Source organism: Mycobacterium sp. E1747 (assembly GCF_001667775.1).
In the GTDB taxonomy this organism is placed as follows: Bacteria; Actinomycetota; Actinomycetes; order Mycobacteriales; family Mycobacteriaceae; genus Mycobacterium.
Genome location: NZ_LZJI01000004.1, coordinates 1 through 57671 on the forward strand (window position 1 = coordinate 1; position 57671 = coordinate 57671).

At 67.0% G+C, this 57671-nt stretch carries 50 protein-coding genes, 1 tRNA gene, 2 rRNA genes and 3 pseudogenes (1 of these 56 running past the window's edge); 39 read left to right on the top strand and 17 right to left on the bottom strand.

Features of this window, described 5'->3' with window-relative positions; all coding sequences use genetic code 11:
- Positions 1 to 853 (bottom strand): ABC transporter permease (locus A5695_RS00220; RefSeq protein WP_197515313.1); only part of this gene is annotated, 853 nt, incomplete at its 3' end.
- A gap of 183 nt (positions 854 to 1036) precedes the next feature.
- Here A5695_RS00220 and A5695_RS00225 point away from each other — a divergent pair.
- Both A5695_RS00225 and A5695_RS00230 read left to right on the top strand, forming a co-directional pair.
- On the top strand, positions 1037 to 1594 hold the full coding sequence (locus A5695_RS00225) for a DUF3558 domain-containing protein (RefSeq protein WP_068076904.1): 558 nt from the start codon (positions 1037 to 1039) through the stop codon (positions 1592 to 1594).
- On the top strand, positions 1591 to 2133 hold the full coding sequence (locus A5695_RS00230) for a DUF3558 domain-containing protein (RefSeq protein ID WP_068076906.1): 543 nt from the start codon (positions 1591 to 1593) through the stop codon (positions 2131 to 2133). The genes A5695_RS00225 and A5695_RS00230 overlap by 4 nt, the downstream gene beginning before the upstream one ends.
- Positions 2134 to 2137: 4 nt before the next feature.
- Here A5695_RS00230 and A5695_RS00235 read toward each other — a convergent pair whose 3' ends face one another.
- Together A5695_RS00235 and A5695_RS00240 are read right to left on the bottom strand one after the other, a co-directional pair.
- Positions 2138 to 2638 (bottom strand): histidine phosphatase family protein, encoded by a 501-nt coding sequence (locus A5695_RS00235; protein WP_156749368.1) that lies wholly within the window; start codon positions 2636 to 2638, stop codon positions 2138 to 2140.
- 17 nt (positions 2639 to 2655) lie between these two features.
- Positions 2656 to 4051 (bottom strand): annotated as a pseudogene (locus A5695_RS00240) (HNH endonuclease signature motif containing protein).
- Between the two features lie 184 nt (positions 4052 to 4235).
- Here A5695_RS00240 and A5695_RS00245 point away from each other — a divergent pair.
- The 3 genes from A5695_RS00245 (at position 4236) to A5695_RS00255 (ending at position 9327) form a co-directional block, all read left to right on the top strand.
- Entirely contained in the window at positions 4236 to 5387 is a 1152-nt protein-coding gene (locus A5695_RS00245) for an exonuclease SbcCD subunit D (RefSeq protein WP_068076909.1), read from the top strand.
- Complete coding sequence (locus A5695_RS00250) at positions 5384 to 8005, top strand: ATP-binding protein (protein WP_068076910.1); 2622 nt, start codon at positions 5384 to 5386, stop codon at positions 8003 to 8005. Before A5695_RS00245 ends, A5695_RS00250 begins: the two co-directional genes overlap by 4 nt.
- Before the next feature lie 77 nt (positions 8006 to 8082).
- Positions 8083 to 9327, top strand: a complete 1245-nt coding sequence (locus tag A5695_RS00255; protein WP_068076912.1) for an alpha/beta hydrolase — start codon at positions 8083 to 8085, stop codon at positions 9325 to 9327.
- On the opposite strand, the gene A5695_RS00260 is transcribed toward A5695_RS00255, so the two are convergent.
- The 4 genes from A5695_RS00260 to A5695_RS00275 are packed head-to-tail and all read right to left on the bottom strand — an operon-like array spanning position 9314 to position 14709.
- On the bottom strand, positions 9314 to 10948 hold the full coding sequence (locus A5695_RS00260) for an ABC transporter family substrate-binding protein (RefSeq protein ID WP_068076914.1): 1635 nt from the start codon (positions 10946 to 10948) through the stop codon (positions 9314 to 9316). The genes A5695_RS00255 and A5695_RS00260 overlap by 14 nt on opposite strands.
- Before the next feature lie 25 nt (positions 10949 to 10973).
- Positions 10974 to 12812, bottom strand: coding sequence for an ABC transporter ATP-binding protein (locus A5695_RS00265; protein WP_068076915.1), 1839 nt, complete (start codon positions 12810 to 12812; stop codon positions 10974 to 10976).
- The gene (locus tag A5695_RS00270) at positions 12809 to 13735 is read right to left on the bottom strand and encodes an ABC transporter permease (RefSeq protein ID WP_068076917.1); all 927 of its coding nucleotides are present in this window, start codon (positions 13733 to 13735) and stop codon (positions 12809 to 12811) included. Before A5695_RS00270 ends, A5695_RS00265 begins: the two co-directional genes overlap by 4 nt.
- On the bottom strand, positions 13732 to 14709 hold the full coding sequence (locus A5695_RS00275; RefSeq protein WP_068076919.1) for an ABC transporter permease: 978 nt from the start codon (positions 14707 to 14709) through the stop codon (positions 13732 to 13734). Before A5695_RS00275 ends, A5695_RS00270 begins: the two co-directional genes overlap by 4 nt.
- Positions 14710 to 14876: 167 nt before the next feature.
- Here A5695_RS00275 and A5695_RS00280 point away from each other — a divergent pair, with 167 nt between their 5' ends.
- A complete protein-coding gene (locus A5695_RS00280) occupies positions 14877 to 15368 on the top strand; it encodes a carbonic anhydrase (RefSeq protein WP_068076921.1) in 492 nt (163 codons plus the stop codon).
- Between the two features lie 3 nt (positions 15369 to 15371).
- Here the strand turns inward: A5695_RS00280 and A5695_RS28165 are convergent.
- Positions 15372 to 15560 (bottom strand): annotated as a pseudogene (locus A5695_RS28165) (PaaI family thioesterase); the annotation flags it as partial.
- Positions 15561 to 15621: 61 nt separating this feature from the next.
- Here A5695_RS28165 and cysD point away from each other — a divergent pair.
- The 3 genes from cysD to A5695_RS00300 are packed head-to-tail and all read left to right on the top strand — an operon-like array spanning position 15622 to position 18934.
- Complete coding sequence (gene cysD, locus A5695_RS00290) at positions 15622 to 16551, top strand: sulfate adenylyltransferase subunit CysD (RefSeq protein WP_068076933.1); 930 nt, start codon at positions 15622 to 15624, stop codon at positions 16549 to 16551.
- Entirely contained in the window at positions 16551 to 18401 is a 1851-nt protein-coding gene (cysC, locus tag A5695_RS00295; RefSeq protein ID WP_068076935.1) for an adenylyl-sulfate kinase, read from the top strand. The genes cysD and cysC overlap by 1 nt, the downstream gene beginning before the upstream one ends.
- Before the next feature lie 47 nt (positions 18402 to 18448).
- Positions 18449 to 18934 carry an RrF2 family transcriptional regulator gene (locus A5695_RS00300; RefSeq protein WP_067275957.1) on the top strand — a complete coding sequence of 162 codons (486 nt, stop codon included), beginning with the start codon at positions 18449 to 18451 and terminating at the stop codon, positions 18932 to 18934.
- Positions 18935 to 18937: 3 nt separating this feature from the next.
- Here the strand turns inward: A5695_RS00300 and A5695_RS00305 are convergent, their stop codons facing one another.
- Together A5695_RS00305 and A5695_RS00310 are read right to left on the bottom strand one after the other, a co-directional pair.
- Complete coding sequence (locus A5695_RS00305; RefSeq protein WP_068076990.1) at positions 18938 to 19333, bottom strand: VOC family protein; 396 nt, start codon at positions 19331 to 19333, stop codon at positions 18938 to 18940.
- Positions 19334 to 19343: 10 nt separating this feature from the next.
- A complete protein-coding gene (locus tag A5695_RS00310) occupies positions 19344 to 19757 on the bottom strand; it encodes a VOC family protein (RefSeq protein WP_068076992.1) in 414 nt (137 codons plus the stop codon).
- A gap of 69 nt (positions 19758 to 19826) precedes the next feature.
- Between A5695_RS00310 and A5695_RS00315 the strand changes: the two genes are divergently transcribed.
- Positions 19827 to 20705, top strand: coding sequence for an LLM class flavin-dependent oxidoreductase (locus tag A5695_RS00315; RefSeq protein WP_068076937.1), 879 nt, complete (start codon positions 19827 to 19829; stop codon positions 20703 to 20705).
- Between the two features lie 219 nt (positions 20706 to 20924).
- On the opposite strand, the gene A5695_RS00320 is transcribed toward A5695_RS00315, so the two are convergent.
- Positions 20925 to 22640 (bottom strand): NAD-binding protein, encoded by a 1716-nt coding sequence (locus A5695_RS00320; RefSeq protein ID WP_068076939.1) that lies wholly within the window; start codon positions 22638 to 22640, stop codon positions 20925 to 20927.
- A 161-nt stretch (positions 22641 to 22801) separates the two neighbouring features.
- Between A5695_RS00320 and A5695_RS00325 the strand changes: the two genes are divergently transcribed.
- Positions 22802 to 24097: a tetratricopeptide repeat protein gene (locus A5695_RS00325; RefSeq protein WP_068076941.1), complete on the top strand. Its 1296-nt coding sequence runs from the start codon at positions 22802 to 22804 to the stop codon at positions 24095 to 24097.
- Between the two features lie 61 nt (positions 24098 to 24158).
- Positions 24159 to 24647: an NUDIX hydrolase gene (locus A5695_RS00330; RefSeq protein ID WP_231974668.1), complete on the top strand. Its 489-nt coding sequence runs from the start codon at positions 24159 to 24161 to the stop codon at positions 24645 to 24647.
- Between the two features lie 44 nt (positions 24648 to 24691).
- On the opposite strand, the gene A5695_RS00335 is transcribed toward A5695_RS00330, so the two are convergent.
- On the bottom strand, positions 24692 to 25015 hold the full coding sequence (locus A5695_RS00335) for a DUF732 domain-containing protein (protein WP_068076943.1): 324 nt from the start codon (positions 25013 to 25015) through the stop codon (positions 24692 to 24694).
- A 142-nt stretch (positions 25016 to 25157) separates the two neighbouring features.
- Here A5695_RS00335 and A5695_RS00340 point away from each other — a divergent pair, with 142 nt between their 5' ends.
- Positions 25158 to 25673 (top strand): hypothetical protein, encoded by a 516-nt coding sequence (locus A5695_RS00340; RefSeq protein WP_068076996.1) that lies wholly within the window; start codon positions 25158 to 25160, stop codon positions 25671 to 25673.
- Positions 25674 to 25692: 19 nt separating this feature from the next.
- Here A5695_RS00340 and A5695_RS00345 read toward each other — a convergent pair whose 3' ends face one another.
- Positions 25693 to 26382, bottom strand: coding sequence for a glycoside hydrolase (locus tag A5695_RS00345; protein ID WP_068076945.1), 690 nt, complete (start codon positions 26380 to 26382; stop codon positions 25693 to 25695).
- 182 nt (positions 26383 to 26564) lie between these two features.
- Between A5695_RS00345 and A5695_RS00350 the strand changes: the two are divergent.
- Positions 26565 to 26735 (top strand): annotated as a pseudogene (locus A5695_RS00350) (nitroreductase family deazaflavin-dependent oxidoreductase); the annotation flags it as partial.
- A 33-nt stretch (positions 26736 to 26768) separates the two neighbouring features.
- Here A5695_RS00350 and A5695_RS00355 read toward each other — a convergent pair.
- Positions 26769 to 27533, bottom strand: a complete 765-nt coding sequence (locus tag A5695_RS00355) for a S9 family peptidase (protein WP_068076947.1) — start codon at positions 27531 to 27533, stop codon at positions 26769 to 26771.
- Positions 27534 to 27608: 75 nt separating this feature from the next.
- Positions 27609 to 28388 carry an alpha/beta fold hydrolase gene (locus tag A5695_RS00360; RefSeq protein WP_068076949.1) on the bottom strand — a complete coding sequence of 260 codons (780 nt, stop codon included), beginning with the start codon at positions 28386 to 28388 and terminating at the stop codon, positions 27609 to 27611.
- Positions 28389 to 28478: 90 nt separating this feature from the next.
- Between A5695_RS00360 and A5695_RS00365 the strand changes: the two genes are divergently transcribed.
- Complete coding sequence (locus A5695_RS00365; RefSeq protein ID WP_068076951.1) at positions 28479 to 30245, top strand: GNAT family N-acetyltransferase; 1767 nt, start codon at positions 28479 to 28481, stop codon at positions 30243 to 30245.
- Between the two features lie 119 nt (positions 30246 to 30364).
- On the opposite strand, the gene A5695_RS00370 is transcribed toward A5695_RS00365, so the two are convergent.
- A tRNA-Arg gene (locus tag A5695_RS00370) sits at positions 30365 to 30437 on the bottom strand.
- A 115-nt stretch (positions 30438 to 30552) separates the two neighbouring features.
- Between A5695_RS00370 and argS the strand changes: the two genes are divergently transcribed.
- The 21 genes from argS (at position 30553) to A5695_RS00475 (ending at position 52327) form a co-directional block, all read left to right on the top strand.
- Positions 30553 to 32205 carry an arginine--tRNA ligase gene (gene argS, locus A5695_RS00375; protein ID WP_068076953.1) on the top strand — a complete coding sequence of 551 codons (1653 nt, stop codon included), beginning with the start codon at positions 30553 to 30555 and terminating at the stop codon, positions 32203 to 32205.
- Between the two features lie 50 nt (positions 32206 to 32255).
- A complete protein-coding gene (lysA, locus tag A5695_RS00380; RefSeq protein ID WP_197515314.1) occupies positions 32256 to 33620 on the top strand; it encodes a diaminopimelate decarboxylase in 1365 nt (454 codons plus the stop codon).
- 3 nt (positions 33621 to 33623) lie between these two features.
- Positions 33624 to 34949 carry a homoserine dehydrogenase gene (locus tag A5695_RS00385; protein ID WP_068076957.1) on the top strand — a complete coding sequence of 442 codons (1326 nt, stop codon included), beginning with the start codon at positions 33624 to 33626 and terminating at the stop codon, positions 34947 to 34949.
- Positions 34946 to 36028: a threonine synthase gene (gene thrC, locus A5695_RS00390; RefSeq protein WP_068076959.1), complete on the top strand. Its 1083-nt coding sequence runs from the start codon at positions 34946 to 34948 to the stop codon at positions 36026 to 36028. Before A5695_RS00385 ends, thrC begins: the two co-directional genes overlap by 4 nt.
- 42 nt (positions 36029 to 36070) lie before the next feature.
- Positions 36071 to 36988, top strand: coding sequence for a homoserine kinase (thrB, locus tag A5695_RS00395; RefSeq protein WP_156749374.1), 918 nt, complete (start codon positions 36071 to 36073; stop codon positions 36986 to 36988).
- Between the two features lie 231 nt (positions 36989 to 37219).
- Complete coding sequence (gene rho, locus A5695_RS00400) at positions 37220 to 39178, top strand: transcription termination factor Rho (RefSeq protein ID WP_369830140.1); 1959 nt, start codon at positions 37220 to 37222, stop codon at positions 39176 to 39178.
- 188 nt (positions 39179 to 39366) lie between these two features.
- Complete coding sequence (gene rpmE, locus A5695_RS00405; protein WP_068076963.1) at positions 39367 to 39603, top strand: 50S ribosomal protein L31; 237 nt, start codon at positions 39367 to 39369, stop codon at positions 39601 to 39603.
- A 98-nt stretch (positions 39604 to 39701) separates the two neighbouring features.
- A complete protein-coding gene (gene prfA / locus A5695_RS00410) occupies positions 39702 to 40775 on the top strand; it encodes a peptide chain release factor 1 (RefSeq protein WP_068076965.1) in 1074 nt (357 codons plus the stop codon).
- 27 nt (positions 40776 to 40802) lie between these two features.
- Complete coding sequence (gene prmC, locus A5695_RS00415) at positions 40803 to 41732, top strand: peptide chain release factor N(5)-glutamine methyltransferase (protein WP_068076968.1); 930 nt, start codon at positions 40803 to 40805, stop codon at positions 41730 to 41732.
- Positions 41729 to 42385 (top strand): L-threonylcarbamoyladenylate synthase, encoded by a 657-nt coding sequence (locus A5695_RS00420; protein WP_068076970.1) that lies wholly within the window; start codon positions 41729 to 41731, stop codon positions 42383 to 42385. Before prmC ends, A5695_RS00420 begins: the two co-directional genes overlap by 4 nt.
- 28 nt (positions 42386 to 42413) lie before the next feature.
- On the top strand, positions 42414 to 43643 hold the full coding sequence (locus tag A5695_RS00425; RefSeq protein WP_068077000.1) for a glycosyltransferase family 4 protein: 1230 nt from the start codon (positions 42414 to 42416) through the stop codon (positions 43641 to 43643).
- Positions 43644 to 43859: 216 nt separating this feature from the next.
- Positions 43860 to 44345: an ATP synthase subunit I gene (locus A5695_RS00430; RefSeq protein WP_068076971.1), complete on the top strand. Its 486-nt coding sequence runs from the start codon at positions 43860 to 43862 to the stop codon at positions 44343 to 44345.
- The gene (atpB, locus tag A5695_RS00435; protein WP_066948452.1) at positions 44338 to 45093 is read left to right on the top strand and encodes a F0F1 ATP synthase subunit A; all 756 of its coding nucleotides are present in this window, start codon (positions 44338 to 44340) and stop codon (positions 45091 to 45093) included. The genes A5695_RS00430 and atpB overlap by 8 nt, the downstream gene beginning before the upstream one ends.
- Positions 45094 to 45177: 84 nt before the next feature.
- Positions 45178 to 45426, top strand: coding sequence for a F0F1 ATP synthase subunit C (locus tag A5695_RS00440; RefSeq protein ID WP_024636915.1), 249 nt, complete (start codon positions 45178 to 45180; stop codon positions 45424 to 45426).
- Positions 45427 to 45435: 9 nt separating this feature from the next.
- Positions 45436 to 45969 (top strand): F0F1 ATP synthase subunit B, encoded by a 534-nt coding sequence (locus A5695_RS00445; RefSeq protein ID WP_068076973.1) that lies wholly within the window; start codon positions 45436 to 45438, stop codon positions 45967 to 45969.
- Positions 45970 to 45975: 6 nt separating this feature from the next.
- Positions 45976 to 47316, top strand: coding sequence for a F0F1 ATP synthase subunit B/delta (locus A5695_RS00450; RefSeq protein WP_068076975.1), 1341 nt, complete (start codon positions 45976 to 45978; stop codon positions 47314 to 47316).
- Positions 47317 to 47383: 67 nt separating this feature from the next.
- On the top strand, positions 47384 to 49060 hold the full coding sequence (gene atpA / locus A5695_RS00455; protein WP_068076978.1) for a F0F1 ATP synthase subunit alpha: 1677 nt from the start codon (positions 47384 to 47386) through the stop codon (positions 49058 to 49060).
- Between the two features lie 6 nt (positions 49061 to 49066).
- On the top strand, positions 49067 to 49975 hold the full coding sequence (locus tag A5695_RS00460) for a F0F1 ATP synthase subunit gamma (protein ID WP_068076980.1): 909 nt from the start codon (positions 49067 to 49069) through the stop codon (positions 49973 to 49975).
- 23 nt (positions 49976 to 49998) lie between these two features.
- Positions 49999 to 51465 carry a F0F1 ATP synthase subunit beta gene (gene atpD / locus A5695_RS00465; RefSeq protein WP_068076982.1) on the top strand — a complete coding sequence of 489 codons (1467 nt, stop codon included), beginning with the start codon at positions 49999 to 50001 and terminating at the stop codon, positions 51463 to 51465.
- Between the two features lie 35 nt (positions 51466 to 51500).
- Positions 51501 to 51866: a F0F1 ATP synthase subunit epsilon gene (locus A5695_RS00470; RefSeq protein ID WP_068076983.1), complete on the top strand. Its 366-nt coding sequence runs from the start codon at positions 51501 to 51503 to the stop codon at positions 51864 to 51866.
- A gap of 17 nt (positions 51867 to 51883) precedes the next feature.
- Complete coding sequence (locus A5695_RS00475; RefSeq protein ID WP_068076984.1) at positions 51884 to 52327, top strand: DUF2550 domain-containing protein; 444 nt, start codon at positions 51884 to 51886, stop codon at positions 52325 to 52327.
- Positions 52328 to 52342: 15 nt separating this feature from the next.
- Here A5695_RS00475 and A5695_RS00480 read toward each other — a convergent pair whose 3' ends face one another.
- Positions 52343 to 52927: a cob(I)yrinic acid a,c-diamide adenosyltransferase gene (locus A5695_RS00480; RefSeq protein ID WP_068076985.1), complete on the bottom strand. Its 585-nt coding sequence runs from the start codon at positions 52925 to 52927 to the stop codon at positions 52343 to 52345.
- Positions 52928 to 53120: 193 nt separating this feature from the next.
- Between A5695_RS00480 and murA the strand changes: the two genes are divergently transcribed.
- From murA to A5695_RS00495, 3 genes are all read left to right on the top strand, one after another.
- On the top strand, positions 53121 to 54374 hold the full coding sequence (gene murA / locus A5695_RS00485; RefSeq protein ID WP_068076986.1) for a UDP-N-acetylglucosamine 1-carboxyvinyltransferase: 1254 nt from the start codon (positions 53121 to 53123) through the stop codon (positions 54372 to 54374).
- Positions 54375 to 54743: 369 nt separating this feature from the next.
- Positions 54744 to 56271, top strand: a 16S ribosomal RNA gene (locus tag A5695_RS00490).
- Positions 56272 to 56554: 283 nt separating this feature from the next.
- Positions 56555 to 57671 (top strand): 23S ribosomal RNA (locus A5695_RS00495); it runs 1981 nt beyond the window's last position.
- Together the 16S and 23S rRNA genes form the textbook arrangement of a ribosomal RNA operon.

Below are 57671 nucleotides of genomic sequence, written 5' to 3' on the forward strand. Positions count from 1 at the left end.
GTTCGCCCGGGAAGGCTACGAGCGGGAGCGGTTCGGCCGAGCCAACGCCGCGCTGTCGGATACCGCGCTGACCGCCGGCAATTGGCAGGCGCTGATGCTGCCGGTGACCACGCTGACGGTCAACGTGTCCAGCGTCGCGCTCATCTGGTTCGGCGGTCAGCGCGGTATCCGACAGCGCGGCGTTGGCTCGGCCGAACCGCTCCCGCTCGTAGCCTTCCCGGGCGAACGCCCGCACCACCCGGACACCGGACAGCTGGTCGCGCATCACCCGGTTGATGCCGTCGATCAGGCCCTGCATCCGGCGGAAGAGCGGCAGCATGTGTGACATCACCCAGTAATTGGTCACCGCCATGATGGGAACGCTGACCAGCAGCAGCCAGGTCAGCGCCGCCTCCTGGTGGATCGCCATGACGATCCCGCCGATGCACATGATGGGCGCGGTGACCAGCACGGTGCTCGAGATCTGAACCAGGTACTGGATCTGACGGACGTCGTTGGTGCTGCGCGTCAACAGCGTGGGTGCGCCGAAGCGGGCCGTCTCGTGTTCGGAGAAGGTGGTGACGTGGTCGAACATCGCCGCGCGCAGATCGCGACCGAAGCCCATTCCGGTCTTCGAGCCGAAGTAGACCGCCGCGACCGCGCACAGCACCTGCAGGCCGGTGACCGAAAGCATCACCATGCCGAGCCTGACGATGGTGGCCGTGTCGCCCTTGGCGACGCCCTCGTCGATGATGGCGGCGTTGACCGTCGGCAGGTAGAGCGACGCCAGCGTGCTGATCAGCTGAAGCACCATCAGCACCGCGACGAGCCGCCGGTACGGGCGGATGTACTGGCGCAGCAGTGCCAGGAGCATTTCGTAACTGTCGCACACGGCGAGTTCCGCGGCCGCCGGCAACCGCCGGATCGGTTAACTCGGCCGCCGTATGCGTCGACGCGACTGAAACGCCTGCTCAGGCGCGTCGGTGGTTGACCCGCTGAGCTGCCGCTACAGTGCATCGTGTGGACCGGGAGCAGGCTGAGCAAAAGCAGGGTAGCGGTGCGGCGTAACTCGAGGGCGCTGGCCGTTGCGGCGACAGCCTTGGCGATCCTGATCCCCACGGTTGCGGCGTGCTCCGATTCGGGGAGCAACAAACCGGGCGCGACGTCGTCGACGGCGCCGGGGATCTCGGAGGGCCACCACGGGCCGATGTTTCCGCAGTGCGGCGGCATCAACGATCAGACCGTGGCGGAACTGACCAAGGTGACCGGCCTGATCAACACCGCCCGGAACTCCGTTGGCTGCCAGTGGCTGGCCGGCGGCGGCATCCTCGGCCCGCACTTTTCGTTTTCCTGGTACCGCGGCAGTCCCATCGGGCGTGAACGCAAGACCGAGGAGCTGTCGCGCGCCAGCGTCGACGACATCAACATCAACGGCCACGGCGGCTTCATCGCCGTCGGGAACGAGCCCAACCTGGGTGACTCGCTGTGCGAGGTGGGCATCCAATTCCAGGATGACTTCATCGAATGGTCGATCAGCTTCAGTCAGAAGCCGTTCCCGCCGCCCTGCGACATCGCCAAGGAATTGGCGCGCCAGTCGATTGCGAACTCCAAATGACCAGAACTCGCGTGCGCGCCGTCGTCGCCGTCTTGATCACCGCCCTGGTGGTGTTGACCGGATGTTCGAGGTCCGTCGCCGGCAACGCCGTCAAGGCCGGCGGTCCGACGCGCAACAACAACTCCCAGCAGCAGTACCCCAACCTGCTCAAGGAGTGCGAGGTGCTTACCAGCGACATCCTCGCCAAGACGGTGGGCGCGGATCCGCTCGACATCCAGAGCACCTTCGTCGGCGCGATCTGTCGTTGGCAGGCGGCCAATCCGGCCGGCCTGATCGACATCACCCGGTTCTGGTTCGAGCAGGGCAGTCTGAGCAACGAGCGCAAGGTCGCCGACTTTCTCAAGTACAAGGTCGAGACGCGCAACATCGCCGGGATCGATTCCATCGTGATGCGTCCCGACGACCCCAATGGCGCGTGCGGGGTGGCCAGCGACGCGGCCGGCGTGGTCGGATGGTGGGTCAATCCCCAGGCGCCCGGCATCGACGCGTGCGGTCAGGCGCTCAAGCTCATGGAACTGACGCTGGCCACGAACTCGTAGCGCATTAGCGCGGGATTTCGAAGCCGATCAGCGCGGCGCGGCCGAGTTCGAGGCCCTTCCATCCGGACGTGATCGTCAGCACCGCGATCGCCGACGTCGGGAACTTGACCGAAATCCGTTCCGCCGCAGCAACATCGGTGCCGGTGCCGGCGAGGCCGAGAGCTACCGCGGACATCGTCGGCTCGTGGCCGACGACCAGCAGCGTCTCGACTTCATCGCTGACAGCGTTGATTTCCTCGATCATCGCGCCGGGGGTCGCGCCGTAGAGCCGCTCGCTGTACCGCACCGGGGCATCGACACGCGTGGTGGCCAATGTCTGCCGGGTGCGCGTCGCGGTCGAACACAACACGGCGTCGATGGCCGGGGCGTTGGCGCGCAGCCATTCGCCGGCGAGGCCGGCTTCGCGAATTCCGCGCGCCGCCAACGGTCGCTCGTGGTCGGCGACCCCGGGCGGGTAGTCAGACTTCGCATGACGCATCAACAGCAACGTGCGCTGGTCTTCCACGGGACTCACGCTAACCCCTAAGCCGCGTCGTCGTCATCGTCGCCGTCGCGGAGGAGTCTTTCTCCGGTGGTGGAAGGTGTTGGTGCGGGGTTGGCCGCGGTCGAGGTGCGGGGGTGGGATCCATTGGGTGTCGTGTTTGGTGTTTTTGCGGGTGGTCCAGCCGCCGGGTTTGAGCAGGCGGTGATGGGGTCCGCAGGCGAAGGTGAGGTCGTCGATGTCGGTGCGCCGGCTCTTGGCGTAGTCGGTGACGTGGTGGACCTCGGCGAGGTAGCCGGGCACGGTGCAGCCTGGTGCTGAACACCCCCGGTCTTTGGCGTAGAGGACGATGCGTTGCCCGGGTGAGGCGAGCCGCTTGCTGTGATAGAGGGCCACGGGTTTGGCGTTGTCGAAGACGGCCTGGGGGTACCTCCCGCTTGCGGGGGCGTAGTGGTGGGCGTGGCGGGCCAGCCGGATCACGTCGCTGATCGGCAGCCGGGTGCCTCCGCCGGTGCGGCCTGTCCCGGCGGCGGCCTGTAGGTCGGCCAGGGTGGCGGTGATGATGATGGAGGCCGGTAAGCCGTTGTGCTGGCCGAGTTTCCCCGAGGCCAGCAGCGCCCGGTTGGCTGCTAGCAGTGCGTCGTGGTTGCGTTGGGCGGTGGAGCGGGCATCACCATCGATGGCGTCCTGGGTGGGGGCGCCGTCCACGCACGGGGTGTCGTCCAGCGGGTTGCACATGCCGGGGGCGGCCAGTTTGGCCAGCACCGCCTCGAGGGTGGCGCGCAGTTCGGGGGTGAGCAGGGCGCGCAGCTCACTCATGCCGTCAGGGCCTTGCTTGCCCAGCATGAGGCCGCGGCGCCGCGCGCGGTCCTCGTCGGTGTAGGTCCCGTCGGGGTTGAGGCAGTCCGCGAGATGGTCGGCGAGTTCGTCGAGCTGCTCGGGTCGAAAGTGGGTGCCCGCATCAGCCAGGTCGGCCTCCACCGCCTGACGGGTGGCGGCATCGACCCAGCCCGGCAGCCGGTGAAAGAACCGGCGGATCACCGCCACCTGCCCACCGCCGAGTTTCCCGGCGCGCTGGGCCGCCGCGGTGGCCGGCAGCATCGGCTCCAAGGGCTCCCCGGTCAACCCGTGCCGCGGACCCAGATCCACCGCCTCTTTGGCCCGCCGCGCCGCCTCGGCGCGACTGATCAACGTCGCCTCGGCAATAGCCTGCGCCAGCGTGCCGCCGAGCTCGTCGGGGCTGGCTTGATGGGCGAGAGCGTTGATCACGGGGTGCTCAAGCGCCGGTAGCTGTCGGCGCGCCTTCTCGCAACGCTCCAGCATCGCCAGCTGCTGGCGCACGGTCATCGCGTCCACCGGCAGCGCGCGAGCCCGGGCCAACACCGAATCCAGGTCGTCGAACACCGCCTCGACATCGGGATGGCCACCTGGACTCATAGCGCCAAACTAGCCACCCCCACCGACAACAACGCCCCCCAGCATCGCCATGAATACACACTCGAAAAAAATCCGCAAAATAGCCGCTCGGAGACCTGCCGGGCGAGGTCCCGCGTCTTGTCGGTGCGCGGATTTAAGCTCGCGATGCCCTGGTAAGCACGCCGTCCGAAAGGGAGCCGCCGCCATGCGATTCCTGCACACCGCCGACTGGCAGCTCGGCATGACCCGGCACTTCCTCGCCGGGGACGCTCAGCCGCGGTACTCGGCTGCCCGGCGTGACGCGGTGGCCGGTCTGGGGGCGCTGGCGGCGGAGGTGGGCGCCGAATTCGTCGTGGTGTCCGGCGATGTCTTCGAACACAATCAGCTTCCCCCACAAGTCGTCGGGCAGTCGTTGGAAGCCATGCGCGCCATCGGGATTCCGGTCTACCTGCTGCCGGGCAACCACGACCCGCTCGACGCGTCCTCGGTCTACACCAGCGCCCTGTTCACCACCGAACGTCCCGACAACGTGGTGGTGCTCGAGCGGGCCGGCGTCCATCAGATCAGGCCCGGGCTGGAGATCGTCGCCGCCCCTTGGCGATCCAAGGCGCCGACCACCGACCTCGTCGCCGACGTTCTCGACGGCCTCACACCCGAACCGGTCACCCGGATCCTCGTCGCGCACGGTGGCGTCGACGTCCTGGACCCGGACCGGAACAAGCCCTCACTGATCCGGCTCGCTGCCTTGGACCACTCGCTGGCCACCGGCACGGTGCACTATGTCGCGCTGGGGGATAAGCATTCACGCACGAATGTTGGTGCCAGCGGCAGGATCTGGTACTCCGGATCGCCGGAAGTCACCAACTTCGACGACGTGGAATCCGACCCCGGCCACGTGCTCGTCGTAGAGATCGACGAGGACGACCCGCATCGCACCCCATCGGTGGAATCGCGGCACGTCGGCCGGTGGCGCTTCGTCACCCTGCACCACCAGGTCGACGGTCGCCGCGACATCGCCGACCTCGACCTGAACCTCGACCTGATGACCGAAAAGGACCGCACCGTGGTGCGCCTGGCGCTCACCGGATCCCTGACCGTCACGGACCGTGCGGCACTGGACGCCTGCCTGGACCGGTATGCTCGCCTGTTCGCCCACCTGCGCACGTGGGACAGCCACACCGACCTCGCGGTCATTCCGGCCGACGGCGAATTCAGTGACCTGGGTATCGGTGGATTCGCCGCCGCGGCGGTCGACGAACTGGTGGCGACCGCCCGCGAGGGAGACCCCGAGACCGCTGTCGACGCACAGGGGGCGCTGGCGCTGTTGCTTCGCCTCACCGACCGGGGCGCCGCATGAAGTTGCACCGCCTGACCCTGACGAATTATCGCGGCATCGCGCACCGGGAGATCGAATTCCCCGACCACGGCGTCGTCGTCGTGTGCGGCGCCAACGAGATCGGCAAGTCCTCAATGATCGAGGCCTTGGACTTGCTGCTGGAGTCCAGGGACCGCTCGACAAAGAAGGAAGTCAAACAGGTCAAGCCCACCCACAGCGATGTCGGCTCCGAGGTGAGCGCCGAATTGAGCTGCGGTCCTTATCGTTTCACCTATCGCAAGCGGTTCCACAAGAAATGTGAAACCGAGCTGACGATCCAGTCGCCGCACCGCGAGCAGCTCACCGGCGACGAGGCGCACGAACGGGTCCGGGCGATGTTGGCCGAAACGGTGGACAGCGATCTGTGGCACGCTCAGCGGGTGCTGCAGTCGGCCTCGACCGCCGCGGTGGATCTTTCAGGCTGCGACGCCCTTTCGCGTGCGCTCGACGTGGCGGCCGGGGACGCCGCGGCGCTGTCCGGCACCGAGCCGTTGCTCATCGAACGCATCGACGCGGAATACGGACGCTACTTCACCCCCACCGGGCGTCCCACCGGGGAATGGGCCGCCGCAATCACCCGCCTGGCCGACGCCGAGGCCGCGGTCGCGGAGTGCGTGGCGGCGGTCGCCGAGGTCGACGAGCGGGTGTGTCGGCACGCGGCCCTCACGCAGCAGGTGGCCGACTTGTCCCAGCAGCGCATCGCCGCGCGCCCCCGGCTCACCACCGCGCAGGAGGCCGCCGAAAAGGTCGCCGAACTGACGGGCCAGGTGCGCGAGGCCGAGCTGATGGCGACCGCGGCGGCGGCGACGAGCGCGGCCGCCGCCACGGCGCGCAACTCGCGCGTGCAGCTGCTCGCCGAAATCGACACCCGCACAGCGGCTGTCGTCGCCGCGGCGGCCCAAGCGCAAGAAGCCGCCGAGCTCTGCGCGGCGGCGCGGGTCGAGGCCGAGGCCGCCGACGTCGCGGCTCAACAGGCCGCCGAAGCCGTCGCGGAGCTGCATCGCCGCGCCGAATCCGCCCGCCGCACCGTCACTCGGCTCACCGACCGCGAGGAGGCCGACCGGCTGAGCGCCCGATTGGCCAAGATCGAGGCCATCCAGAGTGACCGCGACCGGGTGTGCGCGGAACTCGGCGATATCGCCATCACCGACCAGCAGCTGCGCCGGATCGAGACGGCGGCGGCCGCGGTCGACCGCATGGGCGTCCAGTTGGCGTCGACGTCGGCGGTGGTCGAGTTCACCGCCGCCGCAGACATCGAGCTGTCCATCGGTGGCGAACGGATCGTGTTGTCCGGGGGCCAAACCTGGTCGATGACGACCACTGGGCCCACCGCAGTCCAGGTCCCCGGCGTCCTGACCGCGCAAATCACTCCCGGTGCAACCACCCTCGATGTGCGGGCGAAACACGCTGCGGCGCAAGAGGAGCTGTCGGCGGCGTTGGCCGAGGGACGGGCGGCCGACCTGGCCGCGGCACGGACCGCCGATCAGCGTCGCCACGAACTGGAGGGCACCCGCGACCAATTGGGCGCCACCCTGGCCGGCCTGTGCGGGGATGACGACATCGATGACCTGCGTTCGCGACTCGCGCAGCTGCGCGCCGCGCAACCGGTCGAGGCGGCCGGCCCGGTGAGGGATATCGGAGCCGCCCGCGAGGAGCTCGATGCCCTTCAGGCGGCGGGCCAAGCCGCGATCGCCGAGTGCGACGGCCGCCGCCGGAACGCCGACGCCCTCACTGCCCGGCTCACCGAGCTGGCCACCCGTGCAACAGTTCTCGAGAACGTGCTGAAGAACCAGCGGGGCGAGCTCGACGCGGCCACCGACCGGTTGACCCAGGAGCGGGCGTCGGCCGGTGACGACGGACTCGCGGCGGCGGCGGACACGGCGCTGCGGGCCGCGTTGGCCGCTGAACGTCGGCACGCCGAGCTCGCCGCGGAACTCACGGCGGCAAGGCCAGACGAGGTGAACGCCGAATTACGCGTCGCCATCGCCGAAACCGAAGAACTGCGCGAGCGCTACGAACAGGCCGCGCGCGCGTTGCGTGAGATCAGCATCGAACTCTCGGTGATGGGCGGCGAGGGCCGTCAGGGCAAGCTCGACGCCGCGGAAACCGAACGCGAACACGCCGCCAGCGAGCACATCCGCGTCGGCAGCCGGGCTCGGGCGGCGCGGCTACTGCGTTCCGTCATGACCCGTCACCGCGACACAACCCGGCAGCGGTACGTCGAGCCCTACCGCGCGGAACTGCAGCGGCTGGGCCGCCCGGTGTTCGGTCCCACGTTCGAGGTCGAGATCGACACCGACCTGTGCATTCGCAGCCGCACGCTCAACGGCGTCACGGTGCCCTATGACTCCCTGTCGGGTGGGGCCAAGGAGCAACTCGGCATCCTGGCGCGGCTGGCCGGCGCCGCCCTGGTCGCCAAGCAGGACGCCGTGCCGGTGGTGGTCGACGACGCGCTGGGGTTCACCGACCCCGACCGGCTGGCGAAGATGGGGGAGGTCTTCGACACGGTGGGTACTCACGGGCAGGTCATCGTGCTCACCTGCAGTCCCGACCGGTACGACGGCGTCAAGGGCGCTCACCGCATCGACCTCAGCGCCTAGCCGAGCTGCGTCGACCACGCCAGACGCGGTGCCTGGCGGCCGGCCCGGCAGAATGGTGTGATGGCGGGCCGACACCGATGACGATGAACGCTAAACGGCGCCGGGTGCAGGAGAAGCTCGCGGCTTTGCCCGGCGTGCGGCCCGTGCGCCGTCCGGTCTCGCCCGACAGCAGCGACGAGTTCGATCTGTACTACGTGCGCACCGGCCGGAAGTCGGCCCATCCGCTGGTCATCATCCCGGGGGGCCCCGGGGTGGCGTCGGTGCAGATGTACAAGGGGCTGCGGCGCCGGGCGGCGGCGGCCGGCCTTGACGTCATCATGATCGAGCACCGCGGAGTGGGCATGTCCCGGCACGACGACTCCGGCGCGGACCTGCCGCCCGAGGCAATCACCGTGAACCAGGTCGTCGACGACATCGCCGCCGTGCTCGACGACGCCCACGTCGACACCGCCGTCGTTTACGGTGCGTCGTACGGCACCTACATCGCCTCGGGGTTCGGTGTGCGGCATCCGGGCCGGGTGCGGGCCATGATCCTCGATTCGCCGCTGCTGTCGCGGTACGACATCGTGATCGTGCGCCGAGCGATCCGCAGGCTGTTGCTCAGGGGCGACAGCCCCGAAACGGCCGCGCTGGCACCCAAAATGCGCAAGCTCGTCGACGCGGGGGTGATGACCGCGGCGGCCACCCAGGTGGTGGCGACGATCTACGGTCACGGCGGAGCCGAACTGCTGGAGCGACAACTCGACCTGCTGCTGGACGGCCGAAAGCTGTTGTGGTGGGCGCTGTCCCGGTTCGCCACCTTGAGCAACCTGCCGTACCGCTACGAGGAAGACCTGGTCAGCCGCATCGCGTTCCGCGAACTGAACTACGCCGCCGAACCCGACGGTCTGCCGCTGGATCCCGCCGTGGCGGAACGCGAAGCACGCACGGAGACAGCCACTTTCGAGGACGAACCCTATGACCTGGTGGCCGAGATGCCGCACTTCGCCTGGCCCACCGTGGTGGTTTCCGGCGGCCGCGATCTCATCACCCCGCCGGCGGTCGCCGAGCGCGAGGCCGCGCTGCTGCCCAACGTGGTGCTCTTGAAACTGCCCACCATGGCGCACAGCGCGCTCGACTTCCGCGAGCCCGCCGCGATCGCCATCGCCCGAGCGGTGTGCCGGGGCGAGATCGACGGGCTCGCCGCGAAAGCGCGTGCGCTCGACGCGCTTCCGGCTCGCCCCGAGGTACGCCTACTGTGGAAGTTGATCGGCGTGGCCGCCACCGTGGAGGGCGCCCTGCCGATCCCGGCGCGGCTGCGCCGCCGGATCAGCCGCGCATGAATCCGATGGCGGTGTAGCGCAGGTCGCCGAGACCGGCGGCGCCGAAATTGGCCAACGTGCTGCGCACGGCGACGTCGCCAGGGGACTGCGTCAGCGGCAGGCTGAACCCCTCGGCCCAGATGAGCTTGTCGAGATCGTTGGCCAGCGCCCGCGCCTTGCCGGGGTCGAGCTCCTCGAGTGTCCGCTCGATCGCGTCGTCGATGTCGGGGCTGCCGATCTTGCCGAAGTTGCTCTCCCCGGTCGACAGGTAGATCTGGGTGAGCGCCGAAAGCGGGAACGCGTCTCCGAGCCAACCGAATTGGGCCATGTCGAAATCCCCGACGTTGATGTAGTTGGTGAAGAACCCGCTGCCCGAGCGGGCCACCAGGTCGAGCTTGACGCCGATCTGCGCCAGACTGTGCTGTGCGATCTGGGCGAACTGCCGGCTGCCCTGGGCGTCGTAGAACAGGTCGCGGATGACCAGCTGGCGGCCGTTCTTTTCGCGGAACTGGCCGTTGAGCTTCCACCCCAGCGCGTCCAGCTCCCGCCTGGCGGCGTCCGGGTCGTAGGGGACGGCCGCGCTGTTGTCCTGGTAGCCCTTCTGCCCCGCGACATAGATGTGGTTGCCCAACGCCACCGGGTCACTGGTGAGCCCGTATTGGACGACCTTGGCGATGGTGCGCCGGTCGATGCCCTTGGACACCGCGAGGCGCAACGCCTTGTCGGACAGGATGGACCCGGGCGCGCCGTTGAAGGTGAAATGGGACCACGCGGGTGCGGGGGCGCGCCGGATCGAGATTCCCTTCGTGCGTTCCGCGATGGTCAGCTGGTCGACGGTGCCGACACCGGACGCGTCGATGGTGTTGTTCTGCAGCGCGGGCAGTCGTGCGGCGTCATCGAGCACCAGGTAGGTGATGTTGTCTAGACGCGGGCGCGCGCCCCACCATTTTGGATTGCGGGACAACACGATTCGCTGTGTCGTGCGGTCAAGCGACGTGACGATGAAGGGGCCGGCCGACGGGCCCGGCCCCAGGAGTTGGGCCTTGTTGAACGCCTCCGGGGTGGCCGTCATGCTCTTGGGGAACAGCATGCCGTTACCGGCGAACATGCCGCGCCACTCAGCATACGGCTTGGCGAAGGTGACCACGGCCTGCCGGTCATCGACGCCCCGGGTGACCGACGCGACGCGGTCGGCGCCGCTGGGGCCGGCGATCTCGAACGTCTTGTCGGTACCGCTCAACGCGTGGATCTGGCTGGCGATGTCTTCCCAGGTGATCGGCGTGCCGTCGGACCAGACGGCCCGGGGGTTGATGGTGTAGGTCACCACCTGCGGTGCGGTGCCGGTGAGTTCGACGCTGGTGAAGTAGTCGGTATCGACCGTGGTCGATCCGTCGGCACCGAGGATGAAAGCCCGCGGCAAGGTGGCCTTCATCATCGCGGCGACTTCGGCGGAGTTGCCGTCGATGTGCAGGACATTGAAGTTGGGCGGGAAGTCGCTCAGCGCGAGTCGCAGGCTGCCACCGTCTTGCAGCGTGGCCGGGTCCTGCGGGTTGATATCACTGGTGGTGCCGATCTGCGTGTTCTGGCCGGTCTGCGGCGCCAAGTTGATGGCCGGTGAGCATCCGGAGACGACAAGCGCCATCACGGCGAGCGCCGTCGTGACCCGCCTAGACACGCTTGCCCGGATTCGGTTGGGGCACGGCGCCCAGCAGCCGCCGGGTGTACTCGTGCTGCGGGTCGTCGAATACCTGCCTGCTGTCACCTTGTTCGACGATCGTGCCGGCATGCATCACCACCACCTGGTGCGCGAGGTGTTTGACCACCGAAAGATCATGGGAAACGAAGAGATACGACAGGCCGAACCGCTCTTGCAGGTCGAGCAGCAGGTTGATGATGCCCGCCTGGATCGAGACGTCAAGGGCGGAGACCGGCTCGTCGAGCGCCAGGATCTTCGGCTGGGTAGCCAGTGCCCGCGCGATGCCGATGCGCTGCTTCTGACCTCCGGAGAACTCGGCGGGGTACCGGGAGGCGTCGGCCCGGCGCAGCCCGACGATGTCGAGCAGCTCGGCGACGCGCGCGTTCGTCTCGTCCTTTCCGAATCCGTTGGCCGACAACGGTTCGGCAAGGAGCTCGAAGACGGGCAGCCGTGGATCCAGCGAGGCCACCGGGTCCTGGAACACCACCTGGATGTCGCGGCGCAACGACCGCCGGCGCGACGCGCTCAGGGTCGCGACGTCGGCGCCCAGGACTTCGATCGAGCCGGATTGCGGCGCAACGAGTTCCAGGATCTCGTGCAGTGTGGTCGACTTGCCGGAACCGGACTCGCCGACGATGCCCAAGGTACGGCCCTGCCGCAGCTCGAAGCTGACGCCGTCGACCGCGCGGACCTCACCGACGGTGCGGCGCAACATCACGCCCTTCGTCAGCTGGAACGTCTTGACCAGATCGCGAACACGGACGACCACCGGCGAATCGCCGGCCGCCGCCCCCCGCGCGGAGGTGTTGACACCGTAGATCTCGGCGGCGGTGCGTCCGTTGACCTGGTCGGTGCGGATGCAGGCCGCCCGGTGATCCACACCGACCGGCAGCAACTCCGGTTCGGCCACGCGGCATTCGTCGATGGCCAGCGGGCAGCGCGGCGCGAACGGGCAGCCCGGCTCCAACCCCACCAACGACGGCGGCGCGCCGGGGATGGGCACCAACCGGGTGCCCTGCACCGCGTCGAGCCGCGGGACCGAGCCCAACAGCCCCACGGTGTAGGGCATCTGGCGATCGCGGTAAAGATCGTGCACCCCGGCGGATTCGACGACTCGGCCGGCGTACATCACCAGGGCCCGGTCGGCGAACTCGGCGACCACTCCCAGGTCGTGGGTGATGATCAGCACCCCGGCACCGGTGATGTCGCGTGCCGTCTTGAGCACCTCGAGGATCTGCGCCTGCACCGTGACGTCCAGCGCCGTGGTCGGTTCGTCGCAGATCAACAGGTCCGGATCGTTGGCGATCGCGATCGCGATGACCACCCGCTGGCGCTCACCACCGGACAGCTCGTGCGGAAACGCGCGGGCGCGCCGTTCCGGTTGCGCGATGCCGACGAGCTCGAGCAGTTCCACCGCGCGTCGGCGGGCGCCGTTCTTGCCCACGTTCGGCTGGTGGATCTCGATCGCTTCGGCGATCTGGTCGCCGACGGTGTAGACGGGCGTCAGCGCCGACATCGGGTCCTGGAACACCATGCCGACGGTCTTGCCGCGGAATCGTGACATCGCGTCGTCGCCCAGGCCGAGCAACTCGGTGCCGTGCAAGCGCACCGAGCCGCGCACCCGCGCGTACTCGGGCAGCAGGCCCATCGCCGCCAGCGCAGAAACCGACTTGCCCGAGCCGGATTCGCCGACCATGGCCACGACTTCGCCGGGGGCGACGCTATAGCTGATGCCGCGCACCGCGGTCACCGGTTGGCCGTCCGTCGGGAAGGTGACGGCCAGGTCGGTAACGTCCAGCAGGGTGCTCACCCGGCACCACCGCGCAACATGCCGCTGCCCGGGTCGAGCGCGTCGCGCAGGCCATCACCGGTCACATTGGCGCACACCAGGATCAACACCAACACGCCCGCCGGGAACAGGAACACCCAAGGGAACGTCGTCGCCGACTGAGTGCCGTTGGCAATCAGCGTGCCCAGCGAGACGTCCGGCGGCTGGATGCCGAAACCGAGGAAGCTGAGCCCGGTCTCGGCCAGGATGGCCGAGGCGACGTTGAGGGCGGCGTCGATGATCAGGATGGATGCCACGTTGGGCACCACGTGGCGCAGGATGATGCGGCGGCTGGACACGCCCATGTACCGTGCGGCCCTGATGAATTCACGTTCCCGCAAGCTCATGGTCATACCCCGCACCATGCGCGAGCTGATCATCCAGCCGAATCCGGCGAGCAGCAGGACCAGCATCAGGATGTTGGCCGAGCTCTTGGTTCGCGGTGTGATGATCGCGATGAGGATGAAGCTGGGCACCACCAACAGCAGGTCGACCAACCACATCAGCGCCCGGTCACGCCAGCCACCGAAGTAGCCCGCGATCGACCCGACGGTGGCGGCGATGCCGGTCGAGATGACGGCAACGCAGACACCGATCAGCATCGACTTCTGCATGCCCCGCAGGATTTGCGCCAGCAGGTCTTGGCCGAGCGCGTTGGTGCCCAACCAGTGCCGGGAATTCGGCGGTTGCAACAGCGCGTCGAAATCCAGGTCGTCATAGGAGTAGGGCAGCAGCGCCGGCAGCGCGTAGCAGCCGACGAACAGCAGTACCAGCAGGGTCAGTGATGCGACCGCCAACCGGTTGCGCATGAACCTGCGCAGCACCAGCGTGCGGTGTGAGGTGAACTCCGCGGCCTTTGGCGTCGGAATCCCTTGGGCGCCATCGGCTTTTGCCTCAGCCGTCATGACACCCGCACCCGCGGATCGAGGGCGGCGTAGAAGACGTCCGAGAGCAGGCCCGCCAGCAACACCACCGTGCCGGAGAACAACGTGATCGCGGCGATGATGTAGGTGTCCTGCGTCGCGATGCCCTGCACCAGCCATTCGCCCATGCCGTGCCAGCCGAAGATCTTCTCCACGAACACCGCGCCGGTGACCAGCCCGGCGACCCCGTAGGCGAACAGCGTCGCCAGCGGGATCAGCGCCGTGCGCAGCCCGTGCTTCACCAGCGCGCGCCGGCGGGTGAGCCCCTTGGCGCGCGCGGTGCGAATGAAATCCTGGCCCAGGACGTCGAGCATCGCGTTGCGCTGATAACGGCTGTACCCGGCGGCCGCGGCCAACGTCAGCGTCAGCGTGGGCAGAACCAGATGTCGCAGCCGGTCCACCAGCTGGTGCCAGAAACCGCCGCCCACACCGGGCGAAGTTTCCCCGGTGTAGTCGAAAAGGTGCACGCCCAGAGCCCAGTTCACCCGCAGGGCGGCCAGGATCAATAAGTTGGCGATGACGAACGTCGGGGTGCTGAGCACCAGCAGGGCCACCATGGTGACGAGGCGGTCGCTGAGTCGGTACTGGCGGATGGCACCCCAGGCCCCGGCCGCGATGCCCAGGATGGTGCCCACCAGCGATCCGACGACCAGGAGCCGCAGGGTGACCCCGACCCGGCGCCAGAGGGTGGCGCCGACGGGCTGCCCGGTGACGGTCTTGCCGAAGTCGCCGCGCACCGCGTGCGAGGCCCACTGCGCGTAGCGGATCGGTATCGGCTTGTCCAGGTTGAGGGAGCGAGCCTTGGCGTCGATGACGGATTGCGGTGGGCGCGGGCTGCGCTGCAACAGACTGTCCAGCGGTCTGAATGCCACCGACGTCAGGCAGAACGTCAGGAATGAGGCCAGGGCCAGCAGCACGACGTAGTTGAGCAACCGGCGCGCCAAGAAACGGATCATCCCCAACCGCACCGCCCGTCTCGCATTGGGACAGGTTAACGAGCCCGGCCCGTACCGGCCCGCTGCGCCGACCGAATCTTATGATCCGGCTGATTTTCATGGGTCAATATTCGGTGGCCCGGTGTTAACCTCCACCGCGGTGCTGCGACACTCCCGAGGAGGCTGACGTGACGGTTACCGAGGATTACCTGGCCAACAACGCGCAATACGCCAGCACATTTCACGGCCCGCTGCCGCTGCCGCCGGCCAAACACGTCGCGGTCGTCGCCTGCATGGACGCCCGCCTCGACGTCTACCGCGCCCTCGGCCTCAAGGAGGGCGAGGCGCACGTCATCCGCAACGCCGGCGGAGTTGCCACCGACGATGTCATCCGCTCGCTGGCCATCAGTCAGCGATTACTGGGCACGCGGGAGATCATCCTGATCCACCACACCGACTGCGGGATGCTCACCTTCACCGACGACGACTTCAAGCGCGCCATTCAGGACGAGACCGGCGTCAAGCCGGCGTGGGCGGCCGAAGCCTTCCCCGACGTCGCCGAGGACGTCCGGCAGTCGTTGCGCCGCATCGAGAACAGCCCGTTCGTCACCAAGCACGAGTCCGCGCGCGGATTCGTCTTCGACGTCGCCACGGGAAAACTCGAGGAAGTCAAGCCCTAACGCTCAGCCGACCTTGTAGGTGGCGAGCGCCTTCGCCAGGAGCCTGCCCTGCGCGTCGACGATCTCGGACGATCTCGGCCCCGCAGTTGACCAGTGACCGGCCGCGCCGCAATCCCGGCCCACGCCGATGACGTCGGTCGCCCGCGCCGGCGCCGTGAGCGGCGCCCACTTGACAACCGTCACCCTGAGCTGATGCTATGAACGGCAAAGCTGCCAAACTTGACCGACTCTGCCAGGTTTAACCGAGGAAGCCATGACCACCGATCTGAAGGCGGGCCCCGCCGCCGGCCAGTACGAGTTGAGCCACCTGCGCTCGCTGGAGGCCGAGGCGATCCACATCATCCGGGAGGTGGCCGCCGAGTTCGAGCGGCCCGTGCTGTTGTTCTCCGGCGGCAAGGACTCCATCGTCATGCTGCACCTGGCGCTGCGGGCGTTCCGGCCCGGGCGGTTGCCGTTCCCGGTGATGCACGTCGACACCGGGCACAACTTCGACGAGGTGATCGCGACGCGCGACGAGCTGGTCGCGGAGCACGGGGTGCGCCTGGTGATCGCCTCGGTCCAGGAGGACATCGACGCCGGCCGCGTCGTCGAGCCGAAGCAGGGGCGCAACTCCATCCAGACCGTGACGCTGCTGCGCGCCATCCGGGAGAACAAGTTCGACGCGGCGTTCGGCGGAGCCCGCCGCGACGAGGAGAAGGCGCGCGCCAAGGAGCGGGTGTTCAGCTTCCGCGACGAGTTCGGCCAGTGGGACCCGAAGGCGCAGCGCCCCGAACTGTGGAACCTCTACAACGGGCGGCACCACAAGGGCGAGCACATCCGCGCCTTCCCGCTGTCCAATTGGACCGAGTTCGACATCTGGTCCTACATCGGCGCGGAGAACATCGCGCTGCCCTCGATCTATTACGCCCACCAGCGCAAGGTGTTTCGCCGTGACGGCATGCTGTTGGCGGTCGACCGGCACATGCAACCGCGCGACGACGAGCCGGTGTTCGAAGCAACCGTGCGGTTTCGCACCGTCGGCGACGTCACCTGCACCGGATGCGTGGAGTCGGAGGCCTCGACGGTGGAGGAGGTCATCGCCGAGACCGCGGTGTCCCGGCTGACCGAACGCGGCGCGACCCGGGCCGACGACCGGATCTCGGAGGCCGGGATGGAAGACCGCAAACGGCAGGGGTATTTCTGATGGCCACACCGACCACGCTGCTTCGCCTCGCCACCGCGGGTTCCGTCGACGACGGCAAGTCCACGCTGATCGGCCGCCTGCTCTACGACTCGAAGGCCGTCATGGAGGACCAGTGGGCGGCGGTGGAGCAGACGTCCAAGGAGCGCGGCCACGACTACACCGACCTGGCGCTGGTCACCGACGGCTTGCGCGCCGAGCGCGAGCAGGGCATCACGATCGACGTCGCCTACCGCTATTTCGCCACGCCCAAGCGGAAATTCATCATCGCCGACACCCCGGGCCACATCCAGTACACCCGCAACATGGTCACCGGCGCGTCAACCGCCCAGCTGGTAATCGTGCTCGTCGACGCCCGGCACGGTCTGCTCGAGCAGTCCCGCCGGCACGCCTTCCTGGCCTCGCTGCTGGGCATCCAGCACATCGTTCTGGCCGTCAACAAGATGGACCTCATCGGCTGGGACAGAGAAAAATTCGAGGCCATCCGCGACGAATTCCACGCCTTCGCCGCGCGCCTGGATGTGCACGACGTGGCCACCATCCCGATGTCCGCGTTGCACGGTGACAACGTGGTGACCAAGTCCGACCAGACGCCCTGGTACGAGGGCCCGGCGCTGCTGTCGCACCTGGAGGAGGTCTACATCGCCGGCGACCGCAACCTGGTCGACGTGCGGTTCCCCGTCCAGTACGTCATCCGGCCGCACACCCGCGAGCATCAGGATCACCGCAGCTACGCGGGCACCGTGGCCAGCGGGGTCATGCGCCCGGGCGACGAAGTCGTCGTTCTGCCGATCGGCAAGACCACCCGGATCACCGCCATCGACGGGCCGAATGGTCCAGTGCAGGAAGCGTTTCCACCGATGGCGGTATCCATCAGCCTGGCCGACGAGATCGACATCTCGCGCGGTGATCTGATTGCCCGCACCAACAACCATCCCCGGGTCACCCAGGAATTCGACGCGACCGTGTGCTGGATGGCCGACGACGCGACGCTGGAGCCCGGCCGGGACTACGTCATCAAACACACCACCCGCACCACCCGCACGAGGGTGACCGGGCTGGACTACCGGCTCGACGTGAACACACTGCACCGCGACAAGGCCGCAACGGCGTTGCAGCTCAACGAACTTGGCCGGATCTCATTGCGCACCCAGGTGCCGCTGCTGCTCGACGAGTACACCCGCAATGCCAGCACCGGATCGTTCATCCTCATCGACCCGCACACCAACGGCACCGTGGCGGCGGGCATGGTGCTGCGCGACGTGTCGACGCAGACGGCAAGCCCGAACACCGTGCGGCACGAGTCATCGGCCGTGGCCGAAGCCCGGCCGCGGGGCAAGACGGTCTGGTTCACCGGGCTCTCCGGTTCCGGCAAATCGTCGGTGGCCATGCTCGTCGAGCAGAAGCTCCTCGAAAAGGGCGTCCTCGCTTACGTTCTCGATGGCGACAATCTGCGCCATGGCTTGAACGCCGACCTGGGATTCAGCATGGCCGATCGCGCCGAGAACCTGCGCCGGCTGGCGCACGTGGCGGCGCTGCTCGCCGACTGCGGCAACATCGTGCTGGTACCGGCGATCAGCCCGCTGGCCGAGCAACGCGAGATGGCTCGTAATGTGCACGCCGCAGCGGGGTTCGACTTCATCGAGGTGTTCTGCGACACCCCGATCGACGAATGCGAGCAGCGTGATCCCAAGGGGCTGTACGCCAGGGCCCGGGCGGGCGAGATCGCACACTTCACCGGTATCGACAGCCCGTATCAACCGCCGGCGAATCCCGACCTGCGGCTTACCCCGGAGCTCAGCGTCGAGGAGCAGGCGCAGAGCATCGTCGAACTGCTCGAATCGCGCGCATAGCGCACGGCTGCCACTGATTGCCGCCGCCGGGTGGCACAATCCTCAGAGTGCGCATGTCGGCGAAGGCGGAGTACGCGGTACGGGCCATGGTCCAGCTCGCCACGGTCCCCGACGGGACGTTGGTGAAGACCGACGACTTGGCCCAGGCGCAGGGCATCCCGCCACAGTTCCTCGTCGACATCCTGACCAATCTGCGTACCGACCGGCTGGTGCGAAGCCATCGGGGCCGCGAAGGCGGCTACGAACTGGCCCGGCCGGGCAACGAGATCAGCATCGCCGACGTGCTGCGCTGCATCGATGGGCCGCTCGCGAGCGTGCGCGACATCGGCCTGGGGGACCTGCCCTACTCGGGGCCCACCGCGGCGCTCACTGACGTGTGGCGGGCGCTGCGCGCCAGCATGCGCTCGGTGCTGGAGGAGACGACGCTGGCCGACGTCGCCGCCAACGCGTTGCCGAAGCACGTCGCGCAGTTCGCCGACGACTACCGGACACAGGAAAGTGTGCGGCACGGCACGCCCCGCGCCGGCGAATGAGCGCTACCGCTGGCCGCCCGACCCGTACGGGCGGGTGAGGATCTCCATGGCATGGCCCGAGGGGTCCAAAAAGTACACCCCGCGCCCGCCGTCGTTGTGGTTGATCTCGCCGGGCCGGTTGGCGCCGGGGTCCGCCCAGTGCTGCAGGCCTCGTGACTGGATCTTTGCGTAGATGGTGTCGAAGTCCTCTTCGGACACCAGGAAGGCGTAATGCTGCCGCGGGATCTCCGCGCCGTCGGGAGCGTCCGCATAGTCCAGGTTGGCGCCGTGCTCGAGTTGGACAACCATGAAGTGGCCGAATGGTTTTGGGCTGGGCAGGCCAAACAATTCGGCGAGAAACTCCGCGGATTCCCGCTTGTCGCGGGAGGCGACGATGGTGTGGTTGAAACTGATGGACATGGACTCCATCCTATTTCGGCGCGGTGAGCTCCAGGGCGATGTTATCGGGGTCGCGGAACTGCAGGATGTAAGACGGGCCGATGTCTTTCACCGGCTCGTGCGCAATGCTCAGTTCGTCGAGATACGCTGCCGCGGAGTCCAATTCGTCCTTGGTGGCGACTCGGAACGCGATGTGGTCGAGCCCGGCGCGATCCTCGTGGAAGCGGTCGGTCGCAACCGGCCGCAGCCCGAGCAGCGTGCCGCCGAGGTCGTAGATCACGCCACCGAACAGAAAGCTCAGCTGTTTGCGGGTGGCTTCGTCGGCGTTGTCGGGCACCTCCAGCAGCACCGGCCAACCGAACACGCTCTCGTAGAACTGCCGGGATCGCTCGATATCGGTGACGGTGAGGCGAACGTGCGCGATGGAACTGCTGGTGAAACCCATCTGCTCCATGCTGCCACTAGCGCCACCGAGGGTTGATCGTCATGCCAGAATCGCCGCGTGCGAATTGCGATGACGCTGCCGGTGATGGAGCCGGACTTGACTGCGGGAATTCTTCAGGACTGGGCCCGCGCGATCGACGACGGCCCGTTCTCGTCGTTGTGCTGGGGCGAGCGCATCGCATTCGAGAACCCGGACAACCTCACCCTGCTCGGCGCGCTGGCCGCCTGGACCCGCCGAGTGCGTCTGCTGACGACGGTGATCGTGCCGCAGCTGCGCGACCCGGTCATGCTGGCCAAGGCGCTCGCCACCGGGGACATGCTGTGCGGCGGCCGGCTGAGCGTGGGCATCGGCGTGGGCGGGCGGCACGAGGACTACCACGCGGTCGGCGCCGACCCGGCGACCCAGACTATGCGCGGTATGGCCCAGCGCGTGGCCGTGATGAAGCGGGTGTGGGCCGGCGAAAAGCTCACCGAGTCGGTCCTGCCGGTCGGGCCTGCGCCGGTGCAGCCCGGCGGTCCGCCGTTGTTCGTCGGCAGCATCGGCCCCAAGACCATCCGCAGCGCCGCTTCCTGGGCCGCCGGACTGGCGGGGACCACGCTGGATCTGGACGTCGCCAAGCAGAACGAGCTGTTCGACGTCGCCCGCGACGCGTGGACGCAGGCGGGCAAGGGCAAACCGCACCTGGTGACGTCGTTCTGGTTCGCGTTCGGGTCACCCGAAGAGTCCCGGGCCCAGGTGCATCGTCATCTGCGGCGGTACATGAACTGGATACCGGCGGAATACGTCGACGCCATGGCGCCGACGACCGGCTGGGCGGGCACCGAGGACGAGCTGCTGGACGTGTTGCGCAAGTTCGAGGCCATCGGCACCGACGAGGTACAGCTCATCCCGACGAGCTCCGACATCGACCAGCTGAGTCGCGCGGCGGAGGTGGCCGGCCGGTTCTAGCCCGACGGTGGCGACCCGCCGCGCCCGGCTGCGCCGCGCTTGCGATCGCCACTGAGCCGAATGGTGGCGACCCGCCGCGCCCGGCTGCGCCGCGCTTGCGATCGCCACTGAGCCGAATGGTGGCGATCCGCCGCGCCCGGCCACGCCGCGCTTGCGATCGCCACTGAGCCGAATGGTGGCGATCCGCCGCGCCCGGCTGCGCCGCGCTTGCGATCGCCACTAGGCGCTCGCCCGCTCCTCCCCGGCGGCGGGCTGCTGCGGTGGCTGCCCCTTGCGCAGCGTCGCCATCAACTCGCGGTAGGGACCCACCAGGTACACGGTGTCGCCGCCGCGGAGCCAGGCGTCCCGTCGCGGATGCAGCTCCACCGGTGCGTCCTGCCGGGTGATCGCGATGACGCGGGTGTGGGTGGACAGTTCGAACATCTTCAGCCCATCGAGCTCGCTGCCGGCCGCGACGTGCATTCCGCCGACCATGAAGGACCGCTGCCCGACCGAAAAGGTGCCCAGCACCTGCAGGCCCATCGCGGCTCCGATGAACCACGGGGCGGCCAGTTCGACGGTGGACCGGACGTTTTCGAATCCGAACCGCTGCGCCACCGCGGCCCCCAGCTTCCGGTCGTACACGCGCAGCACCAGGGGAACGTCGGGCCGTACGACGTCGGGCATCACCCGCGGCCCCAGCATCTCGCGCAGCACGATCCCGGTCTCGATGTTCACCATGTCGTCCTGCGTCAACACCGCCACCGCGCGGGCGCGCTCGACGCGGGCGGCCTCCAGCGTCTTGCGCAGCGTGGCGTCGCCGAAGATCACCGGCACGTCGAGATCGGCAGCCGTCGACAGGAAGCGGTTGTTCTCGTCGCGCTCGATCACAGCCACGTCGTATCCGGCCGACCTCAGGTCGGCGACCACCCGGCTGCCGAACGAGCCGAGCCCGACGACGATGACGTGGTTGCGCAGATGGCGGGCCCGGCGGCGTCCGACCGAGTGGGCGAATCGCCGCGAGATCAGCAGGTCGGCGATGAAAGCGACCAGAAGCGCCGTGGTGGTCACACCCGCGAACATCAGCATGATGCTGTAGAGCCGCAGCCACGTCGGCTGCTGGGCAAAGCTGAAGTCGCCGTACCCCACCGTCGCGATCGTCTCGGTGCTGAAGTACAGCGCGTCGAGCCACGTCATCTTCGGATTCGGCTGGTAGCAAAAGCGCAGCACCACCGTCGATCCGAGCAGTAGGCACGCCGCGGCTACCAGGGCGCGCCCGAACATCGGGTTGACGTCGTCACGCAGCGCGCGCACGCCGTCGATCGTCCGCCGCAGCCGGGGCAGGCGGTAGCGCGTCACGGTCGGCCGCGGGACCTTGATGCCGCGGGCGGCCAGCTCGTCCGCGGTGCCGATCATCGCGGTCCAGTCGCCGGCGTGCACCGCCAGATCACGGCCCGGGCAGGACACCACTTCGCCCGGGGTGGCGCAGTCCTCGCCGTGGATCACCGCCACCGGAGCCAGATCACCGTAGATTTCGCGCAACGTCGCGCTGTACGGGGCCTCGGCGCCGGAGACGACGAACTCGATGCCCGCCGCCTCGAATGGGTGCACGGTGTGCGCCAGGCAGGCCTCGACAACCGAGGGCGCCGCCAGGTCGGCGACGTCCAGGATCGCGCCGGGGCGCCTGTCGGCCGCCATCGCCGTCCGCAACACGTCATTGCCCAGCCGCGCCACCACCCGCACCCGCGGGTTGGTTTTCCTTGCCAGCAGCGCGATTTCGAGGTTCGTCGCGTCGTCATCCCCGACGCAGATCACCGCGCGGGCGCGGGCGACCTCCGCGTGGTCGAGCTCGCCGGCGGTTTTGAGCTTGACGATGTGCACGCCGGCGTTGTTGAGCTCCTCGACGATCGTGGTCGCCAGTGCGTCGTCACCGCTGACGATGATGTGGCCACGCATGGTTACGCACCCTTCCGGGCGTACGGCATACCCCACCTCTGTGACGTTGACGTTCGTTTCTATGACTATCGGGCACCGCGCCGTTTCATGCCAGCGCCACACCGGACGCGCCGGAGGCGAGGTGAATTGCCACGAGGCCGTGGGAGAGATTCGATAGCGGTATGACGCCGCCGGAACTGCCCGGGCCGCTCGCCGCCTTGACCCGGCTCATCTCGGAGCGCATCGCCGCCGCCGATTTCGCCGGCGCGTTGCCGCTGATGAACGAACTCGTCGCCGTCTGCCGGCCGATCTTGGGGGAGCGTCACCCCAACGTCTTGGACATGAAGCTCGCGCTGGTGCATCTGCAGCTCCAGATGGGCGATCAGGCCGGCGCCTATGCCGCCCTCGAGCAGCTGGTGCCCGAACTCGAGGAGCTGCTCGGCCGCGATCACATCACCACGTTGACCGCGCGCCACATGTTCGCGGACCGGCCTCAACGCGAAACCCTAGCCGCGTTGGCCGAGTGGTCGCAGCTGCTGGCTGACGAAGAACGGGTGCTGGGGCCCGAGCACCCCACCGCGCTGACGTCCAGGGACCGGGTGGCGCAGAAGCGCAAGGAGCTCGGCGACTACGCGGGCGCCATCGCCGATGGCGAGCAGGTCCTCGCTGGCCGCCGGCAGGTGCTCGGCGAGCACCACGAGGACACCCTGGGTATGCGCATGGCGCTGGCGCAATGGCACGGCGAATCGGTGGATGGCCCCGGCGCGGTGGCCGAGCTCGAGGCGCTGGTCGAGGTGATGCGCGAAAAGCTGGGTGACGACCACCGCCACACGCTGATCGCTCGGCACACCATCGCGTTGTGGGAGCCCGAACCGGACGATTACCGCGACAAGGTCGCCACCTGGCAAGCCCTGGTCGACGACGAGGCTCGGGTCTTCGGCGACGACAATCCCATCACCGCCGCCGCCCGGGAGGAACTGGCCAAATGGCGCGACCGTGCTGAGGAATACCGGTGGGTGGCCGAGACCCGCGACCGCGTCGCAGCGGCCACCAAGCGCCGTCTGTGCGCGAAACATCAAGCCACGCAGAGGTTTTCGGATGAGGAATACCTGCGGTGCTGGCTTGCCGAGCGCGGCGCCCAATTTCCGGTGTGGGCGGGCCATTACGGCGGTGACGCCGTGTGGGACTTCTCCCCGGAGTCCCTTGACGCGTTGGAAGAGCTCGTCGTTCAGAAGGGCTCGACCCCCGAGCAACTCCTCGACGAAGAGCGCAATGCGCCGTTCGTCGACGGCGCCGTGTGGTACTTCGGGGAGGTGCTGCGCCGCGGACGGTCCCTGCCGTGGCAATACACCCGCGGTGACGCGGCGGATCCCACGGTCGGCTACGTCGACGTGTTCGAAGCCCTCACCCGGGTGCTGCACTCCGTCGAGCGCGGTGCGCTGCGCCGCACGTACGACCGCTTCACGGCCGCCCAGTGATACTGGGTTGGTGCCCTTCATCGAATGCGTCGCGTCCCGCGAGATCTATCGGAGCCAGTGGATGGTGCTCCGCGAAGACGACATCCGCCGCCCGGACGGCAGCCCGGGCATTTACGGCGTGGTGGACAAACCCGACTATGCGCTGGTGATGCCGTTCGACGGGCAGCGCTTCCGGCTCGTCGAGCAGTTCCGGTACCCGCTCGGGGAGCGGCGGTGGGAGTTCCCGCAAGGCACAGCCCCCGGCTTGGCGCACACCGAGCCGGCCGCGTTGGCCGAGCGTGAGCTGCGTGAGGAGACGGGCTTGAGCGCGACGTCGTTCGAGGTGCTGGGCCGGCTCGATGTCGCTCCGGGCATGAGCAGTCAGCGCGGATGGGTGTTCCTGGCCACCGGGATCGTCGACGAGGGGGAGCCGGATCTCGAGCACGAGGAACAGGACCTGCGCAGCGCCTGGTTCGACCGCGCCGACGTCGAGCAGATGATCCGATCCGGGGTGATTGCCGACGCGCAGTCCATCGCCGCCTACGGCCTGTTCCTGCTGCGGCAACCATGAACGATGCGGGGACCCGGCGGGTCCCCGCATCGTGGTGTCAGGTGTCAGGCCGAGGTGACGTACTGCGGGCAGTAAGCCGAAGCGGCGTCGACGGCGAACGTCTTGGAGCCCTTGGCGCTCAGGCCGGTCGCCTGGCCCACCGCGTTGATGACTTCCTTGCTCGAGCGACCCTGGTCGAGCGCGTGGCAGACGGCGTGGGCGTCCTTGATTGCGACCGAGGCGCTCGGCGGGGTGATGCCATCGGCCGCAAGCTGGGCGAGGAACGCGTCGTCGACCGAGCTCGCGCCGGCGGTGCCGGCGAGGCCCAGCGCGGCCAGGCCCAGGGCGGCGGTGCCGACGACGGAGGCGGTGAAACGGCGAGTGAACATCGGGATCTCCTAGTGCTGATGTGGGTTTCTCGTGGACGCTGGGTGCGTTGATCACAGAATCAGCACGAGGGCTTAACGGGTTCTCAACGAATTCTTGGTGGGCTATCGCCGGCGGGGTCTTCGAGCCCGCACGATGGACCGGATGTCTCCCGGATGGCGGTTTGGCGGCGCTGTGACGCTCGCTGCCGTCGCGGTGGCCGTCCAAGCGCTGCCCGCGACCCCAGTGCACGCCGCGGTGCCGTCCTGGAATGGGAAGTATTCGCTTGTCAGGTACGCCGTCAACAAGTCGGGCAGCAGCGCGGCGGCCGCCCAATCCGAACCCACCTTCAGCGCCGACTACGTCTTCGTCACCGCCTGCTCATCGGGCAGGTGCGTGGCCACCGCGACCAACGGCCCCACCCCCAAGAACCCGACGCTGCCCCAGCCATCGCATTACACCTGGGACGGCGCTCGATGGGTCGAGCGCTTCGACTTCCAGTGGGATTGCTACATGGGTGACAGCATCCCCAAGGTCTGGGCGCTCGCCCGGTCGTGGGCGTTCTACACACCCCAGCCGGACGGATCGTTGCGCGGCACCTGGCATACCGACATCAGCGGCGGCCCCTGCGGCGGCAGCGTCGAAATGCCCGTGGCGGCGTTTGCCGCCGGCTCTGCATGAATGTCGTTGTCGCCCAGGATCACTGCTGCGGCGCGGGCGTCATCGACGCGATGTAGTAGACCTCGTCCCCGGTCGGGTACCCGCCGCCATTGGTGGCGATATGAACGTGGTCGTAGTGGTTCAGGGTCTCCGACCCGAGGTCAGCGGTCCAGCTGCCCGCGCCGACGCCCGGATAGATCTTCTGCCGCCAGATCACGTGGTTGATTCCCCAGCGTTTGGCGTTCGCCAGGGCGTAGCCGGCGATCTGGTTGCCCAGCTCGATGCCGTCGGGGCTGGCGTGGTTTGGGATCATCACGTCGATCGCCAACCCGTTTGGGTGCCAGGGCAGGGCATCCTCCCGGTATCCGTATATGGTCGTGATCTGCGGAAACAGCACGCTGATGGCGCGTTCTGCCCAGATCGTCTTGACCTGGAGTCGGTCTTCCGACCCGATGCCGTGGGGCAGCGCAACCTGGAATTGCTGGCCGGCGGCGGGCGGCGCATTCGCGGTCAGCATCTCCACTTCCGCGGGCGTCGCGGTGCGTGCGGTGCCGCCCGGCGGGGCGGCCGCGCTGGGGACGGCGGCGCTGGCGGCTGGCGCCGCAGGCGGGATCGGCGCGCAGCATCGCGGCTTCGCGCCCTGCGCGTACACCATGCCGGCCGACAGGATGAGCGAGCCGACGATGGCCAGCCAGCGACTCCGGCCTTTGGCTAACACCTTCACGCCCACGACCAGCAGCTTAATGTCGTCGGCGACGCCCGTGGGCGTTTTCGACGGGTTGTCGAGCTCCAGGCGAATCGCCCGCCCAAGCCATGCTCCGGCGGGTCACAATGACACCCATGCCCAGGACACCCATGTCCGGCCAGGCCTTCGCCGACGCCAACGCCTTCCACCGGGTGATGCGCCGCTTCGCCGCCACGACGGTGGGCGTGGCGCCCTGGCATACGACGGCGCGGCTCGCCGCGCCGGACGAGCGCGACGAGATCTGGGCGAAGGGCCTCGAGTTGTATCCCGGCTGGCGCAAGTACGAAGTGCGGGCCGGCATGCGTCACATCGAGGCGTTCGTCCTGCCGCGGGGTTAAGCTCGGTTTTGCTGTCCGGCAGGCGATCTGGGTCTAATTCTCATCGCCTAAGTACGCGTCGGCCCAGGCGCCGATGATGCGCCCCGCGCGGTGGGCCTGACCGCGAGCGGTGAGAAAGTGATCCGAGCCCTCGAGCGAGACGAAGCTGCGGGGGTGGCGAGCCAAGCGGAAAATCTCGCTCGCGTTCTCGATGCCGACCGTATTGTCGGTGGGCGAGTGCAGGATGAGCAGCGGCAGGCGCAAGCCCTTGATCTTGTCGCGCAGCTGGGCCCGGCGAACATCCTCGACAAACGCCCGCTTGAGCGTCAGCGTGCGCCCGCCGACCATCCATTCGGCGCTGCCCTCGGTCAGGCAGCGGTCGACGACTGCGTCGTAATGCTTTTCGACGTGGCTCGGGTCGACGGGTGCGGCGACCGTCACCACCGATCGCACCCCCGGCGACTGCCGAGCCGCGGCGAGCACCGCCGCGCCGCCCCACGAGTGCCCGATCAGGATGTCGGCCGGGGTTCCGCGGCTCGTCATGAACTCGCACGCCCTGGCGATGTCGTGCACCTTGACGGTGAACGACCCGTCGCCCCAGTCGCCCTCGGATCCGCCGAGGCCCAGCGCGTCGAAACGCAGCATGCCGATGCCGTCGGCGGCGAGTTGCTTGCAGATCCGTGCCGCGGCGGGCGAGTCCTTGCCGAGCGTGAAGCCGTGCGCGAACACGCCCCAGCCGCGGACCGCGCCGTCGGGCGTCTCGATGACGCCTGCCAGAGTCGCGCCCGTGGAACCTTGGAACGTCACACGTTCGCCCATGCTGACGATCTAACCCGCCCGGGCCGATGGCCGTAAGGCCGACGCACCTGCGCCGACGTGGCGTCCGCGGACAAGTCAGCCTCTGCGGGCGACGTCTTGGCTCAGGATCTGGGGCCAGGTCTCGACATCGGCCGGGATGTGCGCCACGGTGAGCGTTGACCGCGGCATCAGTGCGGCAAGCGATTCCGCTGTCGACATCGGATGCGCCGGGTCGTCGACCCAGGCCAGAATCGTCGTCGGCACATCGATTCGTGCGATCGCTTCGCGAGGGGGCAAGTCGCTGAGAGCCGCGCCTCGAAACAGTGACGGCAGCAGCGCGTCGGCCACGTCTGGAACTGTTTCGGGCGCGCCGACGGTGGCTGGCGGCGGAGTCGCCCCACGCGCTGACGCGATGAATGCCCCGACTCCCTCGGTTTCGATGAATTCGGCCGCAACCCGGTAGATCGCCGCCTGCGCGGGCCGGGTTTCCCACGCGGTGGCCGGCACCATGAGCGTGAGGCCGGCGAAGCGGTCCGGCTCGCGGGCAGCCGCGTGCAGCAGCGTGCCGGCACCCATGGAGGGGCCGACTCCGTGCACCCGTTCGCCGGGAAACCATTTGTCGAGCAGCTGCAGAAGATCCTCGGCAAGGCTTTCCCATCGGTAATCCTCCGGGACCTTGCGCCCAGTCGACTTGCCATGGCCGCGTGCGTCGTACCGCAGCAGTCGGGTCCCGCTGAGGCCCCTGCCGAGGTCGAGATTGAGCACCCGGTCACGCGCGCGGCTGGAGGTAAGTCCGTGCAGTTGAACTACCGGATGACCACCTTCGTCGCTCAGTTCAACCGCAAGCTCTGCTCCGGGAACCACGAAAGTGGACATCACGCAACTCTTTTCACGACCGGACGACTCGCCCCGGAGCCGACCGCGTTGACCGAGCATTCAGGCTATCTGGGGCGTTAGGGTACCGCCATGCGGCTGACGAACGTGGCGCACTTGCGGCTCCCCTTCGGGCGACTCTGGGGCTACGACGTGTCGGTGTCTGACCTCGGCCGGCGGCTCCCGGTGTCGTTTGACCAGCGCATACACGTTGGTGCGGGCGAACGACCCGGTTCCTGGATGGCGCTGTCGATTCGGTTGCCGGCGGGGGTCAGCCGCCAATCGTTGGCCGATGCGTGGCTGGCTGTGATCGCCCGCCACGGCACCCTACGAACGGCATTCACACTCGGGGCGGACGGCGAGCCGCAGCTGAATGAGATCGATATTCACCCAGGCGAGTGGGTAGAGCATGAGATCGGACCGGGGCAGGCGGTCAACGACGCACTGCGAGTAGTTCTCAATGCGACGTGCTCGCCCTATCAGCGGCCCTCACATCGATTGTGTGTGCTGGAAACTGCCGCCGGATTGACGGTGGTGATCGCTGCCGACCACGCCCACGTGGACATGTGGTCGATGCTGGTGATTGCCCGGGACCTGTTGTCGATGCTCGCCGACGCGCGGATCGGACGTACGTCGTCGCTGCCCCCGCCGCCGGCATTTGTCGTGCACACGCAAGCACTGTTGGACCGTCCCACGGCACCGGAACACGTGCGCGCGCGATGGGCGCAAGTCCTCAGCGACAGCGGTGGGGTGATGCCACGGTTTCCGCTGCCGTTGGGCGAGTCCGGGCCGCATCCGGAACGCGTTGAACTGCGTGACGTGTTCGATGTCGATGACGGCGCAGCGTTCGTCGCGCAGGCACGCGACGACGGTGTCTCGACGCTGGCACTCGCTGTGTTCGCCATGACTGCGGTGACCCGCGAGTTGGCCGGGGCGCCGCTGCGCGCGGTCTTCCCGGTGCACAGCCGATTTGAAGACAAATGGCACGACTCGGTGGGCTGGTTCATCACCAATTCGGTGCTGGAGTCGGCGGTTGCCGAGCCGCACGCCGCGGCCGCCGCCGTCAAAGAAGCCGTGCAGCTTGGTTCCTGGCCACTGGCCGACGTACTGGCTCCGTGGGGTGGAATGCCGATCGCGCCCGGCATGTTCGCGATTTCCTGGCTGGACCAAAGCAGACTTCCGGTGCGCATCGACTCGGTCGGACTGGACGCCCAGTATGTGAGCGCGAGCGTTGACACCGACGGCGTGATGCTTTGGTTCATCCAGGACGAGTCCGGGCTACATCTGCGATGCCGCTACCCGGATACCGCGGAGGCACGAACCAATGTGGGGGCGTGGCTGGACCTGTTGGTGGCGCGCCTACAGGCACTGGCGCAGTCCTCGGTTCGAGGAATGCTGCGGGTGGCGGGCCGCACGTATCGTGTGCAGCGCGCGACGCGCGAACAGGTGGGGGTGATCGCCCAGCTGCTCTCCGACGACGAATTCGGTCGGGATCGCGAAGACGCCGAACTCGAACGCTACGAGGCGGCCTACGACATCGTCGTCCGCGACCGATCCAACTATCTCGGAGTTGTCCTCAACAGTGCCGATATGGTCGTCGCGACTGTGCAATTGACGATCATTCCCGGCCTTTCCCGCGGCGGCGCCACCCGGCTGCAGATCGAGGGATTACGGGTCGCCAAAGCCGAACGCGCACAGGGTCTTGGTACTGCACTCGTCGAGTGGGCACACAACTACGGCCGAGCACACGGGGCGCAGCTGTCGCAGGTGACCACAGACGAGGCTCGCGAAAGGGCTCGGGCGTTCTATCGCCGGCTCGGGTACGAGGCCGCCCACGTCGGGCTGAAACGCACCATCTGAGTCCGGCGGGCGGGGGGCGACCGATCTGGCCGCACGACGCCAGTGGCATTGAGGCCCGAAACGGCGTTTTGATTAGCCGAGCTGACCAACGGCCACCGCCTGACCTGCAAGAACATGAGTGCCCCCGGCAGGATTCGAACCTGCGGCCTTCTGCTCCGGAGGCAGACGCTCTATCCCCTGAGCTACGGGGGCGCTACGGCTTTGGCGTTGCGCCATTGGGCCCAGCCAGACTAGCGCATGTCGGTAGCCGCTTTGCGACCGCAATGGATTCGGGGCCCGGGCACCTCAGCCAATAGGATGGACGCTCGTGACCCCCGCTGACCTCGCTGAGCTGCTCCGGACCACCGCCTCCGCGGTGCTGGCCGAGCGCGGGCTGGACGCTGCGGCCTTGCCGGCGACCGTCACCGTGGAGCGGCCCCGCAACCCCGAGCACGGCGACTACGCCAGCAACCTGGCGCTTCAGCTGGGCAAGAAGGTCGGCGCCAACCCCCGTGAACTGGCCGGCTGGCTGGCCGTGGCGCTGTCGGAGGCCGACGGCGTCGCCTCGGCGGAGGTGGCCGGCCCCGGCTTCATCAACCTGCGCCTCGAGGCGTCGGCGCAGGCGGTGATCGTCAACAACGTCATCGACGCCGGTGATGAGTTCGGTCACTCCGACGCGCTGGGCGGCCACAAGATCAACCTGGAATTCGTTTCGGCCAACCCGACCGGCCCCATCCACATCGGCGGCACCCGCTGGGCGGCGGTCGGCGACGCGCTGGGCCGGCTGTTGAGCACCCAAGGCGCCGACGTCGAGCGCGAGTACTACTTCAACGACCACGGCGCCCAGATCGACCGCTTCGCCAGCTCGCTGATCGCCGCCGCCAAGGGTGAGCCGACTCCGGAGGACGGCTATGCCGGCGCCTACATCAGCGACATCGCCGCGCAGGTGCTGGCCAAGGCGCCCGACGCGCTGAGCCTGCCCGACGCCGAGATGCACGAGACGTTCCGCGAAATCGGCGTCGACCTGATGTTCACCCATATCAAGGAGTCGCTGCACGAGTTCGGCACCGACTTCGACGTCTACACCCACGAAGACTCGATGCACACCAGCGGCCGGGTCGACCAGGCCATCGCCCGGCTGCGCGAGACCGGCAACATCTACGAGAAGGATGGCGCAACCTGGTTGCGCACCAGCGCTTTTGGCGACGACAAGGACCGCGTCGTGATCAAGAGCGACGGCAAGCCCGCCTACATCGCCGGTGACATCGCCTACTACCTGGACAAGCGGCAGCGCGGCTTCGACCTGTGCATCTACATGCTCGGCGCCGACCACCACGGCTACATCGCCCGGCTCAAGGCGGTGGCCGCCGCGTTCGGTGACGACCCGGCCCACGTCGAGGTGCTGATCGGGCAAATGGTCAACCTGGTCCGCGATGGCCAACCGGTCCGGATGAGCAAGCGGGCCGGAACGGTGATCACGCTCGACGACCTGGTCGAGGCGATCGGCGTCGACGCGGCGCGTTACAGCCTGATCCGTTCCTCGGTCGACACCCCGATCGACATCGACCTGGCGCTGTGGTCGTCGGCGTCGAATGAAAACCCGGTCTACTACGTGCAATACGCGCACGCCCGGCTCTCGGCGCTGGCTCGCAACGCCGCGGAGCTGGGCCTGGTCCCCGATACGGGGCACCTCGAGTTGCTCAGCCACGACAAGGAGGGGACGCTGCTGCGTAGCATCGGGGAGTTCCCCCGCGTGCTGAAAACTGCTGCGTCCCTGCGGGAGCCGCACCGGGTGTGCCGTTACCTGGAAGACCTGGCCGGCGACTACCACCGGTTCTACGACTCGTGCCGGGTGCTGCCGCAGGGGGACGAGCAGCCCGCCGACCTGCACGCCGCGCGCCTGGCGCTGTGTGAGGCCACCCGCCAGGTGATCGCCAACGGGCTGACGATCCTCGGTGTGACCGCTCCGGAGCGAATGTGAACGTGCACCCCGCCGGTCCTCGGCACGCCGAAGACACCCGGCACCCCGATATGACGCCGCGGCCGCAATCGCCCGACGAGCTGCTGCGGCTTGCCCCGAATGTCTGGCCGCGCAACATCGTTCGCGAAGACAACGGGGTGGCCAGCATCGCCGGGATCCCCGTCACCCAGCTCGCGCAGGAGTACGGCACGCCGCTGTTCGTGGTCGACGAGGACGACTTTCGGTCGCGCTGCCGGGAGCTCGCGACGGCGTTCGGGGGCGGGCAGAACGTGTGCTACGCGGCCAAGGCCTTCCTGTGCACCGAGATCGCCCGGTGGGTCGACGAGGAGGGCCTGTCGCTCGACGTCTCCACCGGCGGCGAGCTCGCCATCGCCCTGCACGCCGACTTTTCCCCCGAGCGGATCACCTTCCACGGCAACAACAAATCCGTCGCGGAACTGACCGCCGCGGTCAAATCCGGTGTCGGGCACATCGTTTTGGACTCGATGACCGAAATCGAGCGCCTGGACGCCATCGCGGGGGAGGCCGGAATCGTCCAGGACGTCTACGTCCGCCTCACCGTCGGCGTCGAAGCGCACACGCACGAATTCATCTCCACCGCACACGAAGACCAAAAGTTCGGGTTGTCGGTGGCCAGCGGCGCGGCGATGGCCGCGGTGCGCCGGGTCTTCGCCACCGATCACCTGCGCCTGGTGGGGCTGCACAGCCACATCGGCTCGCAGATCTTCGACGTCGACGGCTTCGAGGTCGCCGCGCACCGCGTCATCGGGCTGCTGCACCAAATCGTCGACGAATTCGGCGTCGACAAGACGGGCCAGATCTCCACCGTCGATCTCGGTGGCGGACTGGGGATTTCGTACCTGGGCACCGACGACCCGCCGCCGGTGGCCGAATTGGCGGCCAAGCTGACGGCCATCGTCGCCAACGAGTCGGCGGCCGTGGGACTGCCCGCCCCGCGCCTGGTGGTCGAGCCCGGACGTGCCATCGCCGGGCCGGGCACTATCACGCTGTACGAGGTGGGCACCGTCAAGGACGTCGACGTGAGCAGCACGGCTCAGCGCCGCTATGTCAGCGTCGACGGCGGCATGAGCGACAACATCCGCACCGCTCTCTACGACGCGCAGTACGATGCTCGGCTGGTCTCTAGGGCCAGCGACGCACCGGCGACGCTGGCACGTGTCGTCGGAAAGCACTGCGAGAGCGGTGACATCGTCGTTCGCGACGCGTGGGTGCCCGACGATCTACAGGCCGGTGACCTGCTCGGGATCGCCGCGACCGGCGCGTACTGCTATTCGCTGTCGAGCCGCTACAACATGATCTGCCGTCCGGCGGTGGTGGCGGTGCGCGCGGGCCGGTCCCGCCTGATCCTGCGCCGCGAGACGGTGGACGATCTGCTGAGTCTGGAAGTGAGGTGAACGGTGCCCGGTGACGAAAAGCCTGTCGGCGTAGCGGTGCTCGGGTTGGGCAACGTCGGAAGCGAAGTGGTCCGCATCATCGAGGGCAGCGCCGACGATCTCGCCGCTCGTGTCGGCGCGCCCCTGGTGCTGCGCGGCGTCGGAGTGCGGCGGGTCGCCGCCGACCGTGGCGTTCCGATCGAGTTGCTCACCGACAACGTCGAGGAGCTCGTTTCCCGCGAGGACGTCGACATCGTGGTGGAGTTGATGGGGCCGGTGGAGCCGGCGCGAAAGGCCATCCTGCGCGCGCTCGAGCACGGTAAGTCGGTCGTCACGGCGAACAAGGCGCTGCTGGCCACCTCCACCGGGGAGCTGGCGCAGGCGGCCGAAAACGCCCATGTGGACCTTTATTTCGAGGCGGCGGTCGCGGGCGCCATCCCGGTTATCCGCCCGCTCACCCAGTCGCTGGCGGGGGACACGGTGCTGCGGGTTGCCGGCATCGTCAACGGCACGACCAACTACATCCTGTCCGCGATGGACAGCACCGGTGCTGACTATGACACCGCCCTGGCGGAGGCGAGCGCGCTCGGCTACGCCGAGGCCGATCCCACCGCCGACGTCGAGGGCTACGACGCCGCGGCCAAGGCCGCGATCCTGGCGTCGATCGCCTTCCACACCCGGGTGACCGCCGACGACGTCTACCGCGAGGGCATCACCAAGATCACCCCGGACGACTTCGCCTCCGCGCGGTCGCTGGGTTGCACCATCAAGCTGCTGTCCATTTGTGAGCGCGTCACCACCGAGGACGGTCAGGAGCGGGTGTCCGCCCGCGTCTATCCGGCGCTGGTGCCGCTGTCGCATCCGTTGGCCACGGTCAACGGCGCGTTCAACGCGGTGGTGGTCGAGGCCGAGGCCGCCGGCCGGCTGATGTTCTACGGTCAGGGCGCGGGCGGCGCGCCCACCGCGTCCGCGGTCACCGGCGACTTGGTGATGGCCGCCCGCAACCGGGTACTGGGCAGCCGCGGCCCGAAGGAATCGAAGTACGCCCAGCTTCCGGTCGCCCCAATGGGCTTCATCTCCACCCGCTACTACGTCAGCATGAATGTCGCCGACAAGCCGGGTGTGCTGTCCACGGTGGCGGCCGAGTTCGCCAAGCGCGAGGTGAGCATCGCCGAGGTTCGCCAGGAAGGTGTGGTGGACGAAGGCGGGCGGCGAGTGGGAGCTCGCGTCGTGGTCGTCACCCACAGCGCCACCGATGCCGCGCTGTCCGAAACCGTCGATGCGCTCACGGATCTGGATGTCGTGCAGGGCGTTACCAGTGTGTTGCGACTGGAAGAGACCGGCTCATGAGCATCCCCCGCACCGCCGTGCATCAACCCTGGCCGGGACTGATCGCCGCCTACCGCGACCGCCTGCCGATCGGTGACGACTGGACGCCGGTCACCCTGCTCGAGGGCGGTACCCCGCTGATCGCGGCGACGCGCCTTTCCGAGAAGACCGGCTGCACGGTGCATCTCAAGGTCGAGGGCCTCAACCCGACCGGTTCGTTCAAAGACCGGGGCATGACCATGGCGGTCACCGACGCGCTGGCGCGCGGCCAGCAGGCCGTGTTGTGCGCGTCGACCGGCAACACCTCCGCGTCGGCGGCGGCGTACGCCGCCCGCGCCGGCATTACCTGCGCGGTGCTCATCCCGCAGGGCAAGATCGCGATGGGCAAGCTGGCACAGGCGGTCATGCACGGCGCCAAGATCATTCAGATCGACGGCAACTTCGACGACTGCCTGGAACTGGCCCGCAAGATGGCCGCCGACTTCTCGACGATCGCGTTGGTCAACTCCGTCAACCCCGTTCGCATCGAGGGCCAGAAGACGGCGGCGTTCGAGATCGTCGACGCGCTGGGCACCGCGCCGGACGTGCACGCCCTGCCGGTCGGCAACGCGGGCAACATCACCGCGTACTGGAAGGGCTACACCGAATATCACCACGACGGCGTGATCGACAAGCTGCCCCGCATGCTGGGCACCCAGGCGGCCGGCGCCGCGCCACTGGTACACGGCGCACCCGTCAGCCACCCCGAGACGATCGCGACCGCGATACGCATCGGCGCTCCCGCGTCGTGGGCGGCCGCGGTCAACGCGCAGCAGCAGTCCAACGGGCGGTTCCTGGCGGCCACCGACGAGGAGATCCTGGCCGCGTACCACTTGGTGGCGGAAAGCGAGGGCGTCTTCGTGGAGCCCGCATCGGCGGCCAGCATCGCCGGCCTGCTCAAGGCCATCGACGACGGTTGGGTGGCGCGTGGGTCGACGGTGGTATGCACGGTGACCGGCAATGGCCTCAAAGACCCCGACACGGCGCTAAGGGATATGCCGACCGTGTCCCCGCTGCCCGTCGATCCGGTGCTCGTCGTCGAGAAGCTGGGGCTGGCCTGATATGAAGACGTGTCGGTGACCCAGCTGCTGCCCGCCGGGCTGATGGCAAGCTCCGTCGTGTCGGCGTCCAGCGCCAACCTCGGTCCCGGTTTCGACAGCATCGGCCTGGCGTTGCGCCTCAACGACGAAATCGTCGTGGAGACAACCGATTCCGGACTGGTGGTGTTGGTCGAAGGCGAGGGCGCCGAGCAGGTGCCCCGGGGCCCCGAACACCTGGTGGTGCGCGCCATCGAATGCGGGCTGCGGGCCGCGGGTGTGCGGGCCGCGGGCCTGGTGGTCCGGTGCCGCAACGCCATCCCGCACTCCCGCGGTCTCGGCTCGTCGGCCGCGGCCGTGGTCGGCGGCCTTGCTGCGGCGAACGGCCTTGTAGCACAGTCTGATTCGAAACCCCTGAGCGACGCGCAACTGATTCAACTGTCGTCGGAGTTCGAGGGCCATCCCGACAATGCCGCTGCCGCAGTGCTGGGCGGTGCGGTGGTGTCGTGGATCGACGCCTCCGGTGATCGACCACGATATTCGGCGGTGCCGCTGCGGCTGCACCCTGACATCCGGCTGTATTGCGCGATACCTCAGGAGCGTTCCCTGACCGCGGAGACCCGGGTGCTGCTGCCCGCCCAGGTGAGCCACGAGGACGCCCGGTTCAACGTCAGTCGTGCCGCCTTGCTGGTGGTAGCGCTGACCGAACGACCGGACCTGCTCATGCCGGCGACCGAGGATGTGCTGCATCAACCCCAGCGCGCTACGGCGATGCCCGGCTCCGCGGAATATTTGCGGCTGTTCCGGCGTCATAATGTGTCGGCGACACTTTCGGGGGCGGGTCCAGCACTGATTGCGCTCAGCACGGCGCGGGAGTTGCCCACGGAAGTGGTGGAGTACGGGGCCGCCAACGGATTTGCCCTCGCTGAGATGACCGCCGGTGATGGAGTTCGCTGGAGTCCGGGCGTCACAGTCTCCGGTTGATCCACAGCGCGGCGGAGGGTTTGCTTGCTTCCAACAAAGATGCGGGCTATCCTCGGTTCCGTCCAGCAATCGCAGCATCTGCATCTGCATCCATACTGCCTTGCCGCTAGGACACACCAATTCTTCTCGTGAACGAGGTTCGCCGCTTACTCCGCCGATTAAGGCGATCACCGTTGCAGAGTCGATATTTGGGCGCACTCGGCGATTTGCTGAATGCAACGAACCCCCCGGATGAGCTGTTCAGCGGGGGAAGAAAGGAAATCCGTGACCGATACGGACCTGTTCACGGCTGACGCGAGCACCGACAGCAATGAGGTGTCGAACGCCGTGACGCCAGACACATCCGACGGCAAAACCAATGCCCCTGTTGGCTCCCTGTCCACCATGGTGCTTCCCGAACTGCGCGCGCTGGCTAACGAAGTCGGCGTCAAGGGAACGTCGGGCATGCGCAAGAACGAACTCATCGCCGCCATAAAGGAAATCAGGGGACAGTCCAACGGGACTTCCGCCCCCGCGGCCCCGCAGGAGAGCGGCAAATCCGACGCGGCCAAGTCCGACGCGGCCAAGTCCGACAGCGGCAAATCCGAGGGTGGCAAATCCGACGGTGGCAAGTCCGACGCCGCCAAGTCCGACACCGCCACCGCCGAAGCGACGGCCGGCGAGGACCGCCAGAACGGTTCGACCGCCGAGGCGCCCCGCCGCGAACGGCGCAGCGCCTCCCGTGAGCCCGGAGCGGCCCGCGGCGGCGACGACTCCGACGGCGAGCGCTCACGCAATGGCACCGGCACCGCCTCCGGCGAGCAGGACACCCGTCAGGGCGGCAAGCGCGACTCTCAAGCTGAGGAGCGCGGCCAGGACTCCGGGGGCGACCAAAACGGTGATCAGCAGGGCTCGGGCGGCCAGCAAGGTCGTGGTGGCGGCTCGAACCAGCAAGACGATGACGGCGAGGGCCGTCAGGGTCGCCGCGGGCGCCGCTTCCGCGATCGCAGGCGGCGCGGCGAGCGGTCCGGCGAGGGCGGCGAAACCGAACTGCGTGAGGACGACGTCGTGCAGCCGGTCGCCGGCATCCTTGACGTGCTCGACAATTACGCGTTCGTCCGCACCTCCGGCTACCTCGCCGGTCCGCACGACGTCTACGTCTCGATGAACATGGTGCGCAAGAACGGCCTGCGCCGCGGCGACGCGGTGACCGGTGCGGTCCGCGTGCCCAAGGACGGCGAACAGCCCAACCAGCGCCAGAAGTTCAATCCGCTGGTCCGCCTGGACAGCGTCAACGGGGGTCCGGTCGAGGACGCGAAAAAGCGCCCAGACTTCAGCAAGCTGACGCCCCTGTACCCCAACCAGCGGCTTCGCCTGGAGACCACCCCCGACCGGCTTACCACCCGGGTCATCGACCTGATCATGCCGATCGGTAAGGGCCAGCGCGCCCTGATCGTGTCGCCGCCCAAGGCGGGTAAGACGACGATCCTGCAGGACATCGCCAACGCGATCACCAAGAACAACCCGGAATGCCACCTCATGGTCGTGCTCGTCGACGAGCGCCCCGAGGAGGTCACCGACATGACCCGCTCGGTCAAGGGTGAGGTCATCGCCTCCACCTTCGACCGGCCGCCAACCGACCACACGGCAGTTGCCGAGCTGGCCATCGAGCGCGCCAAGCGGCTCGTCGAACAGGGCAAGGACGTGGTGGTGCTGCTCGACTCGATCACCCGCCTCGGCCGTGCCTACAACAACGCATCCCCCGCGTCGGGCCGGATCCTGTCCGGTGGTGTCGACTCCACCGCGCTGTACCCGCCGAAGCGCTTCCTGGGTGCGGCACGAAACATCGAGGAAGGTGGATCGCTGACGATCATCGCCACCGCGATGGTCGAGACCGGCTCCACCGGTGACACGGTCATCTTCGAGGAGTTCAAGGGCACCGGTAACGCCGAGCTCAAGCTGGACCGCAAGATCTCCGAGCGACGGGTCTTCCCGGCGGTCGACGTGAACCCCTCCGGTACCCGCAAGGACGAGCTGCTGCTCTCGCCGGACGAGTTCGGCATCGTGCACAAGCTGCGTCGCGTGCTGTCGGGCCTGGATTCCCACCAGGCCATCGACCTGCTGATGTCCCAGCTGCGCAAGACGAAGAACAACTACGAGTTCCTGGTGCAGGTCTCCAAGACCACGCCGGGATCGATGGACAACGATTAGCCGACCGACGTTCCTCGGCGGGCCGGGCACCGCGACCCATGAACCCACACGACACGCCGGCTGACGCCGCCAGGGTTTAAGTTTCGGCGTGGCCCATGCGCCGGGAATGTCGACGGGCACCCCGTTGTTTTGGGAGAACATTGGTTGACCTGGCATAATCTACGCTCGACAAGATCGAAGAGGACAGCATGAAATCTGACATTCACCCCGCTTACGGGGAGACCACCGTGCACTGCGGGTGCGGAAACACCTTCACCACGCGCAGCACGAAGCCCGGCGGCAACATCGTCGTCGAGGTGTGCTCGCAGTGCCACCCCTTCTACACCGGCAAGCAGAAGATTCTGGACAGCGGTGGCCGGGTGGCTCGCTTCGAGAAGCGGTACGGCAAGCGCAAGGATGCCGCGGCGGACAACACCGACAAATAGCTGCATCGCCGACGCCCGAACTGTGCACGAGAGCACAGGCCGGGCGTCGGTTTGCGTTTGCGGCAACAAGACACGGGGCTACGGGCAGGAGGTGAGATGTGACGCAGCCGGTGCAGACGATCGATGTGCTGCTGGCCGAACACGCCGAGCTCGAGAAACGGCTTGCGGATCCCGACTTGCACAGCAACCCCGCCGAGGCGCGCAAGGCCGGTCGCAGGTTCGCCCGGTTGGCCCCGATCGTCGCGACGTATCGCAAGTTGGAGTCGGCGCGCGGCGATCTGGAGACGGCGCGCGAATTGGCCGCCGACGACGAGTCTTTCGCCGACGAGGTGACCGAACTCGAGTCGCGGGTCGCAGAATTGGACACCCAACTGACCGACATGCTGGCGCCGCGCGACCCGCATGACGCCGACGACATCGTGCTCGAGGTCAAGTCCGGTGAGGGCGGCGAGGAATCCGCGTTGTTCGCGGCGGATCTGGCCCGGATGTATATCCGCTACGCCGAGCGGCACGGCTGGAACGTGACCGTGCTGGACGAAACCACCTCGGATCTCGGCGGCTACAAGGACGCGACACTCAGTATCGCCAGCAAGGGCGACTCCGCCGACGGGGTGTGGTCCCGGATGAAGTTCGAGGGCGGAGTGCACCGGGTGCAGCGCGTTCCGGTGACGGAATCCCAAGGCAGGGTGCATACTTCGGCAGCGGGCGTGCTGGTCTATCCCGAGCCCGAGGAAGTGGGCGCGGTGCAGATCGACGAGTCGGATCTGCGCATCGACGTGTACCGCTCGTCCGGCAAGGGTGGGCAGGGTGTGAACACCACCGACTCCGCGGTCCGGATCACGCATCTGCCCACCGGCATCGTGGTGACCTGTCAGAACGAACGCTCGCAGCTGCAGAACAAGACGCGCGCGCTGCAGGTGCTAGCCGCTCGCCTGCAGGCCTTGGCCGAAGAACAGGCGCTGGCCGACGCGTCGGCCGACCGGGCCAGCCAGATCCGGACCGTGGACCGCAGCGAACGGATTCGCACCTATAACTTCCCGGAGAACCGGATCACCGACCACCGGATCGGTTACAAAGCGCACAATCTCGATCAGGTGCTCGACGGTGACCTCGACGCGATGTTCGACGCGTTGGGCGCCGCCGACAAACAGTCCCGGCTGCAACAGGCATGACGTCCCGCGACGATGCAGAGTGAAGCGATGAGGAGAAGCGGGACAATTCAGCACAGCGTGCGGCAAGCGATCGATTCCGCTGCGGCGACGCTCGCCGAAGCGGGGATCGCCTCCGCCCGTTGGGATGCCGAGGAACTGGCCGCGCATGTGACAGGTACCGAGCGCGGCCGGCTCGCCCTACTTGACTCGCCCGGCGACGACTTCTTCGGTCGCTACCGCGACGTCGTGGCGGCGCGCTCGCGGCGGGTGCCGCTGCAGCACCTCACCGGCACGGCCGCGTTCGGGCCGCTGATGCTGCAGGTCGGTCCCGGTGTGTTCATACCGCGCCCGGAAACCGAGGCCCTTTTGGCGTGGGTCGCCGGACAGCGCCTGCCGACCGGGCCCGTCATCGTCGACCTGTGCACCGGATCGGGCGCCTTGGCGGTGGCGCTGGCCTGTCAACACCCCGCGGCGCGGATCATCGCCGTCGACGATTCGGAGGCGGCCCTCGAGTACGCGCGCCGCAACGCGGAGGGCACCGCGGTCGAACTCGTGCAGGCCGATGTCTCCGCACCCTGCCTGCTGCCGGAACTGGACGGCGGTGTCGACGTGGTAGTGGCCAACCCGCCTTATGTCCCCGACGGCGCGCCCGTGGAACCCGAAGTGGCCCAACATGATCCACACCACGCAGTCTTCGGTGGCCCGGACGGGATGGCGGTGATCGCCCCGATCGTCGAGCTGGCCGGCCGCTGGTTGCGCCCGGGTGGCGTTTTCGCCGTCGAACATGACGACACCACGTCGTCACAGACCGTCGAATTAGTCCGTCGGACGAAACTTTTCGAAGATGTCGCGGAGCGCAAAGATCTGGTCGGCCGGCCGAGGTTCGTGACGGCCCGCAAAAAGGGCGGCGCGAATGGCCCGCGTCGCGAGGATGCAGTGGGGTCACCTCCCGCTCGCGGGGGAGAGCGGTGCAAGTGACAGAGGTCTTCGACTGCGCCGATCCCGACCAGCGTTCGCGCGGAATCGCCTCGGCGGCGGGCGCCATCAAGGGTGGTCGGCTGGTCGTCATGCCGACGGACACCGTCTACGGCATCGGCGCCGATGCCTTCAACAGCGCCGCGGTGACGGCCCTCCTCTCGGCGAAGGGGCGTGGCCGGGACATGCCGGTCGGCGTGCTGGTCGGCTCCTGGCACACCATCGAGGGCCTCGTCTACACCATGCCGGGCGGGGCCCGCGACCTGATCCGCGCGTTCTGGCCCGGTGCGCTGAGCCTGGTGGTGACGCAGGCGCCGTCGCTGCAATGGGACCTCGGTGACGCCCGCGGCACCGTGATGCTGCGGATGCCGCTGCACCCGGTGGCCATCGAGTTGTTGCGCGAGGTGGGGCCCATGGCGGTATCGAGCGCGAACGTCTCCGGTCGGCCGCCCGCGGTGGACGCCGACGAGGCCCGCAATCAACTCGGTGACCTCGTCGACGTCTATCTCGACGCGGGGACGGCCGAGCAGCAGGCGGCTTCGACGATCGTCGACCTGACCGGTGCCGCCCCGCGCATCCTGCGACCGGGTCCGGTGAGCGCCGAACGGATCGCCGAAGTGCTCGGGGTGGATCCCGAAAGCCTGACCCAGGCCTGACCGGAGCGGTTCTCTCGTTGCCAGGTTGGTGCAGTACGGTCTCGACGTGTCCAGCGACCCGGCCGGCGACGTAGCCAACCTCGCCGATGGCCTGCTCGCCCTGGCTGACCGGGGCGCCGGTGTCCCGCTGCGCGAGCTTGCCCTCGTGGGTTTGACCGCCGCGATCATCACCTACTTCGCGACCGGTCCGGTGCGGGTACTCGCCACCCGGCTGGGCGCCGTCGCCTATCCGCGGGAACGCGACGTCCACGTGACCCCCACCCCGCGCATGGGCGGGCTGGCGATGTTCCTCGGTGTCATCTCGGCCGTCTTCCTGGCCTCGCAGTTACCGGCGCTCACCCGCGGATTCGTCTATTCGACGGGCATGCCCGCGGTGCTGGTGGCCGGCGCGGTGATCATGGGCATCGGGCTCATCGACGACCGCTGGGGACTGGACGCCCTGACGAAGTTCGCCGGCCAGATCACGGCTGCCAGCGTGCTGGTCACCATGGGCGTGGCGTGGAGCGTCCTCTACATCCCGATCGGCGGGGTCGGCACCATCGTGCTGGACCAGGCCTCGTCGATCCTGCTCACGCTGGCGCTGACGGTGTCCATCGTGAACGCGATGAACTTCGTCGACGGGCTGGACGGCCTGGCCGCCGGACTGGGGCTGATCACCGCGCTGGCGATCTGCATGTTCTCGGTGGGCCTGCTGCGCGACCACGGCGGCGATGTCCTCTTCTATCCGCCCGCCGTGATCTCCGTGGTGCTCGCGGGCGCCTGTCTGGGCTTCCTGCCGCACAACTTTCACCGCGCCAAGATCTTCATGGGTGATTCCGGCTCGATGCTGATCGGCCTGATGCTGGCGGCGGCCTCCACCACCGCCGCCGGCCCCGTCTCGCAGAACGCGTACGGTGCGCGCGACGTGTTCGCCCTGTTGTCACCGTTCCTGCTGGTCGTTGCGGTCATGTTCGTACCGATGCTGGATCTGCTGCTGGCGATCGTGCGCCGGACCCGCGCGGGCCGCAGCGCGTTCAGCCCCGACAAGATGCACCTGCATCACCGCTTGCTGCAGATCGGACATTCCCACCGCCGGGTGGTGTTGCTGATTTACCTCTGGGTGGGCATCGTCGCGTTCGGCGCGGCCAGCACGATTTTCTTCAATCCGCGCGACACCGCCGCGGTGATGCTGGGCGCCATCGTGGTCGCCGGCATCGCGACCGCGATCCCGCTCATGCGCCGGCGAGACGAGTACGAAGACGAGGACTACGACAGCTAGTAGTAGTGGTCTTCGCCGTATGGTACGGTGCAGGTAGAAGCCCCAAAAGCCGCACAGATTGCCGGTCCGTCGGACGCCGGTCCGATTCGGTCGGCTGGGGACTCGCGTCGGGGGACACCCCTTGGGTGGACCCACTGTGACGTGCGATACGCTCGGCGGGCCACCGATCAGTCGGTCGGGGGACTCCCGCTCTACCAACTTGGGATTGAGGTTGCAGTGACGACACCAGCGCAGGACGCGCCGTTGGTGTTCCCATCTGTTGCGTTCCGGCCGGTCCGCCTGTTGGTGCTCAGCATCGCCGTCACCGCGGTGGCCGTCGCCGCCGCCGGACTGACCGGTCATCTGATGGTCGGGGTCTTCTTCGGCGTCGGGTTGCTGCTGGGTTTGCTCAACGCCCTTCTGGTTCGCCGCTCCGTCGCGTCGATCACCGCCAAAGATCATCCGATGAAAAGCACGATGGCGCTCAATTCGGCCACCCGGCTGGCCGTCATCACTGTGATCGGGCTGATCATCGCCTACATCTTCCGGCCCGCAGGCCTGGGCGTCGTGTTCGGCTTGGCGCTGTTCCAGATCTTGCTGGTGGCATCGACGGCCCTTCCGGTGTGGAAAAAGCTGCGCGCCGGCGACTGGGCGGACGACTCCGCGGGCGGCGCGCTGGCGGGATCGCAAGGAACGGAAGGAAAGAACAGCACCGATGACTGAGACGACGTTCCTGGCCGCCGCGATCGAGGTCGGCGAGCACAGCCAGGCGAAATGGCTCGGGCTCACCGTCAACACCGACACGATCCTGTCGACCGCGATCGCCGCGGTGATCGTCCTGGCGCTGGCCTTCTTCCTGCGCGCGAAGATCACGTCGACCGGCGTCCCCAGCGGCGTGCAGTTGTTCTGGGAAGCCATCACCGTCCAGATGCGCGATCAGATCGAGAGTGCAGTCGGGATGCGGATCGCGCCCTTCGTATTGCCTTTGGCAGTAACCATTTTCGTGTTCATCTTGATCTCCAACTGGCTCTCGGTGCTTCCGCTGCAGTACACGGACAAGTCCGGGCACACCACTGAGCTGTTGAAGTCGGCGGCCGCCGACATCAACTACGTTCTGGCCCTGGCCTTGTTCGTGTTCGTCTGCTACCACGTGGCGGGCATCTGGCGCCGCGGAATCGTCGGCCACCCGCTCGCCGTGCTCAAGGGCCACGTGGCGTTCCTGGCGCCGATCAACCTCGTCGAAGAGCTTGCCAAGCCGATCTCGTTGTCGCTGCGACTTTTCGGCAACATTTTCGCCGGCGGCATCCTGGTCGCGCTGATCGCGCTCTTCCCGCCGTACATCATGTGGGCTCCCAACGCCATCTGGAAGGCCTTCGACCTCTTCGTCGGGGCGATCCAGGCGTTCATCTTCTCGATCTTGACGATCCTCTACTTCAGCCAAGCCATGGAGATCGAGGAACATCATGACTGAGGCCACCATGAATTGCTTTGTCCCACACACCATTACAGAGGCCTGGTAGACCACTACCAGCTATCAAGGAGGATAAGAATGGCTCTGGACCCCCAAGTCGCTGCCGCTGCGCTCATCGGCGGTGGACTCATCATGGGCGGTGGCGCGATCGGCGCCGGTATCGGTGACGGTATCGCCGGTAACGCGCTGGTCTCCGGCATCGCCCGGCAGCCCGAGGCGCAAGGCCGGCTGTTCACGCCGTTCTTCATCACCGTCGGTCTGGTCGAGGCCGCCTACTTCATCAACCTGGCCTTCATGGCGCTGTTCGTCTTCGCCACGCCCGTCGGCACCTAGTTCGCTGTCATGGGTGACGCGAGTCTGAGCGTTCTGGCATCCAGGCGGGTGATGGCCGAGGGAGGCAACAACTTCCTCGTTCCCAACGGCACATTCTTCTTTGTGCTGGCCATCTTCCTGATCGTGCTGGCCGTCATCGGCACCTTCGTGGTGCCGCCGGTCATGCGGGTGTTGCGCGAGCGAGACAACATGGTTGCCAAGACGGCCGCCGACAACAAGAAGGCGACCGAGCAATTCGACGCCGCCAAGGCTGACTATGAGGAAGCCCTGACGGAGGCCCGGATCCAGGCGTCGTCGTTGCGCGACAACGCCCGCGCCGAAGGCCGTAAGCTGGTCGAAGACGCGCGCGCCCGTGCAGAGCAGCAGGTGATGTCGACGTTACAGATGGCATCCGAGCAATTGAAGCGGGAGAGAGACGCCGTGGAACTGGATCTGCGCGCCAACGTGGCGGGCATGTCGGCGACGCTGGCCAGCCGGATCCTCGGCGTCGAGGTGGCCCCAGCCACCGCGGCCGCGTCCGCAACCGGGAAATCTGGACGGTAATCGCGCATGTCGACTTTCATCGGTCAGTTGATCGGGTTCGCGGCCATCGTGCTTCTGGTCGTGCGGTACGTCGTGCCGCCGGTGCGTCGTCTGATGGCCGCTCGTCAAGAGGCGGTGCGCCAGCAGCTGAAAGACTCTGCGGCAGCGGCAGATCGGTTGAAAGAGTCGACCACGGCCCACAGCAACGCCGTGGAATCCGCCAAGAGCGAGGCCGAACGGCTCGTGGAAGAAGCTCAGACCGACGCGGGGCGCATCGCCGAACAGTTCCGAATCCAGGCCGACGCGGAATCCGAACGCATCACCACACAGGGCGGCCGCCAGGTCGACCTGCTGCGCACCCAGCTCAGCCGGCAGCTCCGCCTGGAACTCGGCCACGAGGCGGTGCGCCAGGCGGGCGAGTTGGTGCGCAACTATGTCGCCGACTCCGAGCAGCGGTCCGGCACCGTCGATCGGTTCTTGGACGATCTCGAGGCGATGGCCCCGGCGCCCGCCGAGGTCGACTACCCGCTGCTGGCCAAGATGCGTTCCGCCAGTCGACTGGCGCTGGCCGGCCTGACGGAGCGGTTCAGCGACATCGCCAAAGACCTTGACAACAAAGCGCTTTCCAACCTGTCGGCCGAACTGGTTTCGGTGGCCGAAATGCTAGACCGGGAGATCGTCCTCACCCGCTACCTGACCGTGCCCGCCGAGGACGCCGCGCCGCGGGTCAGGCTGATCGAGCGGCTGGTCTCGGGCAAGGTGTCCGGCGCGACACTCGACGTTCTGCGTCTGGCCGTGTCGGAACGTTGGTCGGCCAACTCCGATCTGGGCGACGCGATCCAGCACCTCTCGCGCCAGGCGTTGCTCGAGGTCGCCGAACGCGAGGACAAGGTCGACGACGTGGAGGACCAGTTGTTCCGGTTCTCCCGCATCCTGGACGCGCAGCCCCGGCTCGGCATCCTGTTGGGTGACTACGGCGTGCCGGTGGAAGGGCGAATCCACCTGCTGCGCAAGGTTCTTGACAGCGCCAGCGGCAAGGTCGACCCGATCGTTGTGGCGCTGTTGACCCAAACGGTCCAACTGCTCAGGGGTGAGTCGGCCGAGGAGGCCTTCCAGTTCTTGGCGAAGGTCGCGGTGGCACGCCGCGGGGAAATCGTCGCGCGGGTCAGTGCGGCGGCCGAGCTCAGCGACGCCCAGCGGTCTCGCCTCACCGAGGTGCTCGGCCGCATCTACGGTCATTCGGTGACGGTGCAGCTGCAGACCTCCGAGGAGCTGCTGGGCGGTCTGCTCATCTCCGTGGCCGACGAAGTGATCGACGGGACACTAGCTTCGCGCCTCGCCGCTGCCCAGGCCCAATTGCCCGACTGACCCGACCGCCCCCACAAACCCTTTCCAGCACACGCGATACCAAGATCAAGTAGGAAGACGAAAAGCCATGGCCGAGTTGACAATCTCCGCTGATGACATCCAGAGCGCCATCGAGGAGTACGTAGGCTCTTTCACCTCCGACACCTCGCGCGAAGAGGTCGGCACCGTCGTCGACGCCGGGGACGGCATCGCGCACGTCGAGGGCCTGCCCTCCGTCATGACCCAGGAGCTGCTCGAGTTCCCGGGCGGGGTCCTCGGCGTCGCGCTGAACCTCGACGAGCACAGCGTCGGCGCGGTGATCCTGGGTGACTTCGAGAAAATCGAAGAGGGACAACAGGTCAAGCGCACCGGCGAGGTGCTGTCGGTTCCCGTCGGTGACGCCTTCCTGGGTCGCGTCGTCAACCCGCTCGGTCATCCCATCGACGGTCGCGGGGACATCGACACCGACATTCGCCGCGCGCTGGAGATCCAGGCGCCGTCCGTGGTGCAGCGGCAAAGCGTGAGCGAGCCGCTGCAGACCGGCATCAAGGCCATCGACGCGATGACCCCGATCGGTCGCGGCCAGCGGCAGCTGATCATCGGTGACCGCAAGACCGGCAAGACCGCCGTCTGCGTCGACACGATCCTCAACCAGCGCGAGAACTGGGAGAGCGGCGACGAGAAGAAGCAGGTCCGCTGCGTCTACGTGGCGATCGGCCAGAAGGGCACCACGATCGCCTCGGTCCGGCGGGCGCTCGAAGAGGGAGGCGCGATGGACTACACCACCATCGTCGCGGCCCCGGCTTCCGACTCCGCCGGCTTCAAATGGCTTGCGCCGTACACCGGTTCGGCGATCGCCCAGCAATGGATGTACGACGGCAAGCACGTGTTGATCGTCTTCGACGACCTGAGCAAGCAGGCCGAGGCGTACCGCGCGATCTCGCTGCTGCTGCGCCGCCCGCCGGGCCGCGAGGCCTATCCCGGCGATGTGTTCTACCTGCACTCGCGGCTGCTGGAGCGCTGCGCGAAGCTCTCCGACGACCTCGGTGGCGGCTCGCTGACCGGTCTGCCGATCATCGAGACGAAGGCCAACGACATCTCGGCCTACATCCCGACCAACGTCATCTCGATCACCGATGGGCAGTGCTTCCTGGAGTCCGACCTGTTCAACCAGGGTGTGCGGCCGGCCATCAACGTCGGTGTGTCGGTGTCCCGCGTGGGTGGCGCGGCGCAGATCAAGGCCATGAAAGAGGTGGCCGGCTCGCTGCGTCTGGACCTGTCGCAGTACCGCGAGCTGGAATCGTTCGCGGCCTTCGCCTCGGACCTGGATGCGACGTCGAAGGCGCAGCTGGAGCGCGGTGAGCGGCTGGTCGAACTGCTCAAGCAACCGCAGTACCAGCCGATGCCCGTTGAGGAGCAGGTGGTTTCGATCTTCCTGGGTACCGGCGGGCACCTGGACTCCGTGCCCGTGGAGGACGTCAGGCGCTTCGAGACCGAGTTGCTGGACCACATGCGGGCGTCGGAGGAGAAGTTCCTGGCCGGTATTCGGGACAGCGGCAAGCTTTCCGAAGAGGGCGAGAACCAGCTGACCGAGATCATCAACAACTTCAAGAAGGGCTTCGCGGCCACGGGCGGTGGTTCGGTGGTGCCCGACGAGCACGTCGAGCCCCTGGACGAACAAGACCTCGAAAAGGAGTCGGTCCAGGTCAAGAAGGAGAAGCCGAAAGACAAGAAGGATTCCACCAGCGGTAAGGACAAGAAGTAGCTAACGATGGCTGCCACACTTCGTGAACTACGCGGCCGGATCCGGTCGGCAGGGTCGATCAAAAAGATCACCAAGGCCCAGGAGATGATCGCGACATCGCGCATCGGCAAGGCGCAGGCCCGGCTGGAAGCCGCTAGGCCTTACGCCTTTCAGATCACCGCGATGCTGACCACGCTGTCGTCCGAAGCCGCCCTCGATCACCCGTTGCTGGTCGAACGGGAAGAACCCAAGCGGGCCGGCGTCCTGGTGGTGTCCTCCGACCGCGGACTGTGCGGGGCGTACAACTCCAGCATCTTCCGTCGGGCCGAGGAGCTGTTCTCCCTGTTGCGCGAGGAAGGCAAGACCCCGGTCGTCTACACGGTTGGCCGGAAGGCGCTCAACTACTTCAAGTTCCGCAACTGGGACATCACCGAATCGTGGACGGGTTTCTCCGAGCAACCCAGCTACGAAAACGCCGCGGAGATCGCTTCGACCCTGGTCGAGACGTTCATGAAGGGCGCCGGCGACGACGAGTCGCAGGACGACCAGGGCGTCGACGAACTGCACATCGTCTACTCGGAGTTCAAGTCGATGATGTCGCAGGCCGCGGTGGCCCACCGCATCGCTCCGCTGGTCGTCGAGTACGTCGAGGACACCGCGGAACTGCATACGTTGTATTCGTTCGAGCCGGATGCGACAACGCTTTTCGAGTCGCTGCTGCCGCGGTACGTGACGACCCGCGTCTACGCCGCGCTGCTGGAATCGGCGGCATCGGAGCTGGCGTCGCGCCAGCGAGCGATGAAGTCCGCGACCGACAACGCCGACGACCTGATCAAGGAACTGACGCTGATGGCGAACCGCGAGCGGCAGGCTCAGATCACCCAAGAGATCAGCGAAATCGTCGGTGGTGCAAACGCACTCGCCGACGCTCAGTAGCACACGAGGAAGAGAAGAAGAATATGGCTGCTACTACCGGAACCGCAGAGAAGACCGGGAAGTCCACCAACTCCGAGACCAGCGGTCGCGTGGTGCGGATCACCGGCCCCGTGGTCGACGTCGAGTTCCCGCGCGGCTCGGTACCGGAACTGTTCAACGCGCTCAACGCCGAGATCACGTTCGAGGAGCTCAAGAAGACCCTCACGCTGGAGGTCGCGCAGCACCTCGGCGACAACCTGGTCCGCACGATCTCGTTGCAGCCCACCGACGGCCTGGTCCGCGGCGTCGAGGTGACCGACAGCGGCAAGCCGATCTCCGTGCCCGTCGGCCAGGAGGTCAAGGGCCACGTCTTCAACGCGCTGGGCGACTGTTTGGACAAGCCCGGATACGGCGAGGACTTCGAGCACTGGTCGATCCACCGCAAGCCGCCGCCCTTCGAGGAGCTCGAGCCCCGCACGGAGATGCTGGAGACCGGGCTGAAGGTCGTCGACCTGCTGACCCCGTACGTGCGAGGCGGCAAGATCGCGCTGTTCGGTGGCGCCGGCGTGGGCAAGACGGTGTTGATCCAGGAGATGATCAACCGTATCGCCCGCAACTTCGGTGGCACTTCGGTTTTCGCCGGCGTGGGTGAGCGCACCCGCGAGGGCAACGACCTCTGGGTCGAGCTCAAAGAGGCCGACGTGCTCAAGGACACCGCGCTGGTGTTCGGGCAGATGGACGAGCCGCCCGGCACCCGTATGCGGGTTGCCCTGTCGGCGCTGACGATGGCCGAGTGGTTCCGCGACGAAGCCGGCCAGGACGTGCTGCTGTTCATCGACAACATCTTCCGATTCACGCAGGCCGGGTCCGAGGTCTCCACGCTGCTCGGCCGCATGCCGTCCGCGGTGGGTTACCAGCCCACGCTGGCCGACGAGATGGGTGAGCTGCAGGAGCGCATCACCTCGACGCGGGGCCGTTCGATCACGTCCATGCAGGCCGTCTACGTGCCCGCCGATGACTACACCGACCCCGCGCCCGCGACGACGTTCGCCCACCTGGATGCCACCACCGAGCTGTCGCGTTCGGTGTTCTCCAAGGGCATCTTCCCGGCGGTGGACCCGCTGGCGTCGAGCTCGACCATCCTGGATCCGAGTGTCGTCGGTGAGGAGCACTACCGCGTCGCGCAGGAGGTCATCCGGATCCTGCAGCGGTACAAGGACCTTCAGGACATCATCGCCATCCTCGGTATCGACGAGTTGTCCGAAGAGGACAAGCAGCTGGTGCAGCGCGCGCGCCGCATCGAGCGGTTCCTCTCGCAGAACATGATGGCGGCCGAGCAGTTCACCGGCCAGCCGGGTTCCACCGTGCCGCTGAAGGAGACGATCGAGGCGTTCGACCGCCTGTCCAAGGGCGACTTCGACCACATCCCGGAGCAGGCCTTCTTCCTGATCGGTGGCCTCGACGACCTGGCCAAGAAAGCCGAAAGCTTCGGCGCCAAGTTGGACTCCTGAGGATTGAGCGCTAAGGCTCTGAGAGGCTCTGTGGCATGGCCGAATTGAACGTCGAAATCGTCGCCGTCGACCGCAAGATCTGGTCGGGTGAGGCAACGTTCTTGTTCACCCGCACCACCGTCGGCGAGATCGGCATCCTGCCCCGGCACATCCCGGTTGTCGCCCAGTTGGTCGATGACGCGATGGTGCGCGTCGAGCGTGAAGGCGAAGACGACCTGCGGGTCGCCGTCGAAGGCGGGTTCCTGTCGGTCACCGAGGAGACGGTGACCGTATTGGCCGAGTCCGCGGCGTTCGAGTCAGAGATCGACGAAAGCGCGGCCAGGGAGGATTCGGAGTCCGACGATCCCCGCATCGCGGCGCGGGGGCGCGGTAGATTGCGCGCCGTCGGCGCGATCGACTAGCCGCCTCGGACGAGACGATGAGCGCGCCCATGGTCGGCATGGTCGTGCTCGTTGTCGTCCTGGCGGGCGCGGTTGTCTCGCTGAGCTATCGGTTGTGGAAGCTGCGCCAGGGCGGCACCGCAGGGATCATGCGAGACATTCCCGCTGTCGGGGGCCACGGCTGGCGGCACGGCGTGATTCGTTACCGCGGCGGTGAGGCCGCGTTCTACCGACTCTCCAGCCTGCGGTTGTGGCCGGACCGTCGACTCAGCCGCAGGGGCGTCGAGATCGTGGCCCGGCGGGCGCCGCGGGGGGACGAATTCGACATCATGACCGACGAGATCGTCGTGGTGGAACTGCGCGACACGACGCAGGACCGCCGGACCGGGTACGAGATCGCGCTGGACAAGGGCGCGTTGACGGCCTTCCTGTCGTGGCTGGAGTCCCGGCCGTCACCGCGCGCTCGACGCCGCAGCGTTTAGGCATTGGGCGGCAAGCTAACTCGCGCTTGGCGCGCCGCCGCCCGGCTTCCACAGGACATCGCCGCCGGGGTTCGCCGCGCGCGCGAGGATGAAAAGCAGATCCGAGAGGCGGTTCAGGTACTTCGCCGGCAGGACGTTGACCTGCTGCGGCGCGGCATCGACGGCTGCCCATGCCGACCGTTCCGCTCGACGGACGATCGTGCGGGCGACGTGCAGCAGTGCCGACAGCGGCGAACCACCAGGCAGCACAAAGGAATTCAATGCCGGCAGGTTTTCGTTATATTTGTCACACCAGCCCTCGAGCCGGTCGATGTAGGGCTGGGTGACCCGAAGTGGGGGATGCTCGGGGTTTTCCACTACCGGCGTCGACAGATCGGCGCCGGCGTCGAACAGGTCGTTCTGGATCTGCCGCAGCACCCCGGCGGTTTCCTCGTCGGGCTGACCCAAGGCGATCGCTACGCCGATCGCCGAGTTCGCCTCGTCACAGTCTGCGTACGCGACCAGGCGGGGATCGTTCTTGGAGACCCGCGAAAAGTCGCTCAATCCCGTCGTGCCGTCGTCACCGGTCCGGGTATAGATGCGGGTCAGGTGTATCGCCATGAGCAAGACGGTACTGCGGCGCGCGACGGGGTGGCGCCTTGGCTCGGCCGACTGTTTGACCCGCCTCTCGCCGTCCCTGCAAGCGGGCGGTGCCCCTACGCGGTGGGGGCCCCGCCGCACCCCGGTGCGCGGAGCGCATCGTCGTCACGCGGGCTGACTGACAACCCGATACCGCTTCACTAGACTGACGCGGGTGGCAGAGCGATTCGTGGTGACCGGCGGCAACCGGTTGTCCGGCGAAGTCGCGGTGGGGGGCGCCAAGAACAGCGTGCTCAAGCTGATGGCCGCGGCGCTGTTGGCCGAAGGCACCAGCACCATCACCAACTGCCCCGACATCCTCGATGTGCCGTTGATGGCCGAGGTGTTGCGTGGCCTGGGCGCCACCGTCGAGCTCGACGGCGACATCGCCCGAATCACCTCGCCCGACGAGCCGAAATACGACGCCGACTTTGCGGCGGTGCGACAGTTCCGGGCGTCGGTCTGTGTGCTCGGGCCGCTGGTCGGCCGGTGCAAGCGGGCGCGGGTCGCGCTCCCGGGCGGCGACGCGATCGGGTCTCGGCCGCTGGACATGCATCAGGCGGGCCTGCGCCAACTGGGCGCGCAGTGCAACATCGAGCACGGCTGCGTTGTCGCCCAGGCCGAAACGTTGCGCGGCGCGGAGATCCAGCTCGAGTTCCCGTCGGTGGGAGCCACCGAGAACATCCTGATGGCCGCCGTGCTGGCCGAGGGAGTCACCACGATCCACAACGCCGCGCGCGAACCCGACGTCGTGGACCTGTGCACCATGCTGAATCAGATGGGCGCGCAGGTCGAAGGTGCCGGTTCGCCGACGATGACCATCACCGGCGTCCCGCGGCTGCACCCCACCGAGCACCGCGTGATCGGCGACCGCATCGTTGCCGCCACCTGGGGGATCGCCGCCGCGATGACCCGCGGCGACATCTCGGTGACGGGCGTCGACCCGGCCCACCTTCAGGTAGTGCTGCACAAGCTGCACGACGCCGGCGCGACGGTCACCCAAACGGACAACAGCTTTCGGATCACCCAGTACGAGCGCCCCAAGGCCGTCAATGTCGCCACCCTGCCGTTCCCCGGGTTTCCCACCGACCTGCAGCCGATGGCGATCGCGCTGGCGTCGATCGCGGACGGGACCTCGATGATCACGGAAAACGTCTTCGAGGCGCGTTTCCGTTTCGTCGAAGAAATGATCCGGCTGGGTGCCGACGCCCGTACGGACGGCCACCATGCCGTCGTCCGAGGCCTGCCGCAATTGTCCAGCGCCCCGGTGTGGTGTTCCGATATCCGGGCCGGCGCCGGCCTGGTGCTCGCGGGGCTCGTCGCCGACGGTGACACCGAGGTCCACGACGTCTTCCACATCGATCGCGGCTACCCGTTGTTCGTCGAAAACCTGGCGATTTTGGGAGCGGAGATCGAGCGGGTAGAGTAACCAAAGTCAGTGCCCCGCAGGGGCGGTCGCCACACCAGGCGACCGACACCCGGGCGCTTGACTCCCTCGCTGGATTGGTACTAGCCTGGCACGGCTGCTCCCGAAACGGTCTCTGGAAGACCAAAACTGGGAGTTGACTCCACTGCCGGACTTGTATTAAGCTGGCAGGGTTGCCCCAAAACGGGCGAAACAAGTGTTGTTTGAGAACTCAATAGTGTGTTTGGTCTTTTTATTTTGTTGTTGTTTTTTTGGCCATACCTAGCACTCCCCGTGTGTGGGTATGGCAATTTTTGATGCCAGTTATTTGGTGTCTTTTTGTTAGGTCAGATTTTCTCTGATTTGAATTCACCTCGTTCTGCGAGGAGATTTTGTTTGGAGAGTTTGATCCTGGCTCAGGACGAACGCTGGCGGCGTGCTTAACACATGCAAGTCGAACGGAAAGGCCCCTTCGGGGGTACTCGAGTGGCGAACGGGTGAGTAACACGTGGGCAATCTGCCCTGCACTTCGGGATAAGCCTGGGAAACTGGGTCTAATACCGGATAGGACCACTTGGCGCATGCCTTGTGGTGGAAAGCTTTTGCGGTGTGGGATGGGCCCGCGGCCTATCAGCTTGTTGGTGGGGTGATGGCCTACCAAGGCGACGACGGGTAGCCGGCCTGAGAGGGTGTCCGGCCACACTGGGACTGAGATACGGCCCAGACTCCTACGGGAGGCAGCAGTGGGGAATATTGCACAATGGGCGCAAGCCTGATGCAGCGACGCCGCGTGGGGGATGACGGCCTTCGGGTTGTAAACCTCTTTCACCATCGACGAAGGCTCACTTCGTGAGTTGACGGTAGGTGGAGAAGAAGCACCGGCCAACTACGTGCCAGCAGCCGCGGTAATACGTAGGGTGCGAGCGTTGTCCGGAATTACTGGGCGTAAAGAGCTCGTAGGTGGTTTGTCGCGTTGTTCGTGAAATCTCACGGCTTAACTGTGAGCGTGCGGGCGATACGGGCAGACTAGAGTACTGCAGGGGAGACTGGAATTCCTGGTGTAGCGGTGGAATGCGCAGATATCAGGAGGAACACCGGTGGCGAAGGCGGGTCTCTGGGCAGTAACTGACGCTGAGGAGCGAAAGCGTGGGGAGCGAACAGGATTAGATACCCTGGTAGTCCACGCCGTAAACGGTGGGTACTAGGTGTGGGTTTCCTTCCTTGGGATCCGTGCCGTAGCTAACGCATTAAGTACCCCGCCTGGGGAGTACGGCCGCAAGGCTAAAACTCAAAGGAATTGACGGGGGCCCGCACAAGCGGCGGAGCATGTGGATTAATTCGATGCAACGCGAAGAACCTTACCTGGGTTTGACATGCACAGGACGCGTCTAGAGATAGGCGTTCCCTTGTGGCCTGTGTGCAGGTGGTGCATGGCTGTCGTCAGCTCGTGTCGTGAGATGTTGGGTTAAGTCCCGCAACGAGCGCAACCCTTGTCTCATGTTGCCAGCGGGTAATGCCGGGGACTCGTGAGAGACTGCCGGGGTCAACTCGGAGGAAGGTGGGGATGACGTCAAGTCATCATGCCCCTTATGTCCAGGGCTTCACACATGCTACAATGGCCGGTACAAAGGGCTGCGATGCCGCAAGGTTAAGCGAATCCTTTTAAAGCCGGTCTCAGTTCGGATCGGGGTCTGCAACTCGACCCCGTGAAGTCGGAGTCGCTAGTAATCGCAGATCAGCAACGCTGCGGTGAATACGTTCCCGGGCCTTGTACACACCGCCCGTCACGTCATGAAAGTCGGTAACACCCGAAGCCAGTGGCCTAACCTTTTGGAGGGAGCTGTCGAAGGTGGGATCGGCGATTGGGACGAAGTCGTAACAAGGTAGCCGTACCGGAAGGTGCGGCTGGATCACCTCCTTTCTAAGGAGCACCACGAAAAGCACCCCAATTGGTGGGGTGCGAGCCGTGCGGGGTTCTCGCCTGTAGTGGGCGGGAGCCGGGTGCACAACAGCAAATGATTGCCAGACACACTATTGGGCCCTGAGACAACACTCGGCCAGTCCGTGTGGTTGTCCCTCCATCTTGGTGGTGGGGTGTGGTGTTTGAGTATTGGATAGTGGTTGCGAGCATCTAGACGGATGCGTTGCCGGCAACGGTGGCGTGTTCGTTGAAATGTGTAATTTCTTTTTTAACTCTTGTGTGTAAGTAAGTGTTTAAGGGCGCATGGTGGATGCCTTGGCATCGAGAGCCGATGAAGGACGTGGGAGGCTGCGATATGCCTCGGGGAGCTGTCAACCGAGCATTGATCCGAGGATTTCCGAATGGGGAAACCCAGCACGAGTGATGTCGTGTTACCCGTATCTGAATATATAGGGTGCGGGAGGTAACGCGGGGAAGTGAAACATCTCAGTACCCGTAGGAGAAGAAAACAATTGTGATTCCGTCAGTAGTGGCGAGCGAACGCGGAACAGGCTAAACCGCATGCATGGATAACGGGGTAGGGGTTGTGTGTGCGGGGTTGTGGGATTGATATGTCTCAGCTCTACCTGGCTGAGGGGTAGTCAGAAAGTGTCGTGGTTAGCGGAAGTGGCCTGGGACGGCCCGCCGTAGACGGTGAAAGCCCGGTACGCGAAAACCCGGCACCTGCCTTATATCAACACCCGAGTAGCAGCGGGCCCGTGGAATCTGCTGTGAATCTGCCGGGACCACCCGGTAAGCCTAAATACTTCTCGATGACCGATAGCGGATTAGTACCGTGAGGGAATGGTGAAAAGTACCCCGGGAGGGGAGTGAAAGAGTACCTGAAACCGTGTGCCTACAATCCGTCAGAGCCTCCTTGTGGGGTGATGGCGTGCCTTTTGAAGAATGAGCCTGCGAGTCAGGGACACGTCGCGAGGTTAACCCGTGCGGGGTAGCCGCAGCGAAAGCGAGTCTGAATAGGGCGCATCCCCTTTGGGGTGTAGTGGCGTGTTCTGGACCCGAAGCGGAGTGATCTACCCATGGCCAGGGTGAAGCGCGGGTAAGACCGCGTGGAGGCCCGAACCCACTTAGGTTGAAGACTGAGGGGATGAGCTGTGGGTAGGGGTGAAAGGCCAATCAAACTCCGTGATAGCTGGTTCTCCCCGAAATGCATTTAGGTGCAGCGTTACGTGTTTCACCACGGAGGTAGAGCTACTGGATGGCCGATGGGCCCTACTAGGTTACTGACGTCAGCCAAACTCCGAATGCCGTGGTGTATAGCGTGGCAGTGAGACGGCGGGGGATAAGCTCCGTACGTCGAGAGGGAAACAGCCCAGATCGCCGGCTAAGGCCCCTAAGCG

Bases quoted from the DNA above. Each gene is read 5' to 3' on its own strand.
- A5695_RS00320 (WP_068076939.1), bottom strand. From the start codon at position 22,640: ATGCGTGGCCACATCATCGTCAGCGGTGACGACGCACTGGCGACCACG.
- A5695_RS00245 (WP_068076909.1), top strand. From the start codon at position 4,236: ATGCGATTCCTGCACACCGCCGACTGGCAGCTCGGCATGACCCGGCAC.
- A5695_RS00365 (WP_068076951.1), top strand. From the start codon at position 28,479: ATGCGGCTGACGAACGTGGCGCACTTGCGGCTCCCCTTCGGGCGACTC.
- A5695_RS00460 (WP_068076980.1), top strand. From the start codon at position 49,067: ATGGCTGCCACACTTCGTGAACTACGCGGCCGGATCCGGTCGGCAGGG.
- A5695_RS00340 (WP_068076996.1), top strand. From the start codon at position 25,158: ATGTCTCCCGGATGGCGGTTTGGCGGCGCTGTGACGCTCGCTGCCGTC.
- A5695_RS00250 (WP_068076910.1), top strand. From the start codon at position 5,384: ATGAAGTTGCACCGCCTGACCCTGACGAATTATCGCGGCATCGCGCAC.
- cysC (WP_068076935.1), top strand. From the start codon at position 16,551: ATGGCCACACCGACCACGCTGCTTCGCCTCGCCACCGCGGGTTCCGTC.
- thrC (WP_068076959.1), top strand. From the start codon at position 34,946: ATGAGCATCCCCCGCACCGCCGTGCATCAACCCTGGCCGGGACTGATC.
- A5695_RS00445 (WP_068076973.1), top strand. From the start codon at position 45,436: ATGGGTGACGCGAGTCTGAGCGTTCTGGCATCCAGGCGGGTGATGGCC.
- prmC (WP_068076968.1), top strand. From the start codon at position 40,803: ATGAGGAGAAGCGGGACAATTCAGCACAGCGTGCGGCAAGCGATCGAT.
- A5695_RS00470 (WP_068076983.1), top strand. From the start codon at position 51,501: ATGGCCGAATTGAACGTCGAAATCGTCGCCGTCGACCGCAAGATCTGG.
- A5695_RS00355 (WP_068076947.1), bottom strand. From the start codon at position 27,533: ATGGGCGAACGTGTGACGTTCCAAGGTTCCACGGGCGCGACTCTGGCA.
- A5695_RS00335 (WP_068076943.1), bottom strand. From the start codon at position 25,015: ATGTTCACTCGCCGTTTCACCGCCTCCGTCGTCGGCACCGCCGCCCTG.
- A5695_RS00330 (WP_231974668.1), top strand. From the start codon at position 24,159: ATGGTGCTCCGCGAAGACGACATCCGCCGCCCGGACGGCAGCCCGGGC.
- rho (WP_369830140.1), top strand. From the start codon at position 37,220: ATGAGCTGTTCAGCGGGGGAAGAAAGGAAATCCGTGACCGATACGGAC.
- rpmE (WP_068076963.1), top strand. From the start codon at position 39,367: ATGAAATCTGACATTCACCCCGCTTACGGGGAGACCACCGTGCACTGC.
- A5695_RS00255 (WP_068076912.1), top strand. From the start codon at position 8,083: ATGACGATGAACGCTAAACGGCGCCGGGTGCAGGAGAAGCTCGCGGCT.
- atpB (WP_066948452.1), top strand. From the start codon at position 44,338: ATGACTGAGACGACGTTCCTGGCCGCCGCGATCGAGGTCGGCGAGCAC.
- cysD (WP_068076933.1), top strand. From the start codon at position 15,622: ATGACCACCGATCTGAAGGCGGGCCCCGCCGCCGGCCAGTACGAGTTG.
- A5695_RS00270 (WP_068076917.1), bottom strand. From the start codon at position 13,735: ATGACGGCTGAGGCAAAAGCCGATGGCGCCCAAGGGATTCCGACGCCA.
- A5695_RS00480 (WP_068076985.1), bottom strand. From the start codon at position 52,927: ATGGCGATACACCTGACCCGCATCTATACCCGGACCGGTGACGACGGC.
- lysA (WP_197515314.1), top strand. From the start codon at position 32,256: ATGACGCCGCGGCCGCAATCGCCCGACGAGCTGCTGCGGCTTGCCCCG.
- A5695_RS00305 (WP_068076990.1), bottom strand. From the start codon at position 19,333: ATGTCCATCAGTTTCAACCACACCATCGTCGCCTCCCGCGACAAGCGG.
- A5695_RS00260 (WP_068076914.1), bottom strand. From the start codon at position 10,948: ATGGCGCTTGTCGTCTCCGGATGCTCACCGGCCATCAACTTGGCGCCG.
- A5695_RS00325 (WP_068076941.1), top strand. From the start codon at position 22,802: ATGACGCCGCCGGAACTGCCCGGGCCGCTCGCCGCCTTGACCCGGCTC.
- A5695_RS00475 (WP_068076984.1), top strand. From the start codon at position 51,884: ATGAGCGCGCCCATGGTCGGCATGGTCGTGCTCGTTGTCGTCCTGGCG.
- atpD (WP_068076982.1), top strand. From the start codon at position 49,999: ATGGCTGCTACTACCGGAACCGCAGAGAAGACCGGGAAGTCCACCAAC.
- thrB (WP_156749374.1), top strand. From the start codon at position 36,071: ATGGCAAGCTCCGTCGTGTCGGCGTCCAGCGCCAACCTCGGTCCCGGT.
- A5695_RS00230 (WP_068076906.1), top strand. From the start codon at position 1,591: ATGACCAGAACTCGCGTGCGCGCCGTCGTCGCCGTCTTGATCACCGCC.
- A5695_RS00275 (WP_068076919.1), bottom strand. From the start codon at position 14,709: ATGATCCGTTTCTTGGCGCGCCGGTTGCTCAACTACGTCGTGCTGCTG.
- A5695_RS00450 (WP_068076975.1), top strand. From the start codon at position 45,976: ATGTCGACTTTCATCGGTCAGTTGATCGGGTTCGCGGCCATCGTGCTT.
- A5695_RS00310 (WP_068076992.1), bottom strand. From the start codon at position 19,757: ATGGGTTTCACCAGCAGTTCCATCGCGCACGTTCGCCTCACCGTCACC.
- A5695_RS00315 (WP_068076937.1), top strand. From the start codon at position 19,827: ATGACGCTGCCGGTGATGGAGCCGGACTTGACTGCGGGAATTCTTCAG.
- atpA (WP_068076978.1), top strand. From the start codon at position 47,384: ATGGCCGAGTTGACAATCTCCGCTGATGACATCCAGAGCGCCATCGAG.
- A5695_RS00360 (WP_068076949.1), bottom strand. From the start codon at position 28,388: ATGTCCACTTTCGTGGTTCCCGGAGCAGAGCTTGCGGTTGAACTGAGC.